Below are 57,671 nucleotides of genomic sequence, written 5' to 3'. Positions count from 1 at the left end.
AAACAGCAGTTAGATCAGGAACAGAAAATTAAAGGAGGAAAAAATAATGAAGTTAGATGTATTGCTTAAGAATGGAAAGATATATACAATGGAAGAAGAGGGTAAAACGGTTGAAGCCTTAGGCATAAAAGACGGAAAGATTGTTTTTGCCGGAAGCAATCAGGAAGCAGACAGCTTTAGCAGTACGAGTATTGTCGATTTGGAAAATCGTGCAGTAGTACCGGGTATGGCTGATTCCCATATGCATATGTACGCTTACTGCCAGAATCAGACCACAGTCAATCTGGAACAGGCTAAAAGCATAGATGAAATGATTGCGTTAATGAAAGAAAAAGTGAAAAAAACCCCGGAAGGAAGCTGGATTAAAGGTTCAAATTTTGATCAGACTAAATTTAAAGAAAACCGTTTTCCTACCCGAAAGGATTTGGATAAGATCAGTACCGTGCACCCGATTGTGATCAGAAGGTGCTGTCTGCATGCGATCGTGGCGAATACCAAAGCTCTTGAATTAGCTGGAGTAGGGATTGGGTACGATGGAGGACCGGGAGGAATCGTAGAATTTGATGAAGACGGAATGCCAAATGGAATTTTGAGGGAACAGAGCACGAAGGTCTTTGATGAAATCATTCCGGATCCGCTGACAGATGAAGCGGAAAAGAAAAGAATTTTTTTGCAGGTACTGAAAGATATGTCTTCTAAGGGAGTGACTACAATTCATACATACGCTGCAAAAATTTGGCGCTATAATGAAGACATTGATACATATCGCAGGCTTGATAAAGAAAAGGAGCTTCCTGTACGAGTGACTGTATATCTGGATGAATTGTTCACGCCAGAGGGGTTGACCGCAGAGCAGAAGGCAGACCCATTCAGACTGGTTCAATATGGCGGACATAAAATATTTTCAGATGGATCTCTTGGATCCCGATCAGCAGCATTACAGGAGCCTTACAGTGATGATCCCGATAATAGAGGGTTTGTTGTTTGTGAGCAGGAAGAATTGAACGATAAGGTCCTCAAAGCTTATGAGTACGGTCTGCAACCTGCTATCCATGCAATCGGAGACCGCGCCCTTGATATGACGCTTACTGCTATAGAAGAAGCCTTACGCATAACGAAGGCAAATGGCATGACGGAAGAGGAACAAAAGAAACGCCTGCCATTCCGAATCATTCACGTGCAGATAATAAACGATGCACTTCTTCAACGGATGAAAAAACTTCCGCTGATACTGGATATACAACCAGTATTCCTTGGCACGGATGCACATTGGATTGAAGAGCGTATTGGAAGCCAGCGGGCAAAAGGCTCATATGCATGGAAGACGTTAAAAGATGCCGGGATGATACAGACCGGAGGGTCTGACTGTCCGGTTGAGACGTATGATCCTATCGCCGGAATATTTTCTGCTGTGGCGCGTTGTGATAAAGACGGAAAACCGGCAGGAGGGTACAGGCCTGAGGAAAAGCTTTCCGTTTATGAGGCGATTGAGCTGTTTACGAAGAATGTTCATTATGCCACCGGCCAGCAGGACTACTTAGGAACTCTGGAAGTGGGCAAGTTTGCTGATTTGGTAGTTTTAGACCGCAATCCATTCGAAGTGGATGAAATGGAGATAAAGGATATTAAGGTGAAACAAACTTATATTGCAGGGAAAAGGGTATTTTAAAACCAATCGAACATAAAAGCTTATAGGAAATGGCTGGAGGAGCAAAAGATGCATGCAGATATAATTGTAAAAAATGCAAAATGTTTAACAATGAATAATGGTAACAAAGCAGATTGGATTGCCGTTCACAACGGAACCATTCTTGCCTTGGGACAGAGCACAGCATATGGTGATTTGGTTGCTGAAAACACAGTTATCATTGATGCAGGAGGCAATACTGTTTTGCCAGGATTTATTGACAGTCATTTCCATGTTGTACAGACCGCTTTAAATGCAAAGCGAATCGATTTAAGAGGGGTTCATAGCTTTGAAGAAATCGGAATGCTGATTCAAAAATCAGTCCTTGAAAATCCGGGGAAAAACATAATTGGTATGCGCCTTCAAGTGGAACAGCTCAGAGAAAAGAAATTTCCTGATCGTTTGGAACTGGATCGATATTGCAATGATGTTGCGGTCTGGATTAACTGCTTGGATTATCAGGTCAGTATGCTGAACACATACGGACTTTTATACTATAAGGTTCCGTTTAATATGCAGGGAATAGAAAAGGATAGTCAGAGTGTTGCGACAGGTGTGTTCAGAGGAAAGGCAAATGCCGTTCTGCGAACGAACATATTGGATGGTATAACAGATAAAGTTAGAAAAGAGGCTGTTTCAGACATTGTTCCGGGGCTTCTGAAAACAGGCATTACTACGGTAAACGCCATGGAAGGCGGATACATGTACAGCGACAGAGATGCGGACTTCATTTATGAATACGGGAGTGAGTTTCCTGTGGACATGGAGCTTTTTTATCAGTCCTTGGATGTAGAAAAGATAAAGCGCATGCATTTAAAGCGCATTGGCGGAAGCTTTTATGTGGACGGAACCATGGGGGCAAGGACGGCAGCCTTATCTTTTGAATATGCAGATCGGCCGGGAACAATGGGAGGTTTGCGTTATACTCAAAGTGAATTAAATGAATTTGTACTGGAATGTTATAAGAATCATCTACAGTTATCCCTGTATACGATTGGAGACAGAGCTATTGGTGCTGCTTTGAAGGCTCATGAGGCGGCATTGTATCAAACAGGTATAACGGGATTGAGGCATAGATTGGAGCATGTGGAGCTTGCAAATGCGGAGCATATACATCAGGCGAAAGAAATGGGAATCATTTTTTCCATGAACCCGACGTATGAAACGTATTGGGGCGGACCGGATAAAATGTATAGAAAACGTCTGGGAGATCATTATATTAAAACGAACATGTTCAGAGAAATCATTGATCAGGGTGTATGTCTTACCGGAGGCTCCGACAGCGATGTAACGGAGTACAATCCTATGATTGGTGTTTCCGCAGCGGTGAATCATCCCGTTAAACAGCATCAAATCAGCGTGTACGAAGCCCTGGAAATGTATACCTGTAAATCGGCTTATGCTATCTTTGCGGAAAAGGAGAAGGGAACGCTTGAAGTGGGAAAAATTGCAGATATTGTTGTACTTGATCAAGATATCCTTTCGGTACCTCATGACCTATTGGATCAGGTTAAAGTAATAGTTACGATTAAGTCTGGAGATATTCTTTACAATACTTTAGGCTAGATAATGAATGGAAGTTACGATTATGCTGAATCTATATTTTTTGGGAAGAGCAAGAATAGAATATAATGGTAAAAGCGTGGTTGAAAATTTTCGGAATAAGACCATTGCTTTGATATGTCTGCTTATCATCAATCAGGACAAGTACTTAAGCAGAGAAAGAATTTTAGGTTATCTTTGGCCGGACAGCTCGGAAGAAGCTGCCAAAAATAATCTGCGGTATAATCTATGGTTAATTAAGAAAAACATTGGAAAAAGCGAGAGCAATGAAGAGTTTCTGTTTATTGATAAGGAGCTCTGCGGTGTGAACGCCGAGTATGATTTTCAGTGTGATATCCTTGATATTATGAATTTTAAGCCCCAGCAGTCTGATTCTATTGAAAGGCTATTAAAGCTGAAAAATATGTTTGAGGGAGAATTCTTAGAGGGCTGTTATTATAATAATTGTGAGGACTTTAACGAAGTTATTATTTTTCAAAGAACACGTTTGGAAAATTTCAAAGTACAGATTTTAAAGAGATTAACGGAACTGTATGAAAAAGAAAGCAAGATGGAAGAATGCTTGAATGTCTTGGAGGAAATTCTGGATATCGATCCATATGATGAAGAGGTGGCTTTAAAAATAATTATTCTCTATATGAAAATCGGGAAACGCGGGGCAGGAGTACTTTTTTATAATTCATTCAGGGATAGGCTTGCCAGCAGACTTGGGATTCAACCATCCGAGAAATTGCGTAACAAATTCGCCGAGCTTAAACAAAGTCAAGGATCTGAGTGTCAGCCTCAAGAACCTAAGGTGATACAAATACAGACTATTTGTATCAAGGATATTCAGTATTTTTGGATGGCTGACGTAGTAGGAAAGCTTGTTGGACAAAAACGGGTAATGTGCGAAAAAGTGTTAAATGAAAATATGATTAATGCTCTTGGATATATACAGCCGGCTGTCTTTAATGACGTACAAACTGAAAAAAATATGGAAATACCAGATGTGCAGATCGTTAATGCATTTATCCACCTCATATTAAATATTTGCGAAGAACATAAGTTGGAAATTTTTATTACAGAAATGGAAAATATGGATTCGGTTTCTGTAGGGGTTTTAAAATATTTAAAAAATAGCGGCATAAGTAAGCTGAGCATCCATGAACATTAAAACCTATTTTATTTTAAAACAACAGCCGTGGAGACCTTATTATTATCATCTAATCCCAGAAGGATTCCACTTTAGGCTGACTGTGATTTTCGATGGTTGAGGTGAAGGCTATAAAGGCCTTCATGGCGTTGGAAATATAGGAATTTTTTCTCCAAAGAACGCTTACGTTGGCGTTGATCGGTTCTTCCAAAGGAATGTGTACGATTTTTGCGGAAGCGTCAAAGCTCTCCTGGTAAGTGATCGTCACTGCAAAATTGTTTTCTACGATATAGCGAATCGTAGAAATCTGGCTTGCCTCCATAATAATGTTCAAAGGATGATCTTTGAAGTGCTCCGTTATGGCGGTATAGTGATAAGACCCATTCGGGAAAATAATGAAAGGCTGTTGGCAGATCATTTCCTTGCTGGCAAAAGGTTCCTTTGCCAGCGGGCTGTCCGGGCCTACGGCAAGTCCGAATTTTGTTCGGAATATTAATTTAGAATCACACTGAGGATAAACGGTATCGTCCATCGCACCGAGAAGAAAGTCCAATCTGCCTTCGTTTAAACGTTTTAAGCCGGATATTGTACCGATTTCAAACATTTGCAGCCGCGTATTGGGATATTGCTGTTCAAAAGCCGGAACAAGTTTTTTAAACATAAAAGTTCCCAGCACCGGAGGAATACCCACCTTTAGGACCACATGGGTCTTGTCGCCGATATCCAGTGCCTCCTTATGAAAGTTATCGTAGGCATTGATGAAATTTTTTGCTTTTAAAAGAAAAGAAGCACCGTCATCTGTTAAAGAGATCCGGTTATTTACCCGGTTAAAGAGCTGATACCCCAACTCGTTTTCCAGTTCCTTTATGGCAGCCGTAATGGATGGCTGTGAAACGTGCACCGCTTCTGATGCTTTCGTAATATTATTATATTTACATACTTCTTGGAAGTATCTTAGATGGTTTATATTCATGAAATTCTCCATATATATTATAATGTAACTTTATCTACTCTAACACAAGTTTTCTGTAAATTCAATAACTTTAAGCACATCTATTTATAAAAATTATATAGCAATAGTTGTTTCCTATGGACAAAAACGTTGAAATATAATGTATAAAGGTGATAGAATAAAATAATATTAAAAAAGTTGTATAGGAAGGAAGCGTAACATGGCCGAGAAGAAAAAACATTTACAAAGCATACATGTACCGCATAACAAGAACACGGTTGAATGCGAAACAGAGAGAATGCCCATTCCTGATTTCGTTTATATCTCTATGTCTCAGCATATAGGAGCTCCGTGCAGGCCTCTTGTGAAAAAAGGGGATTCTGTCAAAGTGGGGCAGCCCATAGGCGATTCAGATGTACCGATGAGTGTGCCCATTCATTCCAGCGTTTCTGGAATTGTCTCCGGGATTGAGGAGTCCCGATCGGACAATGGCGGAAAGAATACGCTGGTTGTTATTGAAGCGGATAAAAAACAAGAATTATGGGAAGGAATACAGGCTCCAAAAGCAGGCAGCAGGGAGGAATTCATTCAGGCTGTAAGAGCTAGTGGTCTGGTGGGTCTAGGCGGAGCAGCATTTCCGACTCACATTAAATACAACCCTAAAAATATTCAGGATGTAACCACTTTGATTATAAATGGTGCGGAATGCGAACCATTTATTACTTCGGATCACCGAATCATGGTTGAGGAAACAGAAAATATTATTGATGGAGCACTGCTTGTCATGAAGCAGCTTGGCATGCAAGAGGGATTTATCGGTGTGGAAGATAATAAACCGGATGCTATCGCTGCTTTAAGGAGTATGATTGAACAAAAGGGAAATCCGAACATTGAGGTCATACCGCTAAGATCCCGGTACCCGCAGGGAGCAGAACGGGTTATGGTATATGAAGTAACCGGAAAGACTATGGATGCCGGTGTACTTCCTGCTGACCTTGGGGTGATTTTATCAAATGTGACTTCCATTGCGTTTATTGGACAGTATTTTAAAAATGGAATTCCCCTTATAGCGAAAAGAATAACAGTTGACGGGGATGCTATATCAAGACCGGCCAACGTTCTATGTCCCATTGGAACGAAGATTGCAGATGTCGTAGAGTTTTGTGGGGGATATAAAGAACCGCCGAAAAAAATTCTGATGGGCGGACCTATGATGGGAAGAGCTATTTTTTCAGACCAGCTGCCCGTTATTAAAAATAATAATGCGATCCTCATTTTTGCAGGAGAGCAGGCTTGGGTCAAGGAGGAGACTGCCTGCATTAACTGCGGCAGATGCTATAGAGCCTGTCCCTTCAAACTAATGCCGACACTTCTTTCTTCCGCTGTGAAAAGAAGGGATGCCGGAGCATTGGAGCGTCTTAAGGTCATGCAGTGTATGGAATGCGGAAGCTGTTCCTATATTTGTCCTGCCAGAAGACCTCTGAGTTTTAACAACAAACTGGGTAAAGCAATAGTAAAGGAGGCACAGAGTAAATAAATGGAAAATAAAGCAAATGACACCTTAATCGTATCATCGGCACCTCACTTGGTCAGTGAGGTAGACACTTCCAGAATCATGGGGACGGTGATTTTAGCATTAGTACCTTCATTTTTTGTCAGCACATACGTGTTTGGATTCAGAGTAATTACGCTCACACTGGTCTGTATAGCGGCCTGCGTGACGTTGGAGTATCTTTTTAACAAAATAACAAAGAAAAAGCAGACGATTGGAGACTTGAGCGCGGTGGTAACCGGTATGCTTCTAGCCTTTAATGTGCCCTCCAATCTGTCTTACATAATAGCTATCATTGGATGCTTCGTTGCGATTGTCATTGTGAAAGGCCTGTTTGGAGGACTAGGACAAAATGTGGCTAATCCGGCTATTACAGCCAGAATTGTTCTCTTCCTTTCATTTACAACACAGATGACGACTTGGCCGCTGCCCAGAGGTCAGCAGACCGCTGATGTGGTGACCGGACCTACGCCTCTTGGCATTCTCAAAGGGGCAAATGGAGTTCTGCCTTCCAATACAGACATGTTCTTTGGGTTTATCGGCGGCTCCATGGGTGAAATCAGTGCCATTGCTCTGTTGATCGGAGGAATCTTCTTGATTTGGAGGGGAATCATCTCACCAATCATTCCGGTATCCTTTATTGCTACCGTTGCGGTCATAGCGCTGGCTGCGGGACAAGACCCTGTTTTTCATGTGATGGCAGGGGGTGTTATGATTGGTGCCTTCTTTATGGCCACGGATTACGCCACATCTCCAATCCTGCCGCTGGGGAAATTGATCTTTGGCATCGGCTGTGGTTGTTTCACTATGATCATCCGGCTGTTCGGATCTTATCCGGAAGGCGTGTCCTTTGCTATTTTACTGATGAATATTATAACGCCGCACATTGATAATTTCTGTGAGAGAAGAATATTTGGAGGTGTTAAGAGCTAATGGGAAATTCTACGTTTAAAGAACACATAAAACCGTCCTTGGTATTAGTTCTGATTTGTCTTGTTGTATCCGTCGCTCTATCGCAGGTACATTCCATTACGCTGCCTCTCATCAATGCGATGGCAGCAAAGACGGCGGATCAGACCAGAACCTTAGTCCTTCCAAACGCAACGACCTTTACTTCGTATGAAGGAACACTGCAGGAGGGAATCATCGACTTTTATTGGGCAGACAATGGTGCCGGGGCAGCCATCACCGCAGAAGCAAACAGCTACGGCGGTCCGATCACGGTAATGATCGGTGTAGACGCAAAGGGTGCTGTCACGGGGGTCAAGGTCATGTCCCATTCGGATACGCCGGGTCTTGGGACAAAAGCGCAGACACCGGAATATTTAAGCCAATATGAAGGAAAAACAGCAGCAGATCTCATTGCTGATCTGGAAACGGTCGGGCAGGACACCATTAAGGATAATACTAATCTGGATGCGGTCACCGGCGCCACCATTTCTTCCAACGGCGTTTATCACGCAGTTCAGAGAGCTTTAGCACAGTTTGAAGCTGCAGGAGGTGTAAAGAATGAGTAAACTTGGTATTGTTACAAAAGGCATTATAAAAGAAAATCCTACATTAGTATTACTTTTGGGTACCTGCCCGACTCTGGCCACCACGTCCAGTCTTATTAACGGGCTGGGAATGGGCATCTCCGCAACCGCAGTATTGATTTGCTCCAATATTGTTATTTCGATGCTGAAAAATGTGATTCAGGATAAAGTTAGAATCCCCTGTTATATTGTAGTAATCGCCGGATTCGTTACATGTGTACAATTTTTGATAAAAGCATATGCTCCGGCGTTAGATAAAGCGTTGGGTCTCTTTATTCCGCTGATCGTAGTAAACTGCATTATTTTGGGAAGAGCAGAGATGTTCGCCAATAAGAACTCTGTGATCGATTCCGCTTTGGACGGACTTGGCATGGGGCTTGGGTTCACACTGGCACTGGGATGTATGGGATTCATCAGAGAGCTGTTGGGAGCCGGAACTTTGTTTAATATACCTGTTTTTGGCAGCGGATTTACTCCAATGTCCATTTTTATGCTGGCTCCCGGCGGATTTTTCGTTTACAGCATTTTAGTTGCCGGGATCAACTATATATCCAAAGGTAAAGCCATAAAAAAGAAAGAGTTTGGCTGTGAAGGCTGTGCTATGTGCAGTACCTGCAACTCTGCCGATAAAGGAGGATGCAAATCATGAAAGAAATTCTTATGATTATGATGTCCGTTGCGCTGGTCAATAACTTTGTGCTGGCTCAATTCCTGGGCATTTGTCCCTTCCTCGGTGTATCTAAAAAATTAGATTCTGCTGTAGGGATGGGAATCGCGGTAACATTTGTCATGGTTCTTGCAACAGCGTGCACGTGGCCGATTCAAGTTTTTTTACTAGATAAATACAACATTGGATATTTACAGACAGTAACGTTCATTCTGATTATTGCAGCTTTGGTACAGTTCTTGGAAATGTTCCTGAAGAAGTTCATCCCTTCTCTTCATAAAGCGTTGGGTGTATATCTTCCTCTTATTACAACAAATTGTGCGGTACTGGGCGTGACGATCATGAATATTAAAAGTGAATTTAATTTTGTGGAATCTATTGCCAACTCCTTTGCAGCCGGTGTCGGATTCCTGCTGGCGATGGTGCTGTTCTCCGGCATGCGGCAGAAGATGGAAGTTGCTGACACGCCAAAAGCGTTCCAGGGAATTCCTATGGTACTTATCGGAGCTTCTATCCTGTCCCTTTCATTCATGGGATTCAGCGGAGTAGTTCAGGGCATATTCGGTTAAAAGGGAGGAAAACAATATGATGACACCGGTAATATTATTAGTAGTGATGGGTCTGGTCGCAGGCATTGTTCTAACGATTGCGTCAAAAGTATTTTTTGTTCCCGTTGATGAAACCGTATCTCAGGTTCGTGAAGTGCTTCCGGGTGCCAATTGTGGTGCTTGTGGGTTTGCAGGCTGTGATGACTATGCGGCGGCTATTGGTGCGGATCATTCATTAAGTCCGAGCCTATGTCCGGTAGGAGGAGCAGAAACCGCATCGGCGGTTGCGTCAATCCTTGGGGTAGAAGCTGCGGCAGTGGAGCCGCAGGTTGCTTTCGTTAAATGTAAAGGAAATAATGAAAATACGAAACAAATTATGGAGTATAAGGGGTTGCAGACCTGCGCTGCCGCTAAGAATTTCTACGGGGGGAATTGGGCTTGCGCACAGGGCTGTTTGGGGCTTGGCGACTGCGTTTCAGTCTGTCAGTATAACGCCATAAAAGTCTGCGACGGAGTAGCAGTGGTAGATAGAGAAGCCTGCATAGGATGCGGTATGTGCGAAAAGGCGTGTCCTAACCATGTGATTACCATCGCAGGGAAAAATAAGCTTGTATATGTAGCTTGTAAGTCAACCGAGCCTGGTGCGAAAGCAAGAAAAATCTGTCAGGTTGCCTGCATCGCTTGTAAAAAGTGCGAAAAGGCCTGCAAGTTTGACGCCATAGCCGTAACAGATAATCTGGCAAGAATTGATTTTGATAAATGCAGAAACTGCGGACTTTGTGAAAAGGAATGTCCAACTCAGGCTATATCGAACTTGAGAGTTCAGAAAAAGACAGCGGCCGCTCAATAAAATTGAAAATAAATAAAACAGGCTAAAAAATCAACGGAACTAGCCCGGGAAATTGAGCCTATAGAATAAAATATTTAAATTACAACAAAAAATCAAAAAACTTGAAAAAAGTGTTGACAGAGAGAGCATAGTTTGGTATCCTAATAAAGCTGTCCCGTGAGACAGGGCGTATCCTTACTAAAAGGAGAATGTCTCTACATCTTGTAGTTTAAGCCAGATAAGGCATAAAAGCAGACTATATTTTGCTTTTACTACAAAATTCAAATTTATGAATTAAGTTGAAAAAAGACGAAAAAAGATGTTGACAAAGTTGCGGAATAGTATTATGATATAAAAGTTCCTTACGGAACGGCGCTGACGGTGTAAACCGCAGAAGCGCATGAACCTTGAAAACTTCATAGTGTAAAAGAATTAGTCAAGAGAACATTAACTTGTTCTCAAAACTAAGTACAACACACTTAAAGCTATAATTTGAATGTAAATTCGGTTAAGGCTTTAATTGGTAAGACGAATTCAAAGTTGAATGAGTCAACGTACAATTCTAAAAAACAACAATAATTCTAGGATTTATGCTTTGCATAAATTAAAGAATCAGCAAAACGCAAACGCGTTTAGCTTGAGTTAGAGACTCGATTTTATCTCGTTCAATTCTAAGTCGATCTGTAAAGGTGAGATGCAGAGGAAAGACGAGTAAGATACCATTTAATAAAGAGTTTGATCCTGGCTCAGGATGAACGCTGGCGGCGTGCCTAACACATGCAAGTCGAGCGAGAAATCTACAAGCGAATCTTCGGAAGAGCGAGTAGATGGAAAGCGGCGGACGGGTGAGTAACGCGTAGGCAACCTGCCTCATGCAGAGGGATAGCCTCGGGAAACCGGGATTAAGACCTCATGACGCTGGAGGAACACATGTTCTTCTGGTCAAAGATTTATCGGCATGAGATGGGCCTGCGTCTGATTAGCTAGTTGGTAGGGTAACGGCCTACCAAGGCAACGATCAGTAGCCGACCTGAGAGGGTAATCGGCCACATTGGAACTGAGACACGGTCCAAACTCCTACGGGAGGCAGCAGTGGGGAATATTGCACAATGGGCGAAAGCCTGATGCAGCAACGCCGCGTGAGCGAAGAAGGCCTTTGGGTCGTAAAGCTCTGTTGGAAGGGAAGAAAGAAATGACGGTACCTTCTGAGGAAGCCCCGGCTAACTACGTGCCAGCAGCCGCGGTAATACGTAGGGGGCGAGCGTTATCCGGAATTATTGGGCGTAAAGAGTGCGTAGGTGGCCAGGTAAGCGTGGGGTGAAAGGCAATAGCTTAACTATTGTAAGCCTTGCGAACTGTCTGGCTTGAGTGCAGGAGAGGAAAGCGGAATTCCTAGTGTAGCGGTGAAATGCGTAGATATTAGGAGGAACACCAGTGGCGAAGGCGGCTTTCTGGACTGTAACTGACACTGAGGCACGAAAGCGTGGGGAGCAAACAGGATTAGATACCCTGGTAGTCCACGCCGTAAACGATGAGCACTAGGTGTCGGGGCCGCAAGGCTTCGGTGCCGCAGTTAACGCATTAAGTGCTCCGCCTGGGGAGTACGCACGCAAGTGTGAAACTCAAAGGAATTGACGGGGACCCGCACAAGCAGCGGAGCATGTGGTTTAATTCGAAGCAACGCGAAGAACCTTACCAGGACTTGACATCCTACTGACAGACCCGTAACGGGGTCCTTCTTCGGACAGTAGAGACAGGTGGTGCATGGTTGTCGTCAGCTCGTGTCGTGAGATGTTGGGTTAAGTCCCGCAACGAGCGCAACCCTTGTCAATAGTTGCCAGCAGTAAGATGGGCACTCTATTGAGACTGCCGTGGATAACACGGAGGAAGGTGGGGATGACGTCAAATCATCATGCCCCTTATGTTCTGGGCTACACACGTGCTACAATGGCTGGAACAGAGAGAAGCGAGACTGTGAAGTGGAGCAAATCTTAGAAAACCAGTCCCAGTTCGGATTGCAGGCTGCAACTCGCCTGCATGAAGTTGGAGTTGCTAGTAATCGCAGATCAGAATGCTGCGGTGAATGCGTTCCCGGGTCTTGTACACACCGCCCGTCACACCATGGAAGTTGGGGGTGCCCGAAGTCGGCTAGTAAATAGGCTGCCTAAGGCAAAACCAATGACTGGGGTGAAGTCGTAACAAGGTAGCCGTATCGGAAGGTGCGGCTGGATCACCTCCTTTCTAAGGAGACTAAAGTCTTTTGCACTATGAGTTTTATACATGGGCTTGTAGCTCAGGTGGTTAGAGCGCACGCCTGATAAGCGTGAGGTCGGAGGTTCGAGTCCTCCCAAGCCCACCAGAACACATTTTTTAATGTGTGAAAAGGTCTAAAGGGATGAGAACCTGAAAAGGAAAGGATTCTTTTAAGCCACCAGAACTTTGGAAGAAGTTCAGGGATGTACTTTGAAAACTGGATAATATGCAATAAATATCAGAAATCAAAAGTATGTGATATGAAAATATCTTCATACAAATTGACAACGAAATCGAGGTTATCTATGAGAATAGATAGCAAACAGTTATATAACAAGACAGAGTCTTTTCGAGCCGAGAGGCAAGGAAGAATGATGTCGGGTGTAAAATATGACTACGATTTAACGGAAAAATTCAAACTGGCTAAAGCCAGAGAATTTCCGTATGAGGCCTGCGCGCTGTATCAAGATACAGGCAGGGCTTCAAACCGAGAAACCAGAAGAAATGCAAGCTTTTTTACTAAAGCGAAGTTTCTTAACAAATACAAATCCTGTTTAACGCTAAACAGGTAAAATGCTGGTCAAGCAATAAAGAGCATAAGGTGAATGCCTTGGCACTAGGAGCCGACGAAGGACGTGGCAAGCTGCGAAAAGCTGCGGTGAGGAGCAAACATCCGTGAACCCGCAGATGTCCGAATGGGGGAACCCACCTATGGTAATGCGTAGGTATCCTATGATGAATATATAGTCATAGAGAAGGTAACCCGGGGAACTGAAACATCTAAGTACCCGGAGGAAGAGAAAGAAACATCGATTTCCTAAGTAGCGGCGAGCGAAAGGGAAAGAGGCCAAACCATAGTTTACTATGGGGTTGAGGACACTCATGACGTATGGCGTGTATAGTCGAAGCTGTTTGGAAAGGCAGACCGAAGAGGGTAAAAGTCCCGTAGACGAAATGCACAAGATGCAGAGTGGATCCAGAGTACCACCGGACACGTGAAACCCGGTGGGAAGCCGGGGGGCCCACCCCCCAAGCCTAAATACTACCTAGTGACCGATAGAGAATAGTACCGTGAGGGAAAGGTGAAAAGAACCCCGGGAGGGGAGTGAAAGAGAACCTGAAACCTTATGCTTACAAGCAAAGGGAGCGCAAGTGACCTTGTACTTTTTGTAGAACGGGCCAACGAGTTATGGTGTGTAGCGAGGTTAAGGTGCTGGAGCACCGGAGCCGAAGCGAAAGCGAGTCTTAAAAGGGCGAGTTAGTTATATGCTGTAGACCCGAAACCGGGTGACCTATCCATGTGCAGGTTGAAGCGAGAGTAAAATCTCGTGGAGGACCGAACTCATGTCTGTTGAAAAAGGCTGGGATGACGTGTGGATAGCGGTGAAATTCCAATCGAACCCGGATATAGCTGGTTCTCCTCGAAATAGCTTTAGGGCTAGCCTCAAGGAATGTGATACTCGGAGGTAGAGCACTGAATGTTCTAGGGGCCTTCACCGGTTACCGAAAACTATCAAACTCCGAATGCCGAAGTATTAAACTTGGGAGTCAGACTATGTGAGATAAGTTTCATAGTCGAAAGGGAAACAGCCCAGACCAACAGCTAAGGTCCCAAAATGTAAGTTAAGTGGAAAAGGATGTGGAGCTGCATAAACAGCTAGGATGTTGGCTTAGAAGCAGCCACTCATTTAAAGAGTGCGTAATAGCTCACTAGTCGAGTGGCTCTGCGCCGAAGATAAACGGGGCTAAAACTTACTACCGAAGCTTTGGAATATCAGTAATGATGTTGGTAGAGGAGCATCGTATACGGGCAGAAGCAGAGATGGAAGTCTATGTGGACTGTATACGAGAGAGAATGTTGGCATGAGTAGCGTAAGGCAGGTGAGAATCCTGTCCACCGAAAATCTAAGGTTTCCTGAGGAAGGTTCGTCCACTCAGGGTTAGTCGGGGCCTAAGCCGAGAGCGAGAGCTGTAGGCGATGGACAACTGGTTGAGATTCCAGTACCACCGAAATTCGTTTGAGCGAAGTGGGGACACAGAAGGATAAGTTGAGCGCGCCGTTGGTAGAGCGCGTCTAAGCATTAAGGGAGATAGAGTAGGCAAATCCGCTGTATCAATTCTGAGATGTGATGGGGAGGGAAATAAAAGTACCGAAGCAACTGATTTCACACTGTCAAGAAAAGCCGCTAGTGAGAATGTAGGTGCCCGTACCGCAAACCGACACAGGTAGATGAGGAGAGAATCCTAAGGTGAGCGAGAGAACTATTGTTAAGGAACTCGGCAAAATAACCCCGTAACTTCGGGAGAAGGGGTGCCTGCGAAAGCAGGCCGCAGTGAAAAGGCCCAGGCGACTGTTTACCAAAAACACAGGTCTCTGCGAAAGCGAAAGCTGAAGTATAGGGGCTGACGCCTGCCCGGTGCTGGAAGGTTAAGGGGAAGTGTAAGGGCAACCGAAGCACAGAACTTAAGCCCCAGTAAACGGCGGCCGTAACTATAACGGTCCTAAGGTAGCGAAATTCCTTGTCGGGTAAGTTCCGACCCGCACGAAAGGCGTAACGATCTGGGCACTGTCTCAACAATAGACTCGGTGAAATTGTAGTACCGGTAAAGATGCCGGTTACCCGCAGCAGGACGGAAAGACCCCATGGAGCTTTACTGCAGCTTGATATTGGATTTCGGCGTTGCATGTACAGGATAGGTGGGAGGCAAAGAAGCTAGTACGCCAGTATTAGCGGAGCCACCGTTGGGATACCACTCTTGTAACGTTGAAGTTCTAACTTAGTACCGTAAACCGGTATGAGGACAGTGTCAGGCGGGCAGTTTGACTGGGGCGGTCGCCTCCTAAAGAGTAACGGAGGCGCCCAAAGGTTCCCTCAGCGCGGTCGGAAATCGCGCGAAGAGTGTAAAGGCAGAAGGGAGCTTGACTGCGAGACAGACAGGTCGAGCAGGGACGAAAGTCGGGCTTAGTGATCCGGTGGTACCGAGTGGAAGGGCCATCGCTCAACGGATAAAAGCTACCCTGGGGATAACAGGCTGATACCGCCCAAGAGTCCACATCGACGGCGGTGTTTGGCACCTCGATGTCGGCTCGTCTCATCCTGGGGCTGAAGTAGGTCCCAAGGGTTGGGCTGTTCGCCCATTAAAGAGGTACGCGAGCTGGGTTCAGAACGTCGTGAGACAGTTCGGTCCCTATCCGCTGTGGGCGTTGGAAATTTGAGTGGAGCTGTCCTTAGTACGAGAGGACCGGGATGGACATACCTCTGGTGCACCAGTTGTCTTGCCAAAGGCATAGCTGGGTAGCCACGTATGGAAGGGATAAGCGCTGAAAGCATCTAAGTGCGAAGCCCCCCACAAGAAGAGATTTCCTCCAGAAATGGTAAGACCCGTGAGAGACGATCACGTAGATAGGTCGGAGGTGGAAGTGCAGTAATGTATGGAGCTGACCGATACTAATAGGTCGAGCGCTTGACCAAGAGAAGGTTTCAAGGGAAGAGGACTGATAGGAAGGTATGTTATCCAGTTTTGAGAGTATGCTCTCAAGAGGAAACAAGTGAATAAGCAGATAGCGAGTAGGAATACAAGCTAGAAGCGAACAGAATAGCGAAGGAAGTTTTTTAATAGCCAAGGCGTGCGAAGGAAGAGGAGCGGAATGTACAAAGGTACATGAGCACCGCATGAGAGAGCAAGAAGGAAGGCTAATGAAAAATTAACAAGCTAAATCCGGTGACAATAGCGAGGAGGAACCACCTGTACCCATCTCGAACACAGAAGTTAAGCTCCTTAGCGCCGATGATACTTGGCGGGCAGCTGCCTGGGAAAGTAGGACGTTGCCGGTTTTAACAAAGAGCATATTGCATCTGCGATATGCTCTTTGTATTATTCTTCAGATTTTGCAGTAGGAAAGATTAATTCCTACTGCTATTTTCGCATTAAAAACTGTTTACTTGAGCTGATTAAGGAGATGAAATCCATGTTAAATATATTTGTTTGGATTATGATTTTCTCAACGGTGGTTAGCATCATCCTGATGATATATGCAGTTGCGACTTATAATTCCGAACGGTCATTTTTTTTGATTTTCAGTTGCATCTGTACTTTTTTATATAGTTTTGGCTATCTCCTGGAAATCATTTCTCCCACAATAGAAGCTGCTTTCATGGGGGTGCGGGTGCAAAAAATGGGTTCACCGTTTATTGTACTTTTAAATTACCTTTTTATGAGGGACGTCTATGGAGAAAAGCGCTTTGGAACGAAAGGATATTGTATTCTTTTTGCCTTGCCTGTTTTCAATTTGTTTACTGCTCAGGCTTTTCCGTGGATACGTCTGCATTATACGCATATTGAATACTTTTGGGATGGTTTAATTGCCAACTGTCAAGGAACTTTAGGACCTGTGGGTATTCTGGCTATTGCCTATCATTTTGTCCTTGCTTTCCTGACGATTCTTCGCATTTTAAAACATTTAAAAAACGAAAGCGGACTGCTTCGGTACCAAAACCTTTGTTTGCTGGCATCCGTTCTGATTCCGCTTTTTGTTAATATTTATCATACGCTTTCTTATGACTACCTCCGAATCGATTTGAATCCTTTTGCGGTTGCCGTCGGGCAAAGCCTGCTTTTATATTCTGTTCGAAAACAGAACCTGCTTCACGTGGTGCCATTGGCAAGGGCTCAGGTAATTGAATCTATGACCGACGCTTTTATCGTCTGTAGCAGAGATTTCAGCTTTCTGGATGCTAATCAAGCGGCCAAGCAGCTGCTGCCCGAGTTGAACAGCCTGCTTCCGGGTGAGAGCATGGGAAAATTGAAGCAAATTAAAAATGAAGCGGAGTTGTATCTTGAAAAAAATGGTGAAAAAAGATTTTATAAGATAACGAAGACCGACATTTTACAAAACAGCAAAAACAGTGGAGTCTGTATTTTGCTTCACGATATTACGGATAAAGAAAGGCAACTGAAAAAATTGTACAACAAGGCGACTTTTGATTCGCTGATGCATATCTATACCAGAGCCGCCTTTTTTGATCTTGCTCAGTTTATGCTGACCCCTGATAAGGTGAGAATTTATTCCTATACTTTGTTGATGATTGATTTGGACCATTTTAAGAATGTGAATGATACCTATGGTCACCCCTGCGGTGACATTGTACTGGAAACCATTGCAGTCATTGTGAAAGGTCATTTTTTTGAAAATGATATTGTCGGACGTTATGGCGGAGAGGAAATTGCTGTTCTGCTGGAAAATATTTCAGCCGGCCAGATGGCTGAAAAAGTGGAAAAGCTTCGTACAATCATTGAAAATACCAGAATCCCTTATCAAGGGAATGATTTGAATATAACGGTCAGTATCGGGATGGCATACTTTCCTGCCGGAAAATCCCAACCGTTGGAAAACATGATAGAGCGGGCAGACTCTGCTTTGTATAAAGCGAAGAATAGCGGACGCAACCGCGTCTATCTCTACGAAGAAAAGGGAAGGGAAGTTTGATGATAAAGAGAGCGGACATTATTTTAGCGGTAATACTGATTCTGTTGGGGGGGCTGGTTTCCTACGTGGCGGCACAGGGAGACAGCCGGGGAGATATGGTTTTGATTACAGTGGACGGAAAGGAATACGGCAGGTACTCCTTGTCAGAAAATAGAGATATTGTTGTGAAGCAGAACGGTCATATGAATAAAATTCTCATAAGAGAGGGTATGGTTTCCATGGGCGCCGCGGATTGTTCCAATCAGATTTGTGTAAATACGGGAACCATTGAAAAGACTTCTCAAAGTATTATATGTCTTCCTAACAAGGTTGTGGTACAGATCATAGGAAAAGAGGAGGCAGGGTATGACGCAGTTTCAAACTAACAGAGAGAAAACTCGGCGGCTGGCTGTGGGTGCGGTAATGGCTTCTCTGGGGCTTATTTTTTCTTATATTGAAGTTCTCCTCCCTTTTTCGGTGGGGATACCGGGTGTGAAGCTGGGGATTGCCAATTTAGTAGTGGTTATAGCACTTTACACTTTAGGCGGCAAGATGGCCTTTTCTATAAATGGGATACGAATTCTTGCAGCCGGACTGCTTTTTAACGGTGTTTTTGGAGCTCTATATTCTCTGGCCGGAGCTTGTATGAGTTTTTTTGTAATGCTTGCCTTGAAAAAAACCAATTTGTTCAGCATCGTTGGCGTGAGCATGGCAGGAGGTGTCGCCCACAATGTGGGGCAGCTTTTGGTTGCAGCCGTTCTTATCTCCAATTTAAAAATATTTGTATATTTTCCGGTGCTGCTTTTCTCTGGAATGCTCACAGGAATTTTTATAGGAATCTTGTCTTCTCTCATTCTCAGCAAGGTGAGACTAAAGGATTCTGCTAAAAATCTTTTTTTCGATAGATAACTAAGGATATGCTCAAGGAAATGAGCAATATGACAACACTGACTGCCAACAGACTGATGAGAGATAAACCGCTGTTAAAGAAAGCATCCATTTTAGCTCCCCACAGGATCCCGTATTTATCCAGCGTCGTAGATAATTTTCCTTTGCTGACGCTCATGGCAGCAGCACCTCCGAAAAAACCCAGAACCATAATGCTCCCTATTACTATAAAGCGGCCTTTTTCCACCCCATATTTAAATATGGGCGGCAGTGAAACAGAAACCATCAGACTGCCGAGCAGCATGATGATAACAACGCTCCACACGCTTTCCATAAAAGAAGCGGAGCCGATGAACAAGGAAAAGAGTAAGGATATAACGCCCCCACAGCTTATCAGGATAACGGTCACCAGATACTTGCTGATGACCAACATGCTTCGGGAGATGGGCATAGTCAGCGCATATTTAGAAAATCCTGACCGTTCGTCAAAGGACAGAGCGGTGATCGGCAGCATAGCACAGAAAATCATAAGAACTCCTGTTAAAAAGCTACTGTCTTTCGTCATGATAGCGATAAAAATGTATATACCGAAAAATAGGAACATGGGTATGAATTGTTTCTTTAGACTTAACAAATCTTTTAAAATAATACCTCTCATTTTATTTCCCCCTCACATTATAAAGTAAAATTTCTTCAAGGCTGGCAGGATCTATGATAAAAGGGCCTTTGACCTTTTGCCTTTCAACGAGCGCCGTCACGCCAAAACTGTTCCGCTTGTACCCGTGAACGGCCTCCGGCGCTATTTTTTGAAATTCTTCTTGAGTGCACTTCAAAATCCCGTAGTTTGATAAGATATCATCCTTGACATCACTTAATATAATGCGCCCGTCGTTTATAAATGTAATATAGTCGCAAATTTTTTCCAAGTCACTGGTAATATGAGAAGAAATTAATATGGAATGTTCCTCGTCTTGAATGAAATCCATGAAAACATCTAAAATCTCATCTCGAACCACCGGATCCAGACCGGCAGTAGGTTCATCTAAAATCAGAAGCTTTGCATGGTGGGATAGAGCTGCGGCGATGGAAAGCTTCATTTTCATTCCCTTGGAATAATCTTTAATTGCCTTTTTTGCAGGAAGGTTAAAAAGCTCCCCATAACGGTTAAAGCAGCCGGGATTCCAGTTTTTATATATGTTCTGCATAATTTTATTAATTTGAACCAGATTAAGGGTATCCGGGAAGCAGCAATCATCTAAGACGACTCCGATTTGTTCTCTGGCAGCCGTCGGAAAACTTTGAAGCTCATGATTTAAAATGGTGATACGGCTACCGCTCTTTTTATCAGAGGCTGTATCCTTTTGCGATGTTTGAAGCCCCAGGATCAGCTTGATTAAGGTCGTTTTACCGGCTCCATTTTCTCCTATAAGCCCCATAATACTTCCTTTTGGAAGCTGGAGGCTCACATGATCCAGAGTAAATCCCTTGTATTTTTTAGTGACATTTACGGCATTGATGGCGTAATCCATATATTATTCCCCCTTTTGCAGGTGTTTGAGCTGGTCGATGACATCGGATATTTCAATATGAGATATATGAGCCAGTTCAATGATTTCCTGAAGTTTTATGTTGATTTCATGTATGTGTTGTTCTCTGAGCTGCTGCTCATTTTGTGCTTTTACAAAACTGCCTTTACCGGTATAAGATTCAATAAATCCTTCCTTTTCCAGTTCTTCATAAGCTCGCTTTGTGGTTATGACACTGATTTTTAATTCTTTGGCAAGAAGGCGCATGGATGGTAATGCGTCTCCCGCAACCAGATCTTTTGTAAGAATCTGATTTTTAATCTGGTGGACGATTTGCTCATAAATCGGCTGACTGTTTGAATTACTTATAATGATGTTCATAAATTTCCCCAATGAATCATGATTAATTTACAATATTGTATATGTACATTATATACAATATAATCGGAGTGTCAACACTAAATTAAAAAAAATAAGCTGCACACAAAAAGGTTCAATTCCTGTGTCCTTATAATTTTTACATAAATTGTTGTATAAAAAAACAAATAATATAAATAAAGTTATTGACAAGCAACAAAATAAATGATATTATCACAATAACTTAAATAGAAAACCGTAGACGAGGGAGTAAAGCTGTTAAACGATTTCAAAGCGATTCCGGGCTGGTGAAAGCCGGATAAATGTCAGTCACAGCAAATGGGCCTCTGAGGGCGACGTGAAAAGTTCCTAAATTTTTAAAAGAACTGATTAGCGAAGACGTGAAGCCGGCGTTATGGGCTGAGAGTGTGATGGCACTCGTAGAGAGGATGTGTTTATAAAATGCATCAAACAAGGTGGTACCGCAGGTTAACACTTGTCCTTGTATATTCTGTATATACAGGGGTAGGTGTTTTTTTATTATTCAGAAAAAATTGCTTGCAATAGACTGAAGTGTAAAAAGGCATACCATCTGACTTCATCACACAAATTATAGTTGCAGGTCCTAGGACAGAAAGGTGAAGAAAATGAAAAAGAGAACAGTAACAGGGTTATTAATTTTAGTATTAGCGGTAGCGGCTGCATTTTCCGGATGCGGCAGTGACAGCAGCACCGAGAAAAAGAGCAGTGAAAAATCCGATCTGCCAACGATAGGCATCGTACAGATCGTAGAACATCCTTCTTTAGACACGATTCGTGAGAATATTATTGCACAGCTAAAGGAAGAAGGCTTTGAGGATGGAAAAACGGTTACAATAGACTATAAGAATGCACAAAATGACACAAATAATTTAAAAACCATTTGTCAGTCCTTTGCGGCAAAGGATTATGATTTGATTATTGCCATTGCCACGCCGTCCGCACAGGCGGCGTTAGGAGAAACGACGGATATTCCTATTATATTCTCCGCCGTAACGGATCCGGTAGGTGCCAAGTTAGTATCCAGTCTGGAAAATCCCGGCGGAAACATCACAGGAACCTCCGATGTTGTTTCCGCCACAAAGATCATGGATTTAGCTCTTCAAATTACCCCGGATATTAAAAAGATCGGTGCCATCTATAGCACGGGCGAAATCAACTCAGTATCGGTTATCAAAGAGTTGAAAGAATATGCGAAAACCAAAGGAATTGAAGTAGTTGATGCGACTATTATGAACAGCAGTGAGATACAACAGGCGGCTCAATCCTTAGTAGGCAAGGTGGATGCGGTCATCTCCCCGATTGATAACACGGTTGCATCCGCCATGCCAACGATTGTAGATGTTTTGAATAAAGCAAAGCTACCTTACTATGTGGCTGCAGATTCCATGGTAGCAGACGGAGGATTGGCAACCGACGGTGTAAATTATGTGGAGCTGGGCAAGAAAACAGGTACGATGGCTGCAGAAGTGCTAAACGGAGCTGATACAGCAACGATGCCGGTACAGGTGATGACCAAAACGCAAATTTACATTAACAAGAAAACAGCCGACGAAATCGGAGTTAAAATTCCTGCTGGCATTTTAGAAAAAGCAACGGATTTATCTGAATAATTGCAGATGAAGGATTTAGCAGGTTATATTTGGAGGACATTATGCTATTAACATATACAGCATTCATTGGATCCCTGGAGCAGGGAATGATCTATGCAATATTGTCTTTGGGGGTCTTTCTCTCCTTTAGAACACTGAACACCCCCGATTTAACAGTGGACGGCAGCGTCGTAACCGGTGCTGCCGCCTCGGCTGTTGTTTGCAGCATGGGAGGCAATCCGTTCGTAGGATTGCTGTCAGCCTTTGTTTGCGGCTGCGGAGCCGGAGCGGTTACCGCATTATTGAACACAAAATTAAAAATACAAGCACTTTTAGCAGGTATTCTTGTCATGCTCGGATTGTATTCCATCAATCTGAGAATTATGGGAAGCAAGCCCAACATTGCTTTGACTCAAAGTCATACATTATATAAATCTGCACAAGAGCTTCTGCCGGAAGATTATTCGGCTTTAATTGTAGGGGCAGGAATACTGGCTATAATTATTGGGTTATTTTATTTTTTCTTAAAAACACGGCTTGGATTTGCACTTCGAGCCACCGGTGACAACGAAGAAATGGTAAGGGCCTATGCGATTAACAGCGATGGAATGAAGATATTGGGACTGGCTCTTTCCAATGGATTTGTAGCTCTTGCAGGGGGTATGCTGGCACAGTACCAGTCCTTTGCCGACGTGACCATGGGAACCGGTATGGTGGTCATAGGCCTTGCTTCGGTCATCATAGGCGAGGCCATTTTCGGAACGAAATCCTTACTGCGAAGATTGATTGCCGTTTCCTTAGGTGCGATCGCATATCGGCTTATCATTGCGCAGGCATTAGCATTTGGACTTCCGACAAGCGATTTAAAGCTGGTATCTGCCGTTATAGTGGCAGGAGCCCTGTCAATCGGTACAGTCAGTGAAAATTTTCCGTTCAAGTCGCTGCTGGTGAAAAAGGAGGCTCAATAAATGTTAAAAATAGAACAAATGAGAAAAACCTTCGGAAGAGGCACCATTAACGAAAAGGTTGCGATAGATGGCTTGAGCCTGCATTTAGAGCCGGGAGAATTTGTGACGGTAATCGGCAGTAATGGGGCCGGTAAATCGACCCTTATGAATTGCGTATCCGGTGTATTTCCCATTGATTCGGGCAAGGTGAGCTTAGATGGACGGGATATAACGGGATGGCCTGAATTTAAACGTTCAAGAATGATAGGACGGGTATTTCAGGATCCGCTGAAGGGCACGGCTTTTGATATGAGCATTGAAGAAAATCTTTCGATTGCCTATAATAAAAATCATGTTCATGGGCTTCAAGCTGGAATCAGTAAGAAGCAAAGAGAGATTTTCAGAGAAAAACTGTCCCTGCTTGGAATGGGTCTGGAGGATAGAATGAAACAGAAAGCAAAGCTTTTGTCCGGCGGACAGCGGCAGGCTTTGACTCTGTTCATGGCAGTGATGTCCAATCCGAAGCTTTTATTGCTGGATGAGCATACGGCAGCTCTGGATCCCGGTGCCGCCGCAAAGGTACTGGAATTGACCGATTACCTTGCGCAAGAAGAGAAGCTTTGTACCATGATGATCACTCATAACATGAAAGCGGCCTTGGAGCACGGAAACAGAACCATTCTCATGAAGGAAGGCCGAATTGTTATGGATGTATCCGGAGAAGACCGAAAAGAAATGAGCGTGGAAAAGCTTATCGAAAAATTTGAGATCGATAACGACAGGATGCTCTTGTAACTATTTAAAGTGGCCTAGTTGTTTAAGTAAAAAAACATGCTGCAATCTTGTAAGCCTCATTTTTAATGAATAAAAAGTACCAGAATTTACATAATACTAAGGATAAAGTTTTATGGGAGGTGCGGTTATGAAGAGGTTTACCTGCGGATGTTTGGAGAAACAATTTAAAAGTACGGATCAAGTGTATGTTGGGTTCGAGGGGCTGCCCGTAACGGAGATTCCATGCATATACAGGCCGAAGGGGAAAGCCACCTTAAGACGAATCCGGTTGGAAACAAATTATTGTCCCATGTGCGGAGCAAAGCTGGAGGATGTGAATGTGAAAGAAGGATTACCTCAAGATTGAGCAATCCTTCTATGTTAATAAATTTTTTGGAAAAAAGTCTGTCAGGAAAATCCGGTAGATTTATTTTACAAGAGTATATACTTCCTCCAGAGCTTTCTTTGCCGGGCTTTTCTGATTTGCCTGAGGAAGGCCGATGGCGAACATATTCACAAAGAAATAGCCGTCCTTTTCAAAGCCGATTTCTTCCTTAAGAATCTGCTCGATTTCGGCTGCAGCGTAATTTGCACTGGTCAGCCAGCAGGTTCCGTAGCCCAGATCGATCGCTTTAAGGGTAAGATTTTCACAAGCTGCGCCGACGCTTTGCATACCGGGATTTCGGTAGCCCATCAAATCCAAAAGAAGCTCCTGCTCTGCGCCAATTAATTTATATTCATTATATCCGGAAGGAACATAGACTGTAGCCATGGTCAAGATAATGGCAGGAGCCGTATCTCTCCAGAAGACCGTAAAATTCTTACAGAACTTTCTGAATCGGTCTGCCTTTTCTTTATCGACCTTATCCATCTCCAAACAAATGGATTCATTTTTCTCAGAAATGGCGTCTGCTATTCTCTGAATAACTTTTCTGTTCTTTATGGCAATAAAATGCCAGTTTTGTGTATTCTTCCCTGACGGGGCAGTAGCTGCCGCCTTGATTATATCTTCTAAATCGGCATCGGGAATGCCGCCCTCCAAATAGTGCCGGATACTTTGTCTCTTTTCAATAATAGCTTGTAGTTCCATAAGACCCTCCTAAACCTATATCTCAATTTGAATTACATGCCCAGTGTAGCACCATTTGCCTTATATTTCAAGTGCGGTTCAAAAACAGCTCCGCCGGGAATTTGTATGGCATCTTATGAAGATATAGGATAAAATAGATACAATCATGTAACGTTACTGAAATCGGTTCTTTAAAGGTGGTGTGAATAAGTCGTGTTTAACTTAGATCAACTGGGCATTTTTACAGATATGATGAAAGAGGGTTTTATTTATATAGACAAGCATTCCCGAATTAAGCTCTACAACAAAAAAGCAAAAGAAATTTTTGGCATAGATAAAAGCGTTGGGATAGGACATCCGGACGGGGTGATTCAAAAAGGAGATCTTGTTATTATAGGAGATAACTGTCTGGGAAAGGATGATGGCGGGCTAAAGCCCGAAAACCTTGGGAAGATTGGCATTTATGATGAAAATATTCAGCTGGCCGATCTGTTTATGGGGATTGGAACCTTTGAGGATGGCAGGCTCAGACCGATCTATCAATATTATCATCCGAGCGAAAGTTTTCGAGAAAATTTCTGTTTGAAGGCAGAAGTGTCAGGACGCAGCGTTTCAGTAGAGATTGACGGAAAATGTATCACTATATCTTTTGAAAATAAAAAGTTTCCAATGAACTATAATAATTCCATCGGACATATGGTCATCCTTGACCCAAACACCTTTCAGGTCAAATTTTATCAAACCAGCGGATATACGGCCAGAGGGGAGGATACGCTGGATATACTTAACGGAAAGGCATATCGGGCGAAAGGGCCGGCTGTCAATGAGTTTAATGTTATAGGGAAGAAAATATCCAGTATTCATAAAGATGCATCAGCTATTAAAGAGCTGTGCAATATTGCTCAGGGGCAAGAGGACAACTATAAAGAAAAGTTTTCTGAAATCAACGGCATTCCGACCCTATATTCTATTTTCCCTGTGGAGATCAACGGGAAAAGAGAAGGTGCCGTATTGCAGGTAGAGGATATTTCGACTTTGCAGAATGTCATTAAAGAAAGAAATGATGCGCTTGCTTACGTGGAAGAGATGAAACAGATTATTAATGATAATGCATTGGATTGTGAAGGTCTGGCCGTCATTAAAGGAGAGAGCCGGGTCATGAGGAACGTGAAAAAATTAGCGTATAAAGCTTCAAAGTCTAACTCTACCGTGCTGTTGCTGGGAGAAAGCGGGACAGGTAAGTCTTATCTGGCGGAGACCATTCATAAGGCCAGCAAGGAGCCGGAAAAGCCTTTTATTCATGTGAACTGCGGAGCCATGCCGGAAACCTTGCTGGAGAGTGAACTGTTCGGCTATGAAAAAGGATCCTTTACGGGCGCAAATCATGAAGGGAAGATTGGATTTTTTGAAAAAGCCAGGGGCGGAACCATATTTCTTGATGAAATCGGGGACATCAGCTTGACAGCGCAGGTGAAACTTCTGGGCGTACTGCAAAATAAAAGCTTCTTTAAAATCGGCGGGACAACAGAAATAGCGGCGGATGTTCGAATTATTGCAGCTACAAATAAAAACTTGGAAGAAGAAATTAAAAAGAAAAAATTTAGAGAAGATTTATTTTACAGATTGAATGTTTTTCCGATCTGGATGCCGCCTCTCCGAGAAAGAAGAGAAGACATCAGCAATTTGTGCAACCAGATTTTAAGCCAAATTTGTGATAAGCTTCAATGCGGCGAGAAATTTATCTCTCCGGCAGCTCAAAGAATACTGACCTCCTATGGCTGGCCCGGCAATGTCCGGGAGCTGGAAAATACTCTGGAAAGAGCCGCCAATATTGCGGATGGGAGAATTATTACCGAAAATCATCTGCCGAGTAAAATTACTAATAATGAGTATGGAAGCTATACCGAGAAATGGAAAAGCTTTCAGGATTATATGGAGGAAGCGGAAAAGAGGGCTTTATTGGAGACTTTGGCTTACTGCGGCAACGACAAGAAGAAAGCCATGCAGGCCTTAAAGATGGGAAAGACAAACTTTTATCAAAAAATAAAAAAGTACGGCATGTAATGATTGGCTTGTTCGCAGAAACGGAATGCAGTTCGAAAAATCGGACTGCATTTTTCAATGATTATCTTTATTTTTTCCGAAAAAACGGAAAAAAGGGGGACAACATTTTTGAGAAAGTTTGAAATTTAAGGCTCTTTATGCTTGGCACGATTTTTGAATAAATACTAGTATAAAAGTACAGAAGAATGTGAGGACAGAAAGGAGAATACAATGAACAATAAAGATTTTATTTTTGATGGCTGTAATATGACAGAGATTGCTGCTAAGTACGGCACACCCCTCTATGTAATGTCTGAGTCATCGATTCTGAAGAAATGTCAGGAGATCAAATCCGACTTTCTCGACAAATATCCAAACACTAGGGCGGTATTTGCCAGTAAGGCATTCCAAACCTTAGAAATTTGCAGAATGGTGGTACAGGAAGGGTTGGGGCTGGATACCGTATCGGGCGGTGAGATTTATACTGCCCATAAGGCTGGCGTGCCAATGGAGTTTCTGGATTTTCACGGGAACAACAAAACCTTAGAGGAAATCAAAATGGCGGTGGACTACAATGTGGGCAGGATAGTAGTAGATAATCTGTATGAGCTGGAAGCTTTACAGGAATATGCGCAAAAAGTGAACAAAAAAGTAAAAATCCTGTTCCGCATTACCCCCGGTGTGGACTGCCATACGCACAAGTTCATAACCACGGGACAGTTGGATTCAAAATTTGGAATACCACTTGAGAACGGCATATTAAAGGATTTTATCAGGCGGGCCTTGGATATGGAGAACATTGAATTAATGGGCTTTCATTTCCATGTGGGGTCACAGCTGGCTACCAATGAATCTCATCTGGCTGCCCTGAATATTGCACTTGATCTGATGAAGGACGTAAAGCAGACCTTGGGATTTGAAACCAAAGAACTCAATATCGGCGGGGGCTTTGGTATTCATTATACGGGGGACGATAAAACAGTAAAAGTCAGTGAGTTTATGGATCCGATTATGAATGAGCTTTATGCCAAGTGCGATCAATACCAGCTGGCAGTTCCGCAGATAACCATAGAACCGGGACGCTGGATTGTAGGGGAAGCCGGAGTGACCCTCTATACGGTGGGTTCTATCAAAGAAATCCCCGGAATCCGAAAATACATAGGTGTCGACGGCGGTATGACGGATAATATCAGACCGGGACTATACGGAGCAAAATATCAGGCGGTGCTCGCCAATAAGATGAATCAGGCCAGCAAGGAGAAGGTCACCATTGCGGGCAAATGCTGTGAAAGCACAGACATTCTGATCTATGACATGGAGCTTCCGGAAGTGGAGTCGGGAGATACTTTGGCGGTATTCAGCACGGGCGCATATTGTTATTCCATGTCCAGCAATTATAATAAGATTCCAAGACCCGCAGTGGTTATGGTAAAGGACGGAAAAGACCGGCTGATCGTAAAGAGAGAGACGTATGAAGATATGATTTCCAGAGAGATATAGGAGGGTAGGTTTATGAATCAGTTATTTGATGCGGTAAATGCATTTTTTGCGTTCATTGTGCCGATTTCAGATTTTTTGTGGGAGTTTCCGACAAATTTTGAATGGTATGCTCAGATCCCGATATTGGGTCATTTTGCTCTTTCAGTTCTGATATTAGTGGGGGCAGGATTATATTTCACAATCAAGACTAGATTCGTACAGCTGAAAAGATTTACAAGAAGTATTAAAATCGTTGCCAACCGGCAGGCTACGGAAACAGGAATCTCTCCGTTTGCGGCATTTATGCTGAGCTCGGCGATGCGCGTTGGACCGGGAAACATCATGGGTGTGACCGGTGCTGTTTCAGTCGGCGGGCCTGGAGCTATATTCTGGATGTATGTCATGGCACTTTTCGGAATGGCTACAGGATTTACAGAAGCAGTTCTCGCCCAATTATTTAAGGAAAAAAAGGACGATGAGTATGTAGGCGGACTGGCATTCTATGGAATGCGTATTATGGGAAATAAGAAAAGCGTTGGAGTTTTGCTTTCTTTGCTGTTTATCGTCTATGCGCTGTTCAATGTTCCAAGCCAGACCTTCCATTTATTTACGGCTTTGGGTTCGGTAGCCAACACACTGGGGAACACCACCTATGACCGAACCTCAGCGGTGTACTATGCAATAGGTATTATTCTTATTATTGCGATAGCCGCATTGGTGCTGGGCGGAATGAAACGTGTTACCAAATTTACGGACATCTGCGTTCCGATCATGGCTGTTGTATATTGCGGAATTGTTCTTACTTTGATTGTTGTTAATTATCGTGCGATTCCATATTTCTTCTCCGCAGTAATCGGAGGGGCATTTTCGCCGGAAGCGATCTTTGGGGGACTTTTTGGTGTGGCTCTCCAGCAGGGAATAAAAAGAGGGTTAATGGCCAATGAAGCCGGTCAGGGAACCATTACCATGGCGGCTTCTGCCGCAAGCAACAAGCATCCAGTCGATCAGGGTCTGGTGCAGTCCATGGGGGTATTCTTTGATACCTTTATCATTTGCTCTATGGCAGGCTTTGTTATAGTTATGGCACATGTCTGGACGGGAGATGCCGGCGTTGCATGGGATGCGATCAAGGATGATAAGCTGGGGGTATACATGCTTTCAGCCCAGACTCTTGCCCCGGGAATTGCAATGGATGCAGTAGTAAAAGTCATTTTATCTATCTGTTATGCTCTGTTTGCTTTTACCACTTTAATCGGGATGATTGTTTTTGCGGAGATCAGTGCCAATGTGATTTCTAAGGACAAAAAGTTTATCATGGCAATCCGAATGTTGGGTTCTTTGTTCTTTGTTCCATTTGGTGTGGTGACCGTACTGGCCAATTTACAATTAGGGAATATATGGTATTTGGCAGATTTAATGAATATATTCCTCGTATTTGTCAATGTTCCAATTATATTAAAGGGAAGCAAATATGTATTCAAGGCTCTGGAGCATTACAATAGAACGGACGGAAAAGAAGGGTTTGTTTCTAAGAGGGATATCGGACTGGAGACTGCTTATTGGACGGAAGAGGCAGAACAGGCAAGAGAGCAGTTCCGCAGTAAACAGGAGGAGTCCCAGAAATCAATCGGATGACAAATAAATAGATTGGTTTTTAATCGGATTCACAAAACTATGCCGGTGCATTTGCACCGGCTCTTTTAGATTTCGGTAAGATGCTTCCAATAACGAACCGGCATAAGATTTTTCTGGCATCGGGGATTTGTACGCTCTTTGATGGCAATCGTCCGAAAATATTTTTTCCAAAGAGCCCGATACTCTTCTTCCTTTGCGGACAAGCGTGGGAGATTTTCCTCCGTGAAAGCGGTAATATACCACTCGCCTTCCTGAGCTACCAGTGCTTTGCTCCGTCGTTTGTCATAAATGATAAAGGGCTCCCTTTTATATCGGTCCGTAAAGTGTCCCGCAAGAAACTCCAGAATATCGTGATCCGGTTCTAAAACGGCATAAAGGACTTCGCCCTCCAGTACGGAAAATCGGAGCAAGCCAAGCAGCCTGTGGATTTCGGAGGTGACTTTTTTTTCAGTTTTTTCTACCGGAGAGACGTAGGGATTGCCGTGGAGAAGACTGATCTTCGACCCTTCCTTAAAACCCAGACGGATATAATTTAAGAGCAGCATTTCCCGTTGGTCTGCGGCAGACCGAAAGACTCGGTATATTCGCTGTAAATCATAGGAAGATATTTTCTTTTCGATGGCATCATACACTTTAGCAGCCTTTTCAACATCCGTATTTATTTCAAGGAATGAATGTAATATACTGGGCTGATACTGATCCGAAGTAAAAATTCCTGATGCCTTTTCTTCATAATAGTGACAGTAAACGCATGTTAAAAAACCTTCAAAGCTGCTGTCATATAAGTAATCCACCATTTGTTTCTAAGCTCCTTTGCAATGATACAGAATCTTGTGGCGTGGCCGGCAGATGGAAGGATTCAGGAGAAAACATTGAAATCTGAATTTCATCGTTTATTGGCAATAAGCGACTTTTTATTCCATCCGCTTTCAAAATCTTCCCTTTTATATACTCCGGTATTAAATCCTTTCCGCCGTAGTACTTTCCTGAACAGGTCAGGAAAAACCGGGCGCGTTTCAAAACTACGCCCATTTTTTTCAGATCCTCGTACTTTACGGCACACACTTTTCGCTGCCGAATTATGCGCAGTGCAGAAGTCGTGCCCACTCCGGGAATCCGTAAGAGCTCTTCCATGGATGCTTTGTTCACCTCAATGGGGAAATAATGAATATTTCTCAAAGCCCATGTAATCTTTGGATCCAATTCTAAGTCTAAATTGGGTTCTGCATCGGTAAACATTTCATCTGCGGAAAATCCATAAAACCGCAACAGCCAATCTGCCTGATAGAGCCGGTGTTCCCGCACCAACGGAGGCGCCGTAAAAAGAGAGGGAAGGAGCGGTGAATTCCGCACGGGAACATACGCACTAAAATATACACGTTTCATCTTAAAAGAACGATAGAGGCTTTCCGAAGTTTTAACGATCTGCCGGTCTGTTTCGGTTCCCGCCCCGATGATCATCTGTGTTGTCTGGCCGGCGGGAGCAAACCGTTCTTTATATTTATAGCGGGGTTCTTTTATCAGAGAGTGGCCTTCTTTTGGGCTGCTGATCTGGTACAGACTGCCATCGCCCATGTCAGCGTCGGCGCCCTCCGTCTGAATAAGCTCTTTGCCCATCGGCTGGAGATCGTGCAGCGGATTATTTATATTTTTCCCTTTAAACATAGTACCGGGGCCTTTTAAAGCTTTCTGCTCAATCAAAGTAGTGGTGATTTGCTTCATGGGAGAAAAAATAGCGTTGACCTTCTTCTGCGGAGCAAGTCTTTGGAGGCTTTCCCCGGTGGGAAGTTCAATATTCACGCTTAACCTGTCCGCAACCATACCGATGGCATGAATGAGTTCCTGAGATACGCCGGGAATGATCTTGGCATGGATATAACCGGCAAAACCATATTCATACCGCAACAGGGAAAGGCATTGTAATATTCTTTCAGCAGTATAATCGGGAGAATGCTCTACGGCTGAACTTAAGAATAAGCCTTCTATATAGTTTCTTCTGTAAAACTCCATGGTCAAATCGGCCAGCTCCGAGGGTTCAAAGGAAGCCCTTTCTACATCGGCGCTCCTGCGGTTCACACAGTATTCACAGTCATAAACACATTTATTTGTAAAGAGTATTTTAAGCAATGAAATACACCGGCCGTCAGCAGACCAGGAATGACAGATGCCCGCACAGGCGGCATTTCCCATTCGCCCTGCATTTTTTCTTTCTACGCCGCTAGTAGAACAGGACACATCGTATTTTGCACTGTCCGCTAAAATTTGAAGCTTATCCATCAAGGAACGATCCATAGATTTCCTCCTATTTAAAATAATAATTTTTACAATTAAGAACTTTTGTTCTATTATACCATCAAAAGAACTTATGTTCAAATAATAAATTTTGACAATTTTGCAGAATATAATATAATGAATTGAAATGTTTATACGGTGTGGCAAAAGGAGGAAACGATGCAAAACGGGAAGACAGCACTGGTGCTGGGGGGCGGCGGCTCGAAAGGTGCTTATGAAATCGGTGTATGGCAGGCATTAAATGAGCTGGGAATCCAAATTGATATGGTTACAGGCACATCCATCGGTGCGGTCAACGGAGCATTGGTTGCACAGAACGACTTTGAAACCGCTAAAAAAATCTGGAGTGAAATAGAAGAAGGCACCATAACCGAGTTCACGGAAAAAGAAGAACTGAAAAGGATTTTAGAGCAAAATCTGCAAGAGGAGCAAATTCGCTCCAGCCGAACAGAATATGGCATTGTAACAGTAGAATTTCCTGTATTTAAGGCCCATTGTGTTTTTATAGAGGAAATCCCTGAAGGGAAGCTGGTGGATTACATTTTAGCAAGCACGGCTTGCTTTCCCTTTATAAGTCCCCATGAGATTGATGATAAAAAATTTATAGACGGTGGTTATTTTGATAATATTCCGGTAGCCATGGCGTTGAAAAGGGGAGCGGAGAATGTTATAGCAGTGGATTTATCCGCAGCAGGTATTATAAAAAAAGATACCTTAAAGGAAAGCGATTCCTTAAAAAAGATTTCATGTAAATGGTCTTTGGGCAGTTTTTTTGCCTTTAATCCCGAAAACACAAAGAGAATCATTCGATTGGGTTATTTGGATGCTATGAAAAGCTTTAATGTGTTTTCCGGAGAAAAATACACATTTATTAAGGGAGAATTTGCAAAGAGCGGGCTGGAGGAAGCGGATGCGGCTGCGGCCGTTTTCGGATTGGATCCGACCCTGATTTACAGCAAGGAAATTCTCGATAACCATTTGAGGGAAGCAGCAAATGAGGACGGAACAAAAGACTGGAAAGACGAGTTAAAAATAAAAGTAAAAAAGATCATGACCAATAGTCCGGCAAGCTTAGTTGAAGAAGAAATTCTGGCCAAAAGGTATATAGAAAAGAACAAATTGTTGTGGTAAACTACAAGTATATGGAAAAGTAAAGAGAAGCAGATAGTTCAAATGGATATAAAGGAAAGGTGATAATCTATGAGGAAAACAAAAATAATTTGCACGCTTGGTCCTTCAACTATGGACGATGAAATATTGAGACAACTGATGCTGGAGGGCATGAATGCGGCAAGGCTGAACTTCTCTCACGGGGATCACAAACAACACGCGGAGACCTTGCACAGAATCAGACAGATGCGGGATGAACTGGGCCTCCCCATTGCTGCTATTCTGGATACCAAGGGGCCGGAAATCCGAATATGCAAATTCGAGCAGGATAAAATTATTTTAGAGCGTGGACAAAAATTTACACTGACCACCAGAGACATGATTGGAAATCAGGATATGGTAAGCATTACATATCAGGATTTGCCGAAGGACATACATGCCGGAATGAAAATCCTCATAGATGATGGGCTTATAGAGCTTCAGGTTCTGGAGGTCGGGGAAACAGATATTGTCTGTGAGGTAGAGAACGGCGGTCCGGTATCTAACAATAAAGGTGTCAATGTGCCGAATTCTAACCTTTCTATGCCATTTATAAGCCCGAGAGATTACGATGATATCTTATTTGGGATTGAGCAGAATGTGGACTATATTGCGGCTTCTTTTGTCAGAACAGCTGAAGATGTACTGGCTATTCGGAAGATCTTAAAAGAGCAGAATTGCAATACCATACAGATCATCGCTAAAATTGAAAATATGCAGGGCGTTGAAAATATTGATAAAATTATTGAAGTCTCGGATGGGGTCATGGTTGCAAGAGGAGATATGGGAGTTGAAATCCCGCTGGAGGATGTTCCGGTTCTCCAAAAAATTATTATTAAGAAGTGCATTTCAGCAGGTAAAATTGTTATAACGGCTACGCAAATGCTGGATTCCATGATGAAAAATCCAAGGCCAACAAGAGCAGAAGCTACAGACGTTGCCAATGCGATCTATGATGGGACAAGCGCCATCATGCTTTCCGGTGAAACCGCAGCAGGTGCCTATCCCGTAGAGTCCTTGCAGACCATGGTTCGGATTGCAGAGCGTGCAGAAGAGGATATCAATTATAAGAGCCGATTTGCGCAAAATCGAGACATTATAAAACCGGATGTGACCACAGCTATTTCACATGCCACCTGTACGACTTCCATGGATCTCAATGCTGCGGCTATTATTACAGTAACCGCCTCCGGCAGAACGGCACATATGATTTCCAGGTATCGGCCGGATTGTCCTGTCATAGGATGCACCAGCAATGCCTGCGTCTGGAGACAGCTGAATCTGGCATGGGGCGTTACACCGCTTATCATCCCGGAATATCAAAATACCCGTGACTTGTTTAACTCTGCGGTAGCCGCCGCAAGTAAAGCCGGCTATGTAAAAACCGGTGAAATCGTCGTTCTGACCGCAGGCGTTCCGATTGGAATAACAGGAACGACCAACATCTTAAAGGTTCAGATCGCGGGGGTATATCACTAATAAAAAAACCTTTCCCGTAAAAAGGAAAGGTTTTTTGGTTCTTATGTTTGCCGGCTTACTGCGGCTTCTTTTTATTGTTGTGTATTTTTTCCTGTTTGGAGCGTTCTACCAATCTGCCCATAATAAAGGCAATGATGCCGACGCCGATTCCTGTCTGAACACAGAATAACAGGCTCTCAATTTCTCCCGGAAGTTCACCGTGAATGGCCGTTTCCAGAACGGGCGTGAACCAAGGGGTATATTCTGTTCCTGTTATTTCAGAAATGGCAACGCTGCCCGCATCGTCAGAACCGCCGAATTCAGCGCCTTTCAATGCAAATAATGGAACAATAGCTATTAACAGTGCAATGATCAATAAAATGATAACCTTTGATTTCGTTTTCATTATTTTGTGTCACCTCCAACTTCAAATCTTAAATCGGCTAATTCCGGTTTTGCATAGGTTTCAAGACCCATGATAATAATGACGGTAAGAATTCCTTCAATAATGGCAAGCGGAAGCTGAGTCGGAGCGAAAACCGCAAGGAATTTAACAACAGAAGCCATATATCCTCCGGTAGGGGAAGGATAGGCTATCGCCAGCTCTAAACTGGTAACGCAATATGTAAATATGTCACCAATGGACGCGGCAAGAAAAATGCCAACATATTTATTTACATGTAATTTTTTGCACAGAATGTAAATTCCGTAGGAAAGAAATGGTCCTGCGATCGCCATGGAGAAGGTATTGGCTCCTAATGTAGTTAATCCTCCATGTGCAAGCAGAATAGCCTGAAAAATCAATACGATAATACCTAAAATGCTGACAGCACTAGGACCAAGCAGAATAGCTCCCAGACCTGTACCTGTCATATGTGAACAGCTGCCTGTCACAGAAGGAATTTTTAACGAGGAAATTACAAAAACAAAGGCTGCAGCCATAGCAATCATGGTAATATTTCTGCGGCTTTGAGCAAGGGTTTTCTTAATGGACAGAAAGCCGGCTACCAAAAATGGAATACAGATCACGCCCCAGACAATACACATACTAGGCGGAAGATATCCCTCCATAATGTGCATTGCGCTTACTGTTGGAGTAATACCGAAAAACAAAGCGACAGCAGTAACGCTTACAATCAGTTTTTTTTCTTTCATACTCATTTTCATATTTACTCTCCTTTTCTATTATATTTTTTGAATTACTTCCTGTAGTTCCTGAAATGTCTTTGGATAAACCTGTTCATCTTTGAGCAGTGCGTGCTCGACCAGCAAGTCATAGACCTTCATTAGCATGGGCTGTTTTAAATTAGCCTGCTTTAAGATTTCGATCTCTTGAAAAATTTCAAATGGCGTACCGTCGGCAATAATCTTTCCCTCATTAAAAACAAGAACCCTCTCCGCCCATCGATAGACGAAGTCCACATCATGTGTAGAAATGAGCATAGTTTTTCCCTCCGAAGAAAGTTTTCCTAAGACCTCTTCCAGCATTTCCGCATTTAGCGGATCAAGCCCTGCCGTAGGCTCATCAAATATGATGATTTCTGATTTCATAGCAATAATATCAGCAATGCTGACCCGTTTCTTTTCCCCTCCGCTTAAATAGTGAGGCGGCCGATCCTTAAATTCAAGAATGTTCATATAACGCAAGGCTTCCTCTACACGCTCTAAAACCTCTTCTTTTTTCAGCTTTAGATTCATCGGGCCAAATCCGACCTCTGCCAAAACAGTAGAAGCAATAATCTGATTATCTGCGTCCTGAAAGACGATACCGATATTTTTCCGTAATTCCTTCAGATTCTTTTTGGTTATTAAAGTTCCTCTGTAATAAATGTCGCCTTCATCCGGCGTAAGAACTCCGTTGGTATTCAGAAAAAAGGTAGACTTTCCGGCACCGTTGGAGCCGATAACAGCAATTTTTTCACCCTCATAAATATCCACACTGATGTCGTGCAGAGCGGTTTTTCCGTTTCCGTAGCAATACTGTAAGTTCTGAATTTGTAAAATCGGGTTTTTCATAAAGATCCTTTCTATTTTGTGATGTACCATAAAGCTAACAGAAAAAATATGAATATAGCTGCTATAACAACTTGTTTTGCTTTTATATTCTGGGTTTCTTCCAGAACCATAAATTGTCCGTCATAACATCTGGCTTCCATGGCATCATAATAGGCGTTGGATTTTTTCATGGAAACGATCAACATATTGCTTGCAACTTTTCCAAATGTACTCCAAGAAGTTTTTAGATCGCAGAAGCCCAAACGGGAATCTGCGGAATTTCTGATATTGATGTTGACATCAATCAGAATAAATATATAACGATAAGTCATCAGCATCAACTCTGTAAAGAGCTGGGGCACATATGTCTTCTGTAACACGCAGATGATTTCTGAGGATGGAGTCGATAAAGCCATCATCTCCATTGCGCTGATTGCACCGAAAACCTTTAAAATTAAAAAGCACATCATCTTTAAACTCTTTTCGGAAGTAATAATATAAAAGAATCCCAGATGTAAATTGTATTGACCGATCGGTTGCGTGGAAAAGTCAATACCGACCATAATTGTGCCAAGAAGAATAAAGGTAATGGGAATCGTCAGCACGGATACATATGCGTGAACTGGAAGTCGGCCCTTTATTACCGTTAGATATGCCATGGCTATCATGACGGCGATGGACACATATGGATTGTTTAGCGCTATGCATAAAATTAATGTCAAAGCAGAAAACGATACCTTGAAGGTCGGATTCCAACGCCTTATCCCGGAATTATACGCGTAAAAATCAATACTGGAGCCTTCTCCGTGTTTGTGTCCGATTTTATGGTGTTTATGATGCTTTCTGTTCGTAGGAACGATATGTTCTTCCATTTTTCTTATCCTCGACTATATTTCTAGAAATTTATAGGGCATGCCCTGTACGCATCTTTCAAATAAAAAAGACTGCAGCTTTCGCTACAGCCCGTTTTCCTGTAAAACACAATAAAGATATAAACCGATCTCCCTTCGGATTACATGGAATTTTATGCAGGTCTTCTGGCTTACGGATCAACGTCATCTTCCGATCTTCCCAAAGCTCATGCTTCAGTGATCTTCCTTTTTGGAACAGGTTCTGACTCCCCGATTACAGCGGCGGGACCGCGCAGGATTATGACCTGCTTCCCTCTTAGCCGTCAAACGCATTTGACGGAACATAAAATAACTATTTAGTTGCATCTTGATATTATCACCTCCGGTATTTAATGTCAAGGGTGCGAAGCGTTTTATTGGGATTCTTGCAGAAAATTGCGGGAATAAGGCCTTGACAAAAATAAAGGGTGGTTGACAAAAGAAGGAAACGTGATATAGTTTTCGTATCCCCTATAGGGGGATACAGAAACAACAAGAAAGACCGATAGAAAGATAAATATATTGCGATAAGGGAGGACAAAACAAAAAATGAAAAGCTGGATAATAGAAGAAGACAAGCGTAATTTAATATGGGTTATCCTATCGGGAGCAGCACTGCTCGGCAGTCTATTTCACTGGCAGGAAGGAGCCTTACCCTTTGACCCGGCGTGGGCAGCCATTGTCTTATGCGGGATTCCCATCCTTGTTGGGGCAATCAAGGGCTTGGTGGTGGATCACGATATAAAGGCCGATGTTCTTGTTTCCATTGCACTCGTAGCTTCCGTATTTATAGGGGAATATTTTGCTGCCGGAGAGGTCGCTTTCATCATGGCCATAGGGACTCTGCTGGAGAACGGAACATCTAAAAGAGCCAACCAAAGTATAGAAAATCTGATGAAACTTACTCCGCGAACCGCCCGGGTGATTCGAAAGGGCAGGGAAGAGATAATCCCGGCGGAGCAGGTAAAGGTTGACGATATATTAGTAGTGCTGGCGGGGGAAGCCATTGCAGCAGACGGTGTTATTTTATCGGGGCAGACCTCTATTGACCAGTCGGTCATGACGGGCGAATCTCTGCCGGTAGATAAAACAGCCGGAGATCCGGTGACCAGCGGGACAGTCAACCAGTACGGCACCTTTACCATGAGGGCCACTCAAGTTGGTGAGGACAGCTCCCTTCAACGGATGATCAAACTGGTGAAAGAGGCCGGTGCCAACAAGGCTCCTATCATAAGCCTGGCGGACAGATGGGCCACCTGGATGGTGTGGGCTGCATTGGGCGCGGCAGTCATCACAGGGCTTGTTACCGGGGAATGGATTCGTGCGGTCACCGTTTTGGTCGTATTTTGTCCGTGCGCATTTATATTAGCTACACCTACGGCGATTATGGCCGGTATCGGCAATGCCGCAGCGTATGGTATCATCATTCGTTCGGGTGACGCATTGGAACGCTTTGCCAAAGTAAAACACATGGCTTTTGATAAGACCGGAACGCTTACTTACGGCAAACTAAAGGTGATTGCACTGAAAAGCTTTAACGACAGCCTTTCTGAAGAGAAGGTGCTATATTATGCAGCCACCGCAGAGCAGCGCTCGGAGCACCCTATAGGAAAATCTATTTGTGCTCATTATCGAGCGTTACGTGAGCAGGATCTTATAAAAAAATCTGAGAAGAAAGTAATGCTGGAGCCGCAGGACTTTATCTTACTGGCCGGGCAGGGAGTGAGAGCACAGATTGACGGGCAGGAAATACTGATAGGGAAACCAGACTTATTTCAGCAGGAACAAATTTTTATATCGAAGGAAATAGAAGATATATCGGAGGATTATTTGAAGAAAGGTGCAACGGTGGTCTACATAGGAATAAACCGGCACATGGCTGGTCTTATCGCCCTGTCCGATACGGTACGGGAGGATGCGGAGAGGATGATCTCCAAATTGAAAAGCCTTCACATAGAACCCCTGCTCCTCACCGGAGACAATTCGGACGCTGCTCAGGATATCTCAGAAAAGGTAGCCATTTCAAAGGTCAAAGCGAATTTGCTTCCGGAAGATAAGATGAAAGAGCTTAAAAGGTATACGGATGAAAACAAGCCTGTCTGCATGGTCGGGGATGGAATCAACGATGCGTTAGCCTTGAAATCCGCTTATGCCGGAGTCGCAATGGGGGGGATCGGGAGCAGTATCGCGGTGGAGGCTGCCGATGCGGTACTGGTCGGTGACGATATCCAGAGAATCCCATATTTGATCAGACTTTCGCAGAAAACTATGAGGAAAATTAAGGTAAATATTGTATTCTCTATGTGTCTGAATCTGCTCGCCGTCATCCTGTCAGCAATGGGCATACTAAATCCTGTTCTGGGGGCTTTGGTTCACAATGCGGGTTCTGTGGCGGTGGTAATCAACTCTGCATTGCTCTTAACGTCAAAGGATGAATAAGCCTATGAAGTGCCGGTTCATGGACGAATCCCTGCTTGTGTGGTACAATGATTTCAAGGATTGAGGTGCGGTGCTGCCGCAATGAATTGAACGTTAAAAGAAGATAGGGGTATTTTGTTATGACCGTATATTTGGATCGTTTCCACTTTCCCGATAACGTGAGCGAGGAAATTTTTTTATCAAATGAGGAGAGACTGAAAGCAACGTGTTACTCTTCCGTATATCCGTTCACTTTATTTTTTGAAAAAGGATTGGAAGAACTGAAATTTGAGCCTGTTACATTTTTATACGGCGGAAATGGTTCCGGAAAGACAACGATTCTGAACATCATTGCGGAGAAAATGAAAATTCAGAGGGGAACGTATTTTAATAAAAGCGACTTTTTTGATGATTATGTAGGACTTTGTGAGCAACACACCATAAACAGTTCGTTTTCTATTTGGAGAAACAGCAGGATTATTACAAGCGATGACGTATTCGATTATATGCTAGCTGTCCGATGTGTAAATGAGAAAATTGATATCAAAAGAGAAAATTTATTTGATGAGTATATGGAAACCAAATATTCCTCATTTCAAATGAGATCGCTGGATGATTATGAACAGTTAAAGAAAAATAATGATGTAAAAAAACACACCTTTTCAAAATATGTAAAAAGGAATTTAATGGGAAATATCCGGGAGCAGTCTAACGGAGAAAGTGCTTTTTGGTTTTTTACCGAGAATATCAAAGAAAACGCATTGTATTTGTTGGATGAGCCGGAAAATAGTCTTGCTGTGGAGCTGCAAGTAAAGCTTTTGAAGTTTATAGAGGATTCGGCAAGATTTTTTGGCTGTCAGTTCATCATTGCTACGCATTCTCCCTTTTTATTATCCATGAAAGAATCCCAAATCTATGATTTAGATGAAACACCTATAGCAGGAAAGAAATGGACAGAACTGGAGAATGTAAGAAGTTACTTTAACTTTTTTAAGGAGCATGAAGAGGAGTTCAAATAATAATGGGCATAGCTGATGTTGCAGCTATGCCTGTTTTTGGGTTATATGAAAATCCTTCTTTAAATCCCGCAGACCTCTCCGAGAACCTTTCCGATGGCATCATAGATGACCAGATTCGCCTTATGGTCATATTGTGTTTTTGATTTGTTGATCAGGATCAGATTGTTTCCTCTAAAGTAGTTGATCAGTCCTGCGGCAGGGTATACCACTAGGGACGTGCCGCCGACGATCAGGGTATCGGCCTTAGAAATGGCGTCGACGGCCCCTTGGATCACCTCGTCGTTCAAGCATTCTTCATAAAGAACCACATCCGGTTTGACAATCCCGCCGCATTTTTTGCAAGTGGGAACCAGTGTCTTTAATCCTTCCTTTTCTTTGCAGTTTTCTGGCTTCAAGATGTAGTCCAGATCGTAAAATTCTCCGCATCGCATACAGTTATTTCGCAGCACAGAGCCGTGCAATTCAAAAACCCTTTTACTGCCGGCCAGTTGGTGAAGCCCATCTATATTTTGGGTTACGACAGCCTTCAACTTGCCTTCCGCTTCCAGTTTGGCGAGAGCCAGATGGGCTTTGTTGGGTTTTGCCTCTTTATAAATCAGGTTATTTTTATAATAGTCATAAAAGGTTTCTAAGTTGTTTTGAAAAAAGCTATGAGAAAGCATTGTTTCGGGGGATTTTCCATATTTGTTCATGGCCCGATAAAGCCCGCTCTCAGAACGAAAGTCTGGGATGTTACTTTCCGTGGACACACCTGCTCCCCCGAAGAAAACAATATTGCTGCTGTCTTGAATGATAGTTGATAGTTGTTCTATTTCTTTACTCATGAAATCATCTCCATACTTTATATATTAATTCTATTATGACATAAAGAAGCCAAAAGTAAAATATATTATTCGGAGTAAGGATAGGAGGGAGGAGCTATATGGAATATCCATATCGAAATTTAGTATTATCCGGAGGAGGAATCTTAGGCATTGCTTATATTGGTATGCTGGACTATCTCTATCGAATTGAGCTTATAAAGGACATAAAGCGCATAGCGGGATCATCGGCAGGAGCCATCGCTGCCTGCATCACATCCTTCGATCTTCCGTTCGAAGAAATGCGAGCCATTACAGAGTCTCTGGATTATAGCAAAATCCCATTGAACAGCAATTCTACGGAATCTTTTTATTTCACAAAATCAGAAAAGGTGCAATTAGATAAAATATTTGAAAATGCCGAATGTGTTTACAGGCTGGTCAAGAAATACGGCTGGTATTCCTCCGGTTATTTTTATGATTGGATACGGGATCAGATTCATGCGCAGTTTGATCCCCGGAAGAAAAAGCCGCCATATACTTTTGAGGATTTTAGAAATCCCGCGATTCATAAAAACGAGCACGAATTTAAGGAGCTTTATATCGTCGGAACAGATGTTGCGGCAAATGGATCTATTGTTTTTTCGGCAAAGGATACGCCATATTTTGAAGTAGCGGAAGCTGTTCGGATCTCCATGTCCGTGCCTCTTTTCTTTGAAGCAGTCAAAACAGACCAACCCATAGGAGATGACCGTAAGCAGCCTAGAATCTACGCTGACGGAGGAATCATGTATCGGTATCCCATTACCTTATTTGATAAGGAATGCCCTGAGAATCAAACCGTGGGCGCCCTGCTCACCGGAAAAAATCAAGATCAGGACAGAGAAATTAACAATTTATTGGATTATATCCGTAATCTGATTTCATGTGCGGAGGCTGTTCAGACAGAATTCTCCTATAGCGATCCTGAAAACATGAAACGCACCATTCAGATTTTAACAGGCAAAATTTCTTCTTTGAATTTTGATATTAAAAAAGGAGATGCCGCCTATACCTATTTATACGAACAGGGCTATAAGGCAGCAGAAAAATATTTCAGTGCCGTATTTAGTTCGTGACCAGTTTTTGTTTTCGCATAGAGAGCTGCCGCACTGCGGCAGCTCTCTTAACATAGATTTAACCTGATTTTACACATTCTTTACTTCATTCGGCCTGTTGATTTAACATGGTGAATATACTATGTGAATGTAGACAAAATAAAAGGAAAACGGTAAAGGAGCGAATAAAATGAAAAATGGATTCAAAAGGTTTTTAGCCTTTGCGGCAGTAACGGCCCTTATTGCAGGAAGTCTGGCAGGATGCGGAAGCAAGGACGGTGCAGACGGTTCGGATAAGTCAAAGACAAGTCAGGACATTTCTGTCATATCAAGAGAAGAGGGTTCCGGAACGAGAGGTGCGTTTATTGAGTTGTTCGGCATCGAAGAGAAAAACGGGGCAGGAGAAAAAGTGGACAAAACAACGGAAGAAGCCAACATTACCAACAGCACGTCTGTCATGATGACAAGTGTGGCAGGAGATACGTACGCAATCGGATATGTCTCTCTCGGTTCCCTCAACGATACGGTCAAGGCTCTTAAAATTGACGGTGTGGCACCGAGCAAGGAAGCCATCAAGGATAGCACCTATAAGATTGCAAGACCGTTCAATATAGCTACAAAGGGAGAGGTAAGCAAGGTTACACAGGATTTTATAAACTACATTATGAGTGCGGACGGCCAGAAGGTGGTTGAAGACAACGGATATATTTCCGTCGGGGAAGCACCGGATTTCTCCGGGACTATGCCGAAAGGAAAAATCGTTATTGCAGGTTCTTCCTCTGTAACACCGGTCATGGAAAAGTTAAAAGAAGCCTATCTGGCAGTAAACCCTAACGCTTCTATTGAAATCCAGCAGAGCGATTCCACCACAGGAATGACCTCCGCAATCGACGGAATTTGTGATATTGGTATGGCTTCCAGAGAACTGAAAGAGGAAGAGACCAGCGGAGGTTTAAAAGCTACGGTCATTGCAATGGACGGCATAGCAGTAATCGTAAACAAGAACTTAGAAGTAGATGAATTGACATCTGATCAGGTAAAGTCCATCTTTACGGGAAAAATCTCAAGCTGGTCGGATATTATCAAATAAGAGGACAGCAATCGTATGAATACATTTAAAGAACTGTTTATGAAATGCGTATTTCTTGCAGCTGCCTGCACTTCGGTGCTGGCAGTTGCATTGATATGCATCTTTCTGTTCGCAAACGGCATACCGGCTATAAAAGAAATAGGTATTTTTGATTTTATTTTAGGGCGGACATGGCGGCCCTCCAACGATGTATACGGCATTTTCCCGATGATACTGGGAAGTATCTATGTAACAGCAGGGGCTATTTTACTGGGTGTTCCCATAGGCCTGCTGACAGCAGTTTTTATGGCTAGGTTCTGCCCGAAGTTAATTTATAAGCCTCTCAAGGCAGCCACAGAACTGTTGGCGGGAATCCCGTCCATTGTATATGGATTCTTTGGATTAGTAGTTCTGGTTCCGTTTGTAAGGGAAAATTTTGACGGAAACGGCAGCAGTATATTTACCGCTTCTGTTCTCCTTGGAATCATGATTCTGCCTACAATCATCGGGGTCAGTGAGTCTGCCATACGAACGGTGCCGGAACAGTACTATGAAGGAGCCTTGGCACTGGGCGCCACCCATGAAAGAAGTATTTTCTGGGTCGTGCTTCCGGCAGCAAAGTCAGGTGTAATCGCTGGTGTGGTTCTTGGAATAGGACGTGCTATCGGGGAGACTATGGCGGTCATGATGGTAGCTGGAAATCAGGCAAGGATGCCTGCGGGACTCTTTAAAGGCGTGAGAACCATGACAACGAACATTGTTATGGAAATGGGGTATGCGGCAGGGCTTCACCGAGAAGCTCTTATTGCTACCGCTGTAGTTCTATTCGTTTTTATACTTATCATCAATTTATCGGTATCGATTTTGAACAGGAGGAATTTAAATGGAGGAAGCTAGACGAGAAATAAATGCCATTAATACCGTAAAAGTAAGAGATAAAGTAAAAGCTTATTTTAGAAATCCTGTTTCATTTATTTTGTTTTTACTGGTCATGGCAGCAGCGATTCTGACCTTTGTGGTCCTGATGTTTTTAGTGGGGTATATTCTGACAAAAGGAATACCGCATTTAACGCCGAGTCTGTTTGAGTTTAAATATACCACAGAAAATGTATCGTTGATGCCGGCATTGATTAATACTATTGTCATGACGATTTTTTCCCTGCTTATAGCCGCACCGTTAGGTATTTTTTCGGCAATTTTTCTGGTGGAATACGCAAAACGGGGCAATAAGTTTGTCAGTTTGATCCGAATTACGGCAGAGACCCTGGCGGGAATTCCTTCCATCGTTTATGGGTTATTTGGTATGCTGTTCTTTGTAACGGCACTTCATTGGGGCTATTCGATTTTGGCGGGAGCATTCACCCTAGCCATCATGATACTGCCTTTGATTATGCGTACAACGGAAGAAGCCTTGAAAGCTGTTCCAGATTCTTTCAGAGAGGGCAGCTTTGGACTGGGAGCCGGTAAGCTCCGTACAGTTTTTGTCATTGTTCTTCCCACGGCAGTGCCCGGCATACTGGCAGGTGTCATACTGGGAATCGGACGAATCGTAGGAGAAACGGCAGCATTGATTTATACGGCGGGAACGGTGGCAGATATTCCGCAGAATCTGATGGGCTCGGGGAGAACCTTAGCCGTGCATATGTATGCGCTGTCCAGTGAAGGACTGTACATGAATCAGGCGTATGCTACGGCGGTGATATTGTTGATCATTGTGGTAGTAATCAATACTCTTTCCGGCTTTATTGCAAAAAAGATTGCCGCGCGTTAAGAGACAGAGAAAAGGATAAAATATGGATAAAATTAAAGTAAAAAATTTAGATTTATATTACGGGGATTTTAAAGCTTTAAAAAATGTAAATCTCGCATTGCCGGAGAAGGAAATAACCGCTTTTATAGGACCCAGCGGCTGCGGGAAATCGACCCTTCTTAAATCCCTGAACCGCATGAATGATCTGGTGGAGGGCTGTCAGATAACCGGAGAAGTTCTGCTGGACGATCGGGACATATATGGCAGCATGGACATCAACCTGCTCCGGAAGCGTGTAGGTATGGTGTTCCAGAAACCGAATCCATTTCCAATGAGCATCTATGACAACATTGCTTTTGGGCCGAGGACTCACGGAATAAAATCCAGAAGTAAGCTGGATGACATCATAGAAAAATCCTTACGAGATGCGGCCATTTGGGATGAGGTAAAGGATCGTTTGAAGAAAAGTGCGTTGGGGCTGTCGGGAGGGCAGCAGCAGAGGCTTTGTATTGCAAGAGCCTTGGCTGTGGAACCGGAGGTGCTTTTAATGGATGAGCCGACTTCTGCGCTGGATCCGATTTCTACATCTAAAATAGAGGATCTGGCTCTGGAGCTGAAAAAGAATTACACCATTATTATGGTTACGCACAACATGCAGCAGGCGGCCCGTATTTCGGATAAAACAGCCTTCTTCCTTTTAGGAGAGGTCATCGAATTTGGTGACACGGAAGAGCTGTTTTCTGTTCCTAAAAACAAAAAAACAGAAGATTACATTACCGGAAGATTTGGCTGATGTTTTTTATGAGATTATTGTGATAAAATATAAGGAGGCATAGCAGTGCGAAACAGATTTGATACGCAGCTGACATTACTGAACAAGGAGATTATTGAAATGGGTGCGTTGTGCGAGACAACGATCAACGACGCCGTGAAAGCACTTATTGAAAAAGACAAAGAGTTGGCGAAGAAAACCATTGAAGCAGAAAAGCAGATCGATCAGAAGGAAAAGGATATTGAGGCTTTGTGCCTAAAGCTTTTATTACAACAGCAGCCGGTAGCCAGAGATTTGAGACTGATTTCTGCCGCTTTAAAAATGATTACAGATATGGAGCGAATAGGGGATCAGGCTGCAGATATTGCAGATATTGTTATGCTGGCGGATCTGTCCCTTCCTACAGACTTTAAGGACATAAAGCAGATGGCAGAAGCGACGATTAAGATGGTAACGGAAAGCGTCGAAGCCTTTGTGCAGAGGGATTTAGTTCTAGCAAAGGAAGTCATTGCATATGACGATGTGGTAGACAATCTTTTTGATGTGATCAAAAATGAGGTAATAGATACCATTGGAAACATGCCAAAACAAAGCCGGGAAGAGCAAAATAAAATGGGGCTGGATGTTATAGATATATTGATGATAGCAAAATATTTTGAACGAATAGGAGATCATGCGACGAATATTGCCGAATGGGTGGAATTTTCCATTACAGGCACGCATATGGAGCAGGAGGAGTAGAATATGATATTTTGTGTTGAAGACGACAGCAGTATAAGGGAATTAATCGTATATACCCTAAGAAATACCGGCTTTAAGGCGGAAGGCTTTTCGGACGGAGCGGAGTTGTTTTCTGCACTTTCCCAGCAGACGCCGGAATTGATTTTGCTGGACATTATGCTTCCGGGGATGGATGGTATCGAAGTCTTGAAGAAAATTAAGAGCAGTAAGGGGACAAGGGATATTCCGGTGATCATGCTGACCGCCAAGGGCACAGAGTATGACAAAGTAATCGGGCTGGATAACGGTGCCGACGATTATATGACAAAGCCTTTTGGGATGATGGAGCTGATTTCCAGAATTAAGGCTGTCCTGCGGAGAGTGCAGCCCAAAACAGGAAACGGCCAGATCACCTGCGGAGACATTACCCTGAATGCAGAAAAGCATTTGGTTACCGCCGATGGAAAACCGGTACAATTAACGCTGAAAGAGTTTGAAGTACTGCGGTATTTAATGGAAAACAGGGGAAATGTTTTATCAAGAGATCTCCTGCTGGAACGCATTTGGGGATATGATTTTGACGGAGAGACCCGAACTCTGGATGTGCACCTGCGAACCTTGAGACAAAAGCTTGGGGAAAGCGGACAAATCATAGAAACGATTCGCGGCGTAGGATACTTGATCAAAGAATTTTAATTGGGGTATTTGGTATGAGAACAAAAATATTTAAGAACTTTTTTTCCCTTTCAGCTATTGCCATTATTATAACGACCGTTATGATTTCTTTTATTATGTACAAGGGTTTTTATCGGGATATGAAGGTAGAAGTGGAACAAGAGGCGCAATATATATCAGCAGCGGTCAATTTGGGCGGCGAAGGTTATTTGCAGGGAATTAAGGGTGTTCAGGGGGATCGAATCACTCTGATTGGATCGGACGGTACGGTCTTGTTTGATAATCGGCAGAACCCCGCTGAAATGGGAAACCATTTAAAGAGGCCGGAAGTAGCGGAAGCGATTCAGACCGGAAGCGGTGAAGAGGTGAGAATGTCTGACACGTTAGGGCAGCAGACCTTTTATCACGCGGTAAAGCTTCAAAATGGAAATGTGATTCGCGTGGCTAATACCACCTCCAACGTATATGCCGTGGCGGCAGTCAATTTGGCATATGTATTTTTCATGTGCCTGATTCTCCTGACTGCTATTTTGTTCTTAGCCAAACGTCAGACAGAGGCTATCGTAGCTCCTATCAATAATCTGGATTTGGAAGACCCCTTATCAAATGAGGTATACGATGAATTTTCACCATTATTAAGAAAACTGGAACAACAGAACCGCCTTATTGAAGAAACCTATGCTATTTTAAAGAAAGAGCGGGGCGAATTTCAGTCCATTACCCAGAACATGAAGGAAGGCTTGATTGTGCTGAACTCCGAGGGGGAAATGTTGATCGTCAATAAAAGAGCGGCAGAAATTTTTGGAAAGGTTCGGGAGGGTCATTACCTCACCTTGAACAGGAGTGCTGAATTCAGAGAGGTCGCTGAAAAAGCTCTCCATGGCATAGCCGCGGAAAGCAGCTTGAAACAAGACGGAAGGCTGTATCATTTACTTGCCGTTCCATCCTCTTCCCAAAAGAATGTGGACGGAAACGCGGAGGGTGCCGTGGTGCTGGCACTGGACATTACGGAAAAAGAGGAAACAGACGGAATTCGGAGAGAATTTTCTGCAAATGTTTCTCATGAGCTGAAAACACCATTGACATCTATTTTGGGCTATGCGGAAATTATCAAGGAGGGGATCGCCAAACCGGAAGATGTAAAGGGATTTGCCGCCAAGATCTACAGCGAAGCAAAGCGGCTGATTGCACTGGTAGAGGACATTATGAAGCTTTCTAGGCTGGACGAGGGAGCCTGTGAACTGCCCGGTGAAGTGGTGGATTTGCAGGAAATCTGCCAAGAGGTGATAGAAAGATTGAAAGATAAGGCGGAAGCAGCTCACGTAACTGTTGAATTTGCAGGATCATCGGACGGGAGCCCAATCCACGTGACGGGAGCTTACGCCATGCTGGATGAATTGGTATTTAATTTATGTGAAAATGCCATAAAATACAATAAAACAAATGGGAAGGTAAAGGTGGACCTGACTGATAATCCGGTCAAGCTGATTATATCCGATACCGGTATCGGGATAGATAAGGAATATCAGGAACGGATTTTTGAACGGTTCTACCGGGTGGATAAAAGTCATTCCAAAGTAACAGGCGGCACTGGCTTAGGGCTTTCCATCGTCAAGCATATAGTTAAACAGCATCATGCGGCTATTCAGTTAGAAAGTGAGCTGGGAAAGGGAACGACCATAGAGGTACGGTTTTAGGGATAAAGTGTGTTTTCAAAAAACTGAAAACACACTTTATTTTTTTAATATGGGATTCCTTCAATAAGAAAAATTGCTTCTTGGCTGGATTAATTCGAAGCAAAGTATTAAAATAGAAGAAATGGATAAAATTAAGTTAATTATTGTTCAAGCAATAGAAACCTGACCAAACGTAGTTTGTACAAACGCGGCCAGATTATTAAAGGGAGGAAATCTATTATGAAAAAGAAACAAGAGTTACTTATCGATTTTTTGAAACAATTCGATGAAAACCCATTTGCAATCGTGATGGATGAAGAAAAGTATCTGATAGGGGAAGGGGAGCCAACATTTACAGTTCGGGTAAATAAGCCGATAGAAATAAAGGAGCTGATGGCAAGCACTTCTCTGGCTTTAGGTGAAGCGTATATGAGAGGAGATATTGAAATTGAGGGTGACCTTTATACGGCACTAAACAATTTCCTCGGCCAGCTAGGAAAATTCCCCAAAAACACGAAGGTATTAAAAAAACTAATGTTCACGTCTAACGGAAAGAAAAATCAGAAAAAAGAGGTATCTTCTCACTATGATATCGGAAATGATTTTTATGCACTTTGGCTGGATGAAACGTTGAGCTATTCCTGCGGGTACTTTAAGAAGAAAAGAGACACCTTGTACGAAGCTCAAATGAACAAAATTCACCGCATTCTCGAAAAGCTTTGCCTAAAAGAGGGAATGAGCCTGTTGGATATTGGCTGCGGCTGGGGACAGCTTTTAATTGAAGCAGCTAAGACCTATAAGGTCAAGGGTCTAGGGATCACTTTAAGTCAGGAGCAGTGCAAGAAATTCAATGAAAGAATTAAGGAAGAAGGCTTGGAAGACTATCTGACAGTCGAAATCATGGATTACCGCGATCTGCCTAAATTAAAGACCACCTTTGACCGGGCAGTGAGCGTAGGAATGTTGGAGCATGTAGGAAGAGATAATTACAATCTGTTTATGTCCTGTGTTGATAAAGTATTAAAGCCGACCGGCTTATTTTTATTGCACTATATAAGCGGCATGAAAGAGCATCCCGGAGATCCGTGGATGAGAAAATATATATTTCCCGGCGGCATGTGTCCAAGCTTAAGAGAAATCATCAATTTGTGTGCAGAATACAATTTCTATACGCTGGACGTAGAAAGCTTGCGACGTCACTATAAAGAAACACTGCTTCGATGGGATGCCAATTTTAATGAACGTCGGAAGGAAATCGAAGCAAAGATGGGAATCGAATTTACCCGCATGTGGGATTTGTATCTGTGTGCCTGTGCAGCGACTTTCAACAGAGGCGTAATCGATTTGCATCAGATTTTACTTTCAAAAGGTGTGAACAATGATCTGCCGATGACAAGATGGTATTAAAAGATTATAGCGGCTCGTTGCATTTTTCCATAGATAAAAAGGGATATTGGTGATAGTATAAATAGCAATAGGATTTTAAAAGGAGTAGAAGACAGAATATGAATATTTTGGTTGCCAATGATGATGGAATAAAAGCAAAGGGTATTTTTGAACTGGTAAAAGCTTTATCTGAGGTCGCTCAGGTATATGTATGCGCCCCGCATGTGGAGCGGAGTGCAGCCGGTCACAGCATTACTGTAAGGGAAGGCCTGGAAGCAAAAGAAGTTCCTTATGAAAACGCGGAGCTTGCTCTTGAAATAAACGGAACTCCGGCAGATTGTGTGAAATTGGGTGTTTTACTTATGAAGGACCGGGGTATAAAAATAGATATGATTTTTTCAGGAATCAATCATGGAGGAAATTTGGGCACGGATACCCACTATTCCGGGACAGTATCAGCTGCTATAGAAGGCTGTATCTGCGGAATTCCGTCGGTAGCGGTTTCTGTGGATAACCATAGGCCTCAGCATTTTGAAGTGGCCGCAGAGCTGGCGGTGCAGACGCTGATGAAATCCATCGGACGGCTGGATGGGAAGACCGTGCTGAATATCAATGTGCCGGACGTGCCGAAGGAAGAATTGAAAGGTGTGAAAATTACAACTTTAGGACCCAGAGAATACGACGGATGGTTTCAGAGCAAAATAGTAGGCAAGGCAGGTGCTTCTCAATACTGGTACAGCGGAAAACCTGTAGTATATGATAACCTGCCGGAGCATTACGATGTAATAGCTGTACAGGATGGCTATGCTTCCATTACACCGCTGCACTACGATTTTACAAATTATGAACTAGTAGAGGAAGTAAAGAGCTGGGGCATTCAATAGCAAGATGATGAAAATTCTGCCGAACGGGGATGAAGAGCCGGGCAGAATATTAAAAGGAAAGAACAATAAATGAGTAGTATATTTAAAAACGAGATAACGATAGAAAACAGAGAAATTTTGGAACAGTATTTAACATCTTACGAATACAGAACCTCAGGATTATCTTTTTCTTCACTATACATGTGGAGAGATCAGAATGAATTTTCGTGGGAAATCATTGGGGATTACATGGTCATTGCCGGATTGAGCCATTTAGAAATTGAAAAGCATGAATATTTTTTGTTTCCGCCGCTGACCCGCACCGGAACATACGATCCGGCAAAGCTGAGAGAAACCTTATGTGAGACGAGGAAACGATTTCAAGAAAAGGGATCCAATTTTAGTATCCGGCTTCTCCCTGCACATATGAAAAAAATTATTGAAGAGGCTTTTCCCGGAGAGGTGGAGTTCATTCCGGACAGGCCGAATTATGATTATTTATATTTAAAGCAGGATTTGATCGACTTGAAAGGCAGAGCATACCATGCTAAAAAAAACCATTTAAATTACTTCTTGAATAACTACAATTATGAGTACGTCACGCTGACTCCGGACATGATCGGTACCGTGATGAAGTTTTTGGAAGAATTTAATGCACGAAAAAAAATAGCGCCTCACGAAATGCGATGGCTGCTTATGGAAACCGATGCCATGCGGGACGTGGTAATGAATTTGAACCGATTGGATTATACGGCAGGTGCCATTGTTATCGATGGAAAGGTGGAAGCCTTTGCCATTGGCGGAAGAACAGGAGAACAGACCATTACAGAGCACGTTGAAAAGGCAAACAGTCAGATAAGAGGATTGTATCCAGCCATTAATAATGAATTCTGTAAGCACTTAGATGACTCCATAATCTATGTAAACCGTGAAGAAGATATGGGCATAGAAAATTTGAGAAAAGCGAAGCTTTCCTATAAACCGGTTGAATTAGTGGAAAAATATATTGTTCAATTTTTATGATCGTGATGAAGATGAATCCATCCCCTTTTGCTTTATTAAAGAGAGGGGATGTTTTTATGGAGTAAATAATTTCCTTTATTAAAAAAGTAGGAAATTATGGTTTGTAATTTTTGGCAACGGGTATAAAGATGGAAATGATTCTAAGGGTGAAAATTATTTAGAAACATGCGGACAACCGCAAGGCTCTAATGGATAAATATACAAGAAATATATGGAAGATATAGGAGGAAACTATTGCATGAAAAACTTAAGCATCAGCAGGAAACTTATTTTGGGTTTTGGAATTGTACTCGGACTTATGGTATTGACTTCACTACTATCCTTGTATAGCATCAAAAAAATTGACACGCAGGTAACGTACTATTCAACTTATACAACGCCTAACATTAGTCAGACTGGGTCTATGCGGTATCATTTGATGTCCGTGGAAAAATATATTTTACAGGCTTTCGACGCCAACGATCAGCAGACTAGGCAGAAAAACTTAGATCAGGCCAATAAGGATAGGGACGTGATAAAGAGCACGTTGGAAGAGTATGCAAATACTCAAAGAAATCATGATCGTGACGCCAAAATAGAAAAATTTCGTACACTGCTGGAAGAAGGAGCACCTATCCGCCAGGAAATGGAAGAACTCCTTTTGACCATGTCGGAAGAGGATGAGCAGAAGGCTCGGGATTTGTATTATAATGAGTATCTTCCTATCTACGATCAGGAGGGAGAGATCATGGCTGAGCTTACGGACTCTTCAACGGCGCGGTCTGAGCAGCAGAGTAAAGAGGCTCAAGCAGCTACGGTCATGGCATGGATCGTACTGCTTCTGTCTACAGTTATATCCATTATATTGACAGTAGTTATCGTAATCAGCATTCGGAAATCTATTATGGCTCCTGTAACAGAAATTGTAAATGCTTATCGCAAAATATCTCAGGGAGAGCTTGGAACTGAGATTACATATGAAAGCAAGGACGAACTGGGACAGATGGTTGAATTGATTCGAAAGAGCAATCAAATGCAACAAATTATTTTGGCTGATATTATTAAGAATTTCAGCAGTATTGCGGATGGTGATCTGCAAATTAAAGTGGAGCTTGATTATCCCGGAGATTTTGCAGCAGTCAAAGAAGCGATTGTCCATACAGCAACGTCCATGAACTACGTAATGCGTACGATTGATGTAGCAGCACAGCAGGTCAATATTGGTGCAGAACAGGTCTCCGCCGGAGCACAGGAACTGGCGGCAGGTTCCACAGAACAGGCTTCTTCTGTGGAAGCCCTGAGTACAGCTGCGGTAAAGATTTCAGCACAGGCCGAGGAAAATGCGGGCATTGTTGAAGAGGCAAGTCAATTTGTTCAGCAGGCAGGGGGAAGTGTAAACAACGGAAATCAGCATATGGCGCAGCTTACCGAAGCCATGTCGGAAATCAGTGCTTCTTCCAATCAAATTTCCAATATTACAAAGGTCATTGAAGATATTGCATTCCAGACAAACATTCTGGCCCTGAATGCTGCTGTAGAAGCAGCTAGAGCCGGAGAAGCCGGAAAGGGCTTTGCGGTGGTGGCTGATGAAGTTCGAAACTTGGCCGCAAAATCTGCGGAAGCTGCCAAACAAACGGGAGAGCTTATCCGAGGTTCCGTCGATACCGTATCCAGAGGTGCGGAAATAACGGTTAAAACAGCACAAATTCTCAAAGACGTAGGGGAAAATACGTTGAAGATTGAAGAAAGCTTTTCGAAGATTGCACAGGCCTCTGCGGAGCAGACCTTTGCAATAGAACAGATCAAGCAAGGGTTAAACCAAGTTTCAGCAGTTGTTCAGACGAATGCGGCTACTGCGGAGGAAAATTCTGCGACCAGTGAGGAAATGTCTGCTCAGTCGGTCACCTTACGTGAAGAGGTAGGAAAGTTCAGGCTGGATAAGGGAACGGAATAACAAAATTCAATAAAGTTTTAGGATTGAATTCTGCCGGCGCTCCTGTTTATGTGGTACAATGAATGCAGTGATTGTTGACTTTAGAACAAAATAAATGGGGAAATGGTGGGCATAAGCAATTTTATGGAAAATTATCAGAGATCGAAAAAAGGACAAGCTCTGATTTTATTAGAATTCATAAATCTTATTTAGTAAATAAGCATTACATATCAGAATATAATTACGGGAGCATAAAGCTGCTTAACGGGCAAGTATTGAGCATCACACGGATATACCGCTCTGAGATAAGGAAAATGCTCATGAGAGAGGGCGTGTAAGGAATGATGGCAGAGCAGTCTTATTTATGCTGCGACGTGATATTGTCTCTGATGTGTAATGCTTTTGGCATATACGTTGTTTTTAAATTTAATACTATTTTTTTTGACAGAAAAGATATAAGTAAGAAGTTGGAAGCGGTGGTGTATATGGGCTGCCTCGCCCTGCTTTCAATCGTTCAGGAGGTCTGGTCGCTTCCAATCCTTACTGTGGGAAGCAATCTGGTGCTGTGTTTTTTGGTAAGCTGTATATACAAAGGAAGTTGGCGTAAAAAGGCTATTCTTTCCGTTTTTATCAACACTTTGTTTCTTCTATTTGAAATGGTGTCGTATCTGCTTATTTTTCGATATGATCTGATCAGTATGGAATTTGTGACCGGATTTGTTTCAACTCTTGTTTCATATAATTTTGTCATTATTTTGGAGCATGCAGTTAAGAGCAGGTCGGGCGAAAACATACACAGATGGCACTGGGCGGTAATTTTTATCGTTTCAGCCATTAGCATTTATCTGATATTCATCCTGGCTTTATCAAATGAGCAGATGAAATATGTCAGATTGGGAGTTATCAGCCTTTTAACAATAAACTTTTTAATATTTTACCTATATGATGAATTGTCAGAAGCATTTGAAGCAAAGTATGAGAAATCTCTGTTAGATCAGAAAAATCAAGCCTATTTAAATGAGCTGGAATTTATTAAAAGCTCCAATGATGATTTGAGGAAGCTGAGGCATGATTTTCGCAATCATTTATTGATTTTGAATAAGAATCTGAAATTAAATGCTGAAGATTTTGAAGCTAGATGGACTGCGGATTAATGAGAATTGTGTCCGTATAAATAGATCGGGAGGTACTAATGGATTCATTTGAAAATAAGGGCGAAGTCATTATTTATCAAACAGATGATGGTCTTACACATATTGATGTGCGTATGGAAGATGAAACAGTTTGGCTTACACAGGCACAATTGTCTGAGCTATTTCAATCAAGCAAGGCGAATGTGAGTGAGCATATCAAACACATTTTTGAAGAGGATGAGTTGGAAGAGAATTCAGTTGTTCGGAAATTCCGAACAACTGGATCTGACGGTAAAAATTATAATGTGATTCATTATAATTTAGACATGATTATCTCTCTTGGATACCGAATTAAATCATCTGTTGCAACGAAATTTAGAAAATGGGCTACGGAACGATTAAAGGAATATATGATTAAAGGCTTTATCATGGATGATGAACGTCTGAAAGGAAACGGCGGCGGCGGTTACTGGAAAGAATTGCTCGACCGTATCAGGGATATTCGTTCTTCGGAAAAGGTTCTTTATCGTCAGGTACTGGATTTATATGCCACCAGTGTGGATTACAATCCAAATAGTGAAGCTTCTATCAGATTTTTTAAAATCGTGCAGAACAAATTACATTTTGCAGCTCATGGGCATACGGCAGCGGAAGTTATATATGAAAGAGCCGATGCGGATAAATCATTTATGGGACTTACATCATTTGCAGGAGAGCTGCCGGCATTAAAGGATATTGGCATTGCAAAAAATTATCTTTCAGAAGAAGAACTTAGAGTCCTGAATAACCTCGTTTCAGGTTACTTCGATTTGGCTGAAATCAATGCGATTGAGCATAAGCCTATGTATATGAATGACTATGTGGAACAGTTGGATTCTATTTTATCTTCTGGAAATCGTCAGCTTCTTGTGGGTGCTGGTAAAGTGAGCCATAAACAGGCGCTTGCAAAAGCAACGGAAGAATACAGAAAATATCAAAAAATTACGGTTGCACCAGTTGAAGAAGCATATCTGGATAGCATCAAGTTACTTGAAAAA

At 42.9% G+C, this 57,671-nt stretch carries 52 protein-coding genes, 1 tRNA gene, 3 rRNA genes and 1 riboswitch (2 of these 57 running past the window's edge); of the genes, 44 read left to right on the top strand and 12 right to left on the bottom strand.

All coding sequences use genetic code 11. The features are described 5' to 3' along the window. The 4 genes in view from nhaC to EQM06_RS12340 are tightly spaced (at most 48 nt apart) and all read left to right on the top strand, a layout consistent with a single transcriptional unit that may run on beyond the window. Window positions 1-32, top strand: partial view of a Na+/H+ antiporter NhaC gene (gene nhaC, locus EQM06_RS12355; RefSeq protein ID WP_164914458.1) — the 3' end only. Its footprint begins 1,432 nt before the window's first position; only the last 32 of its 1,464 coding nucleotides appear in the window; its start codon lies off the left edge, out of view; its stop codon occupies window positions 30-32. 14 nt (window positions 33-46) lie between these two features. Further along, window positions 47-1,669 carry an amidohydrolase gene (locus tag EQM06_RS12350; protein WP_128746656.1) on the top strand — a complete coding sequence of 541 codons (1,623 nt, stop codon included), beginning with the start codon at window positions 47-49 and terminating at the stop codon, window positions 1,667-1,669. A 48-nt stretch (window positions 1,670-1,717) separates the two neighbouring features. Further along, a complete protein-coding gene (locus EQM06_RS12345) occupies window positions 1,718-3,253 on the top strand; it encodes an amidohydrolase (RefSeq protein WP_128746655.1) in 1,536 nt (511 codons plus the stop codon). Window positions 3,254-3,275: 22 nt separating this feature from the next. Then, the gene (locus EQM06_RS12340; RefSeq protein ID WP_205666559.1) at window positions 3,276-4,406 is read left to right on the top strand and encodes an AfsR/SARP family transcriptional regulator; all 1,131 of its coding nucleotides are present in this window, start codon (window positions 3,276-3,278) and stop codon (window positions 4,404-4,406) included. 49 nt (window positions 4,407-4,455) lie between these two features. Here the strand turns inward: EQM06_RS12340 and EQM06_RS12335 are convergent, their stop codons facing one another. After that, window positions 4,456-5,358: a LysR family transcriptional regulator gene (locus EQM06_RS12335; protein ID WP_164914457.1), complete on the bottom strand. Its 903-nt coding sequence runs from the start codon at window positions 5,356-5,358 to the stop codon at window positions 4,456-4,458. 199 nt (window positions 5,359-5,557) lie between these two features. Between EQM06_RS12335 and rsxC the strand changes: the two genes are divergently transcribed. From rsxC to EQM06_RS12265, 14 genes are all read left to right on the top strand, one after another. Then, window positions 5,558-6,874 (top strand): electron transport complex subunit RsxC, encoded by a 1,317-nt coding sequence (rsxC, locus tag EQM06_RS12330; protein WP_128746652.1) that lies wholly within the window; start codon window positions 5,558-5,560, stop codon window positions 6,872-6,874. Then, on the top strand, window positions 6,875-7,822 hold the full coding sequence (locus EQM06_RS12325; protein WP_128746651.1) for an RnfABCDGE type electron transport complex subunit D: 948 nt from the start codon (window positions 6,875-6,877) through the stop codon (window positions 7,820-7,822). Continuing rightward, the gene (locus EQM06_RS12320; protein ID WP_128746650.1) at window positions 7,822-8,406 is read left to right on the top strand and encodes an FMN-binding protein; all 585 of its coding nucleotides are present in this window, start codon (window positions 7,822-7,824) and stop codon (window positions 8,404-8,406) included. The genes EQM06_RS12325 and EQM06_RS12320 overlap by 1 nt, the downstream gene beginning before the upstream one ends. Beyond that, a complete protein-coding gene (gene rsxE / locus EQM06_RS12315) occupies window positions 8,399-9,073 on the top strand; it encodes an electron transport complex subunit RsxE (protein WP_128746649.1) in 675 nt (224 codons plus the stop codon). Before EQM06_RS12320 ends, rsxE begins: the two co-directional genes overlap by 8 nt. Further along, window positions 9,070-9,660, top strand: a complete 591-nt coding sequence (rsxA, locus tag EQM06_RS12310; RefSeq protein WP_230974976.1) for an electron transport complex subunit RsxA — start codon at window positions 9,070-9,072, stop codon at window positions 9,658-9,660. The genes rsxE and rsxA overlap by 4 nt, the downstream gene beginning before the upstream one ends. Window positions 9,661-9,676: 16 nt before the next feature. Then, window positions 9,677-10,489, top strand: coding sequence for an RnfABCDGE type electron transport complex subunit B (locus EQM06_RS12305; protein ID WP_128746647.1), 813 nt, complete (start codon window positions 9,677-9,679; stop codon window positions 10,487-10,489). 702 nt (window positions 10,490-11,191) lie between these two features. After that, window positions 11,192-12,709, top strand: a 16S ribosomal RNA gene (locus tag EQM06_RS12300). A gap of 41 nt (window positions 12,710-12,750) precedes the next feature. Beyond that, window positions 12,751-12,827 (top strand) — tRNA-Ile (locus EQM06_RS12295). Between the two features lie 265 nt (window positions 12,828-13,092). Then, complete coding sequence (locus tag EQM06_RS12290; protein WP_128745028.1) at window positions 13,093-13,293, top strand: hypothetical protein; 201 nt, start codon at window positions 13,093-13,095, stop codon at window positions 13,291-13,293. Window positions 13,294-13,299: 6 nt separating this feature from the next. Further along, window positions 13,300-16,194: ribosomal RNA gene (locus EQM06_RS12285) — 23S ribosomal RNA — on the top strand. Between the two features lie 246 nt (window positions 16,195-16,440). Next, a 5S ribosomal RNA gene (gene rrf / locus EQM06_RS12280) occupies window positions 16,441-16,557 on the top strand. The 16S, 23S and 5S rRNA genes sit together here with 1 tRNA gene alongside, the layout of an rRNA operon. Window positions 16,558-16,691: 134 nt before the next feature. Then, window positions 16,692-18,209, top strand: coding sequence for a sensor domain-containing diguanylate cyclase (locus EQM06_RS12275; protein WP_164914456.1), 1,518 nt, complete (start codon window positions 16,692-16,694; stop codon window positions 18,207-18,209). Continuing rightward, entirely contained in the window at window positions 18,209-18,574 is a 366-nt protein-coding gene (locus tag EQM06_RS12270; RefSeq protein WP_128746645.1) for a NusG domain II-containing protein, read from the top strand. The genes EQM06_RS12275 and EQM06_RS12270 overlap by 1 nt, the downstream gene beginning before the upstream one ends. Further along, entirely contained in the window at window positions 18,555-19,097 is a 543-nt protein-coding gene (locus EQM06_RS12265) for a Gx transporter family protein (protein WP_128746644.1), read from the top strand. The genes EQM06_RS12270 and EQM06_RS12265 overlap by 20 nt, the downstream gene beginning before the upstream one ends. On the opposite strand, the gene EQM06_RS12260 is transcribed toward EQM06_RS12265, so the two are convergent. Genes EQM06_RS12260 through EQM06_RS12250 form a run of 3 tightly spaced genes read right to left on the bottom strand, consistent with a single transcriptional unit; the run spans window position 19,072 to window position 20,983 of the window. Then, a complete protein-coding gene (locus EQM06_RS12260) occupies window positions 19,072-19,734 on the bottom strand; it encodes an ABC-2 transporter permease (RefSeq protein WP_128746643.1) in 663 nt (220 codons plus the stop codon). The two genes, EQM06_RS12265 and EQM06_RS12260, sit on opposite strands and share 26 nt — an antisense overlap. 1 nt (window position 19,735) lies before the next feature. Continuing rightward, window positions 19,736-20,605: an ABC transporter ATP-binding protein gene (locus EQM06_RS12255; protein WP_128746642.1), complete on the bottom strand. Its 870-nt coding sequence runs from the start codon at window positions 20,603-20,605 to the stop codon at window positions 19,736-19,738. Between the two features lie 3 nt (window positions 20,606-20,608). Beyond that, on the bottom strand, window positions 20,609-20,983 hold the full coding sequence (locus EQM06_RS12250) for a GntR family transcriptional regulator (RefSeq protein WP_128746641.1): 375 nt from the start codon (window positions 20,981-20,983) through the stop codon (window positions 20,609-20,611). A 623-nt stretch (window positions 20,984-21,606) separates the two neighbouring features. Here EQM06_RS12250 and EQM06_RS12245 point away from each other — a divergent pair. The 4 genes from EQM06_RS12245 to EQM06_RS12230 all read left to right on the top strand — a co-directional run bounded on the left by EQM06_RS12245 (window position 21,607) and on the right by EQM06_RS12230 (window position 24,678). Further along, the gene (locus EQM06_RS12245; RefSeq protein WP_128746640.1) at window positions 21,607-22,611 is read left to right on the top strand and encodes an ABC transporter substrate-binding protein; all 1,005 of its coding nucleotides are present in this window, start codon (window positions 21,607-21,609) and stop codon (window positions 22,609-22,611) included. Window positions 22,612-22,652: 41 nt separating this feature from the next. Continuing rightward, the gene (locus tag EQM06_RS12240; RefSeq protein ID WP_128746639.1) at window positions 22,653-23,558 is read left to right on the top strand and encodes an ABC transporter permease; all 906 of its coding nucleotides are present in this window, start codon (window positions 22,653-22,655) and stop codon (window positions 23,556-23,558) included. Next, a complete protein-coding gene (locus EQM06_RS12235; protein WP_128746638.1) occupies window positions 23,559-24,332 on the top strand; it encodes an ABC transporter ATP-binding protein in 774 nt (257 codons plus the stop codon). 127 nt (window positions 24,333-24,459) lie between these two features. Continuing rightward, window positions 24,460-24,678 (top strand): hypothetical protein, encoded by a 219-nt coding sequence (locus tag EQM06_RS12230; protein WP_128746637.1) that lies wholly within the window; start codon window positions 24,460-24,462, stop codon window positions 24,676-24,678. Between the two features lie 60 nt (window positions 24,679-24,738). On the opposite strand, the gene EQM06_RS12225 is transcribed toward EQM06_RS12230, so the two are convergent. After that, window positions 24,739-25,401 (bottom strand): nitroreductase family protein, encoded by a 663-nt coding sequence (locus EQM06_RS12225; protein ID WP_128746636.1) that lies wholly within the window; start codon window positions 25,399-25,401, stop codon window positions 24,739-24,741. A 192-nt stretch (window positions 25,402-25,593) separates the two neighbouring features. Here EQM06_RS12225 and EQM06_RS12220 point away from each other — a divergent pair, with 192 nt between their 5' ends. The 3 genes from EQM06_RS12220 (at window position 25,594) to EQM06_RS12210 (ending at window position 30,537) form a co-directional block, all read left to right on the top strand. Then, complete coding sequence (locus EQM06_RS12220; RefSeq protein WP_205666558.1) at window positions 25,594-27,444, top strand: sigma-54 interaction domain-containing protein; 1,851 nt, start codon at window positions 25,594-25,596, stop codon at window positions 27,442-27,444. A 210-nt stretch (window positions 27,445-27,654) separates the two neighbouring features. After that, entirely contained in the window at window positions 27,655-28,923 is a 1,269-nt protein-coding gene (gene lysA, locus EQM06_RS12215) for a diaminopimelate decarboxylase (protein WP_128746635.1), read from the top strand. Window positions 28,924-28,935: 12 nt separating this feature from the next. Then, window positions 28,936-30,537, top strand: a complete 1,602-nt coding sequence (locus EQM06_RS12210) for an alanine/glycine:cation symporter family protein (RefSeq protein ID WP_128746634.1) — start codon at window positions 28,936-28,938, stop codon at window positions 30,535-30,537. Window positions 30,538-30,602: 65 nt separating this feature from the next. On the opposite strand, the gene EQM06_RS12205 is transcribed toward EQM06_RS12210, so the two are convergent. Together EQM06_RS12205 and EQM06_RS12200 are read right to left on the bottom strand one after the other, a co-directional pair. Continuing rightward, the gene (locus EQM06_RS12205) at window positions 30,603-31,334 is read right to left on the bottom strand and encodes a TIGR03915 family putative DNA repair protein (RefSeq protein ID WP_128746633.1); all 732 of its coding nucleotides are present in this window, start codon (window positions 31,332-31,334) and stop codon (window positions 30,603-30,605) included. Then, complete coding sequence (locus EQM06_RS12200; protein WP_128746632.1) at window positions 31,315-32,829, bottom strand: putative DNA modification/repair radical SAM protein; 1,515 nt, start codon at window positions 32,827-32,829, stop codon at window positions 31,315-31,317. Before EQM06_RS12200 ends, EQM06_RS12205 begins: the two co-directional genes overlap by 20 nt. Window positions 32,830-32,988: 159 nt before the next feature. On the opposite strand from EQM06_RS12200, the gene EQM06_RS12195 reads away from it, so the two are divergent. Continuing rightward, window positions 32,989-33,960, top strand: coding sequence for a patatin-like phospholipase family protein (locus tag EQM06_RS12195; RefSeq protein ID WP_128746631.1), 972 nt, complete (start codon window positions 32,989-32,991; stop codon window positions 33,958-33,960). 69 nt (window positions 33,961-34,029) lie between these two features. Then, on the top strand, window positions 34,030-35,457 hold the full coding sequence (gene pyk, locus EQM06_RS12190) for a pyruvate kinase (protein WP_128746630.1): 1,428 nt from the start codon (window positions 34,030-34,032) through the stop codon (window positions 35,455-35,457). 55 nt (window positions 35,458-35,512) lie between these two features. On the opposite strand, the gene EQM06_RS12185 is transcribed toward pyk, so the two are convergent. From EQM06_RS12185 to cbiQ, 4 genes are read right to left on the bottom strand one after another with little or no spacing between them, the layout of a single operon-like run. Continuing rightward, window positions 35,513-35,842: an energy-coupling factor ABC transporter substrate-binding protein gene (locus EQM06_RS12185; RefSeq protein ID WP_330548339.1), complete on the bottom strand. Its 330-nt coding sequence runs from the start codon at window positions 35,840-35,842 to the stop codon at window positions 35,513-35,515. After that, window positions 35,842-36,603: an energy-coupling factor ABC transporter permease gene (locus tag EQM06_RS12180; RefSeq protein WP_330548338.1), complete on the bottom strand. Its 762-nt coding sequence runs from the start codon at window positions 36,601-36,603 to the stop codon at window positions 35,842-35,844. Before EQM06_RS12180 ends, EQM06_RS12185 begins: the two co-directional genes overlap by 1 nt. A gap of 18 nt (window positions 36,604-36,621) precedes the next feature. Next, complete coding sequence (locus EQM06_RS12175) at window positions 36,622-37,452, bottom strand: energy-coupling factor ABC transporter ATP-binding protein (RefSeq protein ID WP_128746628.1); 831 nt, start codon at window positions 37,450-37,452, stop codon at window positions 36,622-36,624. Between the two features lie 11 nt (window positions 37,453-37,463). Beyond that, on the bottom strand, window positions 37,464-38,303 hold the full coding sequence (gene cbiQ, locus EQM06_RS12170) for a cobalt ECF transporter T component CbiQ (protein WP_128746627.1): 840 nt from the start codon (window positions 38,301-38,303) through the stop codon (window positions 37,464-37,466). Window positions 38,304-38,441: 138 nt separating this feature from the next. Continuing rightward, window positions 38,442-38,644: riboswitch (cobalamin riboswitch) on the bottom strand. 226 nt (window positions 38,645-38,870) lie between these two features. Between cbiQ and EQM06_RS12165 the strand changes: the two genes are divergently transcribed. Both EQM06_RS12165 and EQM06_RS12160 read left to right on the top strand, forming a co-directional pair. Beyond that, complete coding sequence (locus EQM06_RS12165) at window positions 38,871-40,760, top strand: heavy metal translocating P-type ATPase (protein WP_128746626.1); 1,890 nt, start codon at window positions 38,871-38,873, stop codon at window positions 40,758-40,760. Window positions 40,761-40,879: 119 nt separating this feature from the next. Continuing rightward, window positions 40,880-41,758 (top strand): AAA family ATPase, encoded by an 879-nt coding sequence (locus tag EQM06_RS12160; RefSeq protein WP_128746625.1) that lies wholly within the window; start codon window positions 40,880-40,882, stop codon window positions 41,756-41,758. A 59-nt stretch (window positions 41,759-41,817) separates the two neighbouring features. Here EQM06_RS12160 and EQM06_RS12155 read toward each other — a convergent pair whose 3' ends face one another. After that, window positions 41,818-42,582 carry an NAD-dependent protein deacylase gene (locus EQM06_RS12155; RefSeq protein ID WP_128746624.1) on the bottom strand — a complete coding sequence of 255 codons (765 nt, stop codon included), beginning with the start codon at window positions 42,580-42,582 and terminating at the stop codon, window positions 41,818-41,820. A 98-nt stretch (window positions 42,583-42,680) separates the two neighbouring features. Between EQM06_RS12155 and EQM06_RS12150 the strand changes: the two genes are divergently transcribed. The 15 genes from EQM06_RS12150 to EQM06_RS12080 form a co-directional block, all read left to right on the top strand. After that, window positions 42,681-43,676 carry a patatin-like phospholipase family protein gene (locus tag EQM06_RS12150; protein ID WP_128746623.1) on the top strand — a complete coding sequence of 332 codons (996 nt, stop codon included), beginning with the start codon at window positions 42,681-42,683 and terminating at the stop codon, window positions 43,674-43,676. 169 nt (window positions 43,677-43,845) lie between these two features. After that, on the top strand, window positions 43,846-44,745 hold the full coding sequence (locus EQM06_RS12145) for a substrate-binding domain-containing protein (RefSeq protein ID WP_128746622.1): 900 nt from the start codon (window positions 43,846-43,848) through the stop codon (window positions 44,743-44,745). A gap of 15 nt (window positions 44,746-44,760) precedes the next feature. Next, the gene (gene pstC, locus EQM06_RS12140; RefSeq protein WP_128746621.1) at window positions 44,761-45,621 is read left to right on the top strand and encodes a phosphate ABC transporter permease subunit PstC; all 861 of its coding nucleotides are present in this window, start codon (window positions 44,761-44,763) and stop codon (window positions 45,619-45,621) included. After that, the gene (gene pstA / locus EQM06_RS12135) at window positions 45,608-46,495 is read left to right on the top strand and encodes a phosphate ABC transporter permease PstA (RefSeq protein WP_128746620.1); all 888 of its coding nucleotides are present in this window, start codon (window positions 45,608-45,610) and stop codon (window positions 46,493-46,495) included. Before pstC ends, pstA begins: the two co-directional genes overlap by 14 nt. Window positions 46,496-46,517: 22 nt before the next feature. Then, the gene (gene pstB / locus EQM06_RS12130; RefSeq protein ID WP_128746619.1) at window positions 46,518-47,267 is read left to right on the top strand and encodes a phosphate ABC transporter ATP-binding protein PstB; all 750 of its coding nucleotides are present in this window, start codon (window positions 46,518-46,520) and stop codon (window positions 47,265-47,267) included. A 45-nt stretch (window positions 47,268-47,312) separates the two neighbouring features. Beyond that, a complete protein-coding gene (gene phoU, locus EQM06_RS12125; RefSeq protein WP_128746618.1) occupies window positions 47,313-47,987 on the top strand; it encodes a phosphate signaling complex protein PhoU in 675 nt (224 codons plus the stop codon). A 3-nt stretch (window positions 47,988-47,990) separates the two neighbouring features. Further along, window positions 47,991-48,662, top strand: coding sequence for a response regulator (locus EQM06_RS12120; protein ID WP_128746617.1), 672 nt, complete (start codon window positions 47,991-47,993; stop codon window positions 48,660-48,662). A 14-nt stretch (window positions 48,663-48,676) separates the two neighbouring features. Continuing rightward, window positions 48,677-50,338 (top strand): sensor histidine kinase, encoded by a 1,662-nt coding sequence (locus tag EQM06_RS12115; protein WP_128746616.1) that lies wholly within the window; start codon window positions 48,677-48,679, stop codon window positions 50,336-50,338. A 219-nt stretch (window positions 50,339-50,557) separates the two neighbouring features. Then, window positions 50,558-51,724: an SAM-dependent methyltransferase gene (locus EQM06_RS12110; RefSeq protein WP_128746615.1), complete on the top strand. Its 1,167-nt coding sequence runs from the start codon at window positions 50,558-50,560 to the stop codon at window positions 51,722-51,724. 98 nt (window positions 51,725-51,822) lie between these two features. Further along, window positions 51,823-52,587, top strand: coding sequence for a 5'/3'-nucleotidase SurE (gene surE / locus EQM06_RS12105; RefSeq protein ID WP_128746614.1), 765 nt, complete (start codon window positions 51,823-51,825; stop codon window positions 52,585-52,587). 69 nt (window positions 52,588-52,656) lie between these two features. After that, window positions 52,657-53,589: a DUF2156 domain-containing protein gene (locus tag EQM06_RS12100; RefSeq protein WP_128746613.1), complete on the top strand. Its 933-nt coding sequence runs from the start codon at window positions 52,657-52,659 to the stop codon at window positions 53,587-53,589. A 238-nt stretch (window positions 53,590-53,827) separates the two neighbouring features. Continuing rightward, window positions 53,828-55,522, top strand: coding sequence for a methyl-accepting chemotaxis protein (locus EQM06_RS12095; RefSeq protein WP_164914455.1), 1,695 nt, complete (start codon window positions 53,828-53,830; stop codon window positions 55,520-55,522). Between the two features lie 71 nt (window positions 55,523-55,593). Then, a complete protein-coding gene (locus EQM06_RS13535) occupies window positions 55,594-55,839 on the top strand; it encodes a LytTR family DNA-binding domain-containing protein (protein WP_128746611.1) in 246 nt (81 codons plus the stop codon). Between the two features lie 3 nt (window positions 55,840-55,842). Then, complete coding sequence (locus EQM06_RS12085) at window positions 55,843-56,655, top strand: hypothetical protein (RefSeq protein WP_128746610.1); 813 nt, start codon at window positions 55,843-55,845, stop codon at window positions 56,653-56,655. A gap of 38 nt (window positions 56,656-56,693) precedes the next feature. Further along, on the top strand, window positions 56,694-57,671 hold the 5' portion of the coding sequence (locus EQM06_RS12080) for a virulence RhuM family protein (protein ID WP_128746609.1). It continues 36 nt past the right edge of the window; 978 of the gene's 1,014 nt are visible here — the first part of the coding sequence; it begins with the start codon at window positions 56,694-56,696; its stop codon lies off the right edge, out of view.

It is taken from the genome of Aminipila luticellarii (assembly GCF_004103735.1).
GTDB classification, from domain to species: Bacteria; Bacillota; Clostridia; order Peptostreptococcales; family Anaerovoracaceae; genus Aminipila; species Aminipila luticellarii.
This window is presented reverse-complemented; position numbering and strand designations above follow the sequence as displayed.

Excerpts from the sequence above, each read along its gene's own strand:
- EQM06_RS12350 (WP_128746656.1), top strand. The coding sequence starts at position 47 with ATGAAGTTAGATGTATTGCTTAAGAATGGAAAGATATATACAATGGAA.
- EQM06_RS12345 (WP_128746655.1), top strand. The coding sequence starts at position 1,718 with ATGCATGCAGATATAATTGTAAAAAATGCAAAATGTTTAACAATGAAT.
- EQM06_RS12340 (WP_205666559.1), top strand. The coding sequence starts at position 3,276 with ATGCTGAATCTATATTTTTTGGGAAGAGCAAGAATAGAATATAATGGT.
- EQM06_RS12335 (WP_164914457.1), bottom strand. The coding sequence starts at position 5,358 with ATGAATATAAACCATCTAAGATACTTCCAAGAAGTATGTAAATATAAT.
- rsxC (WP_128746652.1), top strand. The coding sequence starts at position 5,558 with ATGGCCGAGAAGAAAAAACATTTACAAAGCATACATGTACCGCATAAC.
- EQM06_RS12325 (WP_128746651.1), top strand. The coding sequence starts at position 6,875 with ATGGAAAATAAAGCAAATGACACCTTAATCGTATCATCGGCACCTCAC.
- EQM06_RS12320 (WP_128746650.1), top strand. The coding sequence starts at position 7,822 with ATGGGAAATTCTACGTTTAAAGAACACATAAAACCGTCCTTGGTATTA.
- rsxE (WP_128746649.1), top strand. The coding sequence starts at position 8,399 with ATGAGTAAACTTGGTATTGTTACAAAAGGCATTATAAAAGAAAATCCT.
- rsxA (WP_230974976.1), top strand. The coding sequence starts at position 9,070 with ATGAAAGAAATTCTTATGATTATGATGTCCGTTGCGCTGGTCAATAAC.
- EQM06_RS12305 (WP_128746647.1), top strand. The coding sequence starts at position 9,677 with ATGATGACACCGGTAATATTATTAGTAGTGATGGGTCTGGTCGCAGGC.
- EQM06_RS12290 (WP_128745028.1), top strand. The coding sequence starts at position 13,093 with ATGATGTCGGGTGTAAAATATGACTACGATTTAACGGAAAAATTCAAA.
- EQM06_RS12275 (WP_164914456.1), top strand. The coding sequence starts at position 16,692 with ATGTTAAATATATTTGTTTGGATTATGATTTTCTCAACGGTGGTTAGC.
- EQM06_RS12270 (WP_128746645.1), top strand. The coding sequence starts at position 18,209 with ATGATAAAGAGAGCGGACATTATTTTAGCGGTAATACTGATTCTGTTG.
- EQM06_RS12265 (WP_128746644.1), top strand. The coding sequence starts at position 18,555 with ATGACGCAGTTTCAAACTAACAGAGAGAAAACTCGGCGGCTGGCTGTG.
- EQM06_RS12260 (WP_128746643.1), bottom strand. The coding sequence starts at position 19,734 with ATGAGAGGTATTATTTTAAAAGATTTGTTAAGTCTAAAGAAACAATTC.
- EQM06_RS12255 (WP_128746642.1), bottom strand. The coding sequence starts at position 20,605 with ATGGATTACGCCATCAATGCCGTAAATGTCACTAAAAAATACAAGGGA.
- EQM06_RS12250 (WP_128746641.1), bottom strand. The coding sequence starts at position 20,983 with ATGAACATCATTATAAGTAATTCAAACAGTCAGCCGATTTATGAGCAA.
- EQM06_RS12245 (WP_128746640.1), top strand. The coding sequence starts at position 21,607 with ATGAAAAAGAGAACAGTAACAGGGTTATTAATTTTAGTATTAGCGGTA.
- EQM06_RS12240 (WP_128746639.1), top strand. The coding sequence starts at position 22,653 with ATGCTATTAACATATACAGCATTCATTGGATCCCTGGAGCAGGGAATG.
- EQM06_RS12235 (WP_128746638.1), top strand. The coding sequence starts at position 23,559 with ATGTTAAAAATAGAACAAATGAGAAAAACCTTCGGAAGAGGCACCATT.
- EQM06_RS12230 (WP_128746637.1), top strand. The coding sequence starts at position 24,460 with ATGAAGAGGTTTACCTGCGGATGTTTGGAGAAACAATTTAAAAGTACG.
- EQM06_RS12225 (WP_128746636.1), bottom strand. The coding sequence starts at position 25,401 with ATGGAACTACAAGCTATTATTGAAAAGAGACAAAGTATCCGGCACTAT.
- lysA (WP_128746635.1), top strand. The coding sequence starts at position 27,655 with ATGAACAATAAAGATTTTATTTTTGATGGCTGTAATATGACAGAGATT.
- EQM06_RS12210 (WP_128746634.1), top strand. The coding sequence starts at position 28,936 with ATGAATCAGTTATTTGATGCGGTAAATGCATTTTTTGCGTTCATTGTG.
- EQM06_RS12205 (WP_128746633.1), bottom strand. The coding sequence starts at position 31,334 with ATGGTGGATTACTTATATGACAGCAGCTTTGAAGGTTTTTTAACATGC.
- EQM06_RS12200 (WP_128746632.1), bottom strand. The coding sequence starts at position 32,829 with ATGGATCGTTCCTTGATGGATAAGCTTCAAATTTTAGCGGACAGTGCA.
- EQM06_RS12195 (WP_128746631.1), top strand. The coding sequence starts at position 32,989 with ATGCAAAACGGGAAGACAGCACTGGTGCTGGGGGGCGGCGGCTCGAAA.
- pyk (WP_128746630.1), top strand. The coding sequence starts at position 34,030 with ATGAGGAAAACAAAAATAATTTGCACGCTTGGTCCTTCAACTATGGAC.
- EQM06_RS12185 (WP_330548339.1), bottom strand. The coding sequence starts at position 35,842 with ATGAAAACGAAATCAAAGGTTATCATTTTATTGATCATTGCACTGTTA.
- EQM06_RS12180 (WP_330548338.1), bottom strand. The coding sequence starts at position 36,603 with ATGAAAATGAGTATGAAAGAAAAAAAACTGATTGTAAGCGTTACTGCT.
- EQM06_RS12175 (WP_128746628.1), bottom strand. The coding sequence starts at position 37,452 with ATGAAAAACCCGATTTTACAAATTCAGAACTTACAGTATTGCTACGGA.
- cbiQ (WP_128746627.1), bottom strand. The coding sequence starts at position 38,303 with ATGGAAGAACATATCGTTCCTACGAACAGAAAGCATCATAAACACCAT.
- EQM06_RS12165 (WP_128746626.1), top strand. The coding sequence starts at position 38,871 with ATGAAAAGCTGGATAATAGAAGAAGACAAGCGTAATTTAATATGGGTT.
- EQM06_RS12160 (WP_128746625.1), top strand. The coding sequence starts at position 40,880 with ATGACCGTATATTTGGATCGTTTCCACTTTCCCGATAACGTGAGCGAG.
- EQM06_RS12155 (WP_128746624.1), bottom strand. The coding sequence starts at position 42,582 with ATGAGTAAAGAAATAGAACAACTATCAACTATCATTCAAGACAGCAGC.
- EQM06_RS12150 (WP_128746623.1), top strand. The coding sequence starts at position 42,681 with ATGGAATATCCATATCGAAATTTAGTATTATCCGGAGGAGGAATCTTA.
- EQM06_RS12145 (WP_128746622.1), top strand. The coding sequence starts at position 43,846 with ATGAAAAATGGATTCAAAAGGTTTTTAGCCTTTGCGGCAGTAACGGCC.
- pstC (WP_128746621.1), top strand. The coding sequence starts at position 44,761 with ATGAATACATTTAAAGAACTGTTTATGAAATGCGTATTTCTTGCAGCT.
- pstA (WP_128746620.1), top strand. The coding sequence starts at position 45,608 with ATGGAGGAAGCTAGACGAGAAATAAATGCCATTAATACCGTAAAAGTA.
- pstB (WP_128746619.1), top strand. The coding sequence starts at position 46,518 with ATGGATAAAATTAAAGTAAAAAATTTAGATTTATATTACGGGGATTTT.
- EQM06_RS12120 (WP_128746617.1), top strand. The coding sequence starts at position 47,991 with ATGATATTTTGTGTTGAAGACGACAGCAGTATAAGGGAATTAATCGTA.
- EQM06_RS12115 (WP_128746616.1), top strand. The coding sequence starts at position 48,677 with ATGAGAACAAAAATATTTAAGAACTTTTTTTCCCTTTCAGCTATTGCC.
- EQM06_RS12110 (WP_128746615.1), top strand. The coding sequence starts at position 50,558 with ATGAAAAAGAAACAAGAGTTACTTATCGATTTTTTGAAACAATTCGAT.
- surE (WP_128746614.1), top strand. The coding sequence starts at position 51,823 with ATGAATATTTTGGTTGCCAATGATGATGGAATAAAAGCAAAGGGTATT.
- EQM06_RS12100 (WP_128746613.1), top strand. The coding sequence starts at position 52,657 with ATGAGTAGTATATTTAAAAACGAGATAACGATAGAAAACAGAGAAATT.
- EQM06_RS12095 (WP_164914455.1), top strand. The coding sequence starts at position 53,828 with ATGAAAAACTTAAGCATCAGCAGGAAACTTATTTTGGGTTTTGGAATT.
- EQM06_RS12085 (WP_128746610.1), top strand. The coding sequence starts at position 55,843 with ATGATGGCAGAGCAGTCTTATTTATGCTGCGACGTGATATTGTCTCTG.